The organism is Helicobacter pylori (assembly GCF_003637665.1).
GTDB lineage: Bacteria > Campylobacterota > Campylobacteria > Campylobacterales > Helicobacteraceae > Helicobacter > Helicobacter pylori_CK.
Genome location: NZ_MVWR01000011.1, coordinates 1 through 50119, shown reverse-complemented (window position 1 = coordinate 50119; position 50119 = coordinate 1). Strand labels below are relative to the sequence as shown.

Annotated in this window: 47 protein-coding genes and 4 pseudogenes; 19 read left to right on the top strand and 32 right to left on the bottom strand. The window is 37.7% G+C overall.

The window, feature by feature from the left end; all coding sequences use genetic code 11:
• From EAL49_RS07085 to EAL49_RS07005, 17 genes and pseudogenes are all read right to left on the bottom strand, one after another.
• Positions 1-271: pseudogene (locus tag EAL49_RS07085) on the bottom strand (hypothetical protein); the annotation flags it as partial.
• Between the two features lie 19 nt (positions 272-290).
• Positions 291-2552, bottom strand: a complete 2262-nt coding sequence (locus tag EAL49_RS07080) for a type IV secretory system conjugative DNA transfer family protein (protein WP_120829610.1) — start codon at positions 2550-2552, stop codon at positions 291-293.
• Entirely contained in the window at positions 2549-3067 is a 519-nt protein-coding gene (locus tag EAL49_RS07075) for a replication regulatory RepB family protein (protein WP_120829609.1), read from the bottom strand. Before EAL49_RS07075 ends, EAL49_RS07080 begins: the two co-directional genes overlap by 4 nt.
• Entirely contained in the window at positions 3064-4008 is a 945-nt protein-coding gene (locus tag EAL49_RS07070; RefSeq protein ID WP_033588776.1) for a CpaF/VirB11 family protein, read from the bottom strand. The genes EAL49_RS07075 and EAL49_RS07070 overlap by 4 nt, the downstream gene beginning before the upstream one ends.
• 4 nt (positions 4009-4012) lie before the next feature.
• Positions 4013-4285 (bottom strand): hypothetical protein, encoded by a 273-nt coding sequence (locus tag EAL49_RS07065; protein WP_120829608.1) that lies wholly within the window; start codon positions 4283-4285, stop codon positions 4013-4015.
• Between the two features lie 16 nt (positions 4286-4301).
• Complete coding sequence (locus tag EAL49_RS07060; RefSeq protein ID WP_120829607.1) at positions 4302-5279, bottom strand: hypothetical protein; 978 nt, start codon at positions 5277-5279, stop codon at positions 4302-4304.
• A 12-nt stretch (positions 5280-5291) separates the two neighbouring features.
• A complete protein-coding gene (locus tag EAL49_RS07055; RefSeq protein WP_120829606.1) occupies positions 5292-7541 on the bottom strand; it encodes a dermokine domain-containing protein in 2250 nt (749 codons plus the stop codon).
• Entirely contained in the window at positions 7525-8724 is a 1200-nt protein-coding gene (locus EAL49_RS07050; protein ID WP_120829605.1) for a DNA type IV secretion system protein ComB10, read from the bottom strand. The genes EAL49_RS07055 and EAL49_RS07050 overlap by 17 nt, the downstream gene beginning before the upstream one ends.
• Positions 8721-10375, bottom strand: a pseudogene (locus EAL49_RS07045) (TrbG/VirB9 family P-type conjugative transfer protein). Before EAL49_RS07045 ends, EAL49_RS07050 begins: the two are co-directional and overlap by 4 nt.
• Entirely contained in the window at positions 10372-11508 is a 1137-nt protein-coding gene (locus EAL49_RS07040) for a VirB8/TrbF family protein (RefSeq protein WP_120829604.1), read from the bottom strand. The pseudogene EAL49_RS07045 and the gene EAL49_RS07040 overlap by 4 nt, the downstream one beginning before the upstream one ends.
• A pseudogene (locus EAL49_RS08490) lies at positions 11501-11640 on the bottom strand (type IV secretion system protein VirB7). Before EAL49_RS08490 ends, EAL49_RS07040 begins: the two are co-directional and overlap by 8 nt.
• On the bottom strand, positions 11637-14219 hold the full coding sequence (locus tag EAL49_RS07030; protein WP_120829602.1) for a VirB4 family type IV secretion/conjugal transfer ATPase: 2583 nt from the start codon (positions 14217-14219) through the stop codon (positions 11637-11639). The pseudogene EAL49_RS08490 and the gene EAL49_RS07030 overlap by 4 nt, the downstream one beginning before the upstream one ends.
• The gene (locus EAL49_RS07025; RefSeq protein WP_001183709.1) at positions 14219-14455 is read right to left on the bottom strand and encodes a hypothetical protein; all 237 of its coding nucleotides are present in this window, start codon (positions 14453-14455) and stop codon (positions 14219-14221) included. The genes EAL49_RS07030 and EAL49_RS07025 overlap by 1 nt, the downstream gene beginning before the upstream one ends.
• Before the next feature lie 10 nt (positions 14456-14465).
• Positions 14466-14729 carry a hypothetical protein gene (locus EAL49_RS07020; RefSeq protein WP_001177712.1) on the bottom strand — a complete coding sequence of 88 codons (264 nt, stop codon included), beginning with the start codon at positions 14727-14729 and terminating at the stop codon, positions 14466-14468.
• Positions 14730-14739: 10 nt separating this feature from the next.
• Positions 14740-15024, bottom strand: coding sequence for a TrbC/VirB2 family protein (locus EAL49_RS07015; RefSeq protein ID WP_006563999.1), 285 nt, complete (start codon positions 15022-15024; stop codon positions 14740-14742).
• Positions 15021-15500 (bottom strand): hypothetical protein, encoded by a 480-nt coding sequence (locus EAL49_RS07010; protein ID WP_034375662.1) that lies wholly within the window; start codon positions 15498-15500, stop codon positions 15021-15023. The genes EAL49_RS07015 and EAL49_RS07010 overlap by 4 nt, the downstream gene beginning before the upstream one ends.
• A 103-nt stretch (positions 15501-15603) precedes the next feature.
• A complete protein-coding gene (locus EAL49_RS07005; protein ID WP_120829601.1) occupies positions 15604-16392 on the bottom strand; it encodes an integrase in 789 nt (262 codons plus the stop codon).
• A gap of 74 nt (positions 16393-16466) precedes the next feature.
• On the opposite strand from EAL49_RS07005, the gene EAL49_RS07000 reads away from it, so the two are divergent.
• From EAL49_RS07000 to ilvE, 5 genes and pseudogenes are all read left to right on the top strand, one after another.
• Positions 16467-18437: an HsdM family class I SAM-dependent methyltransferase gene (locus tag EAL49_RS07000; RefSeq protein ID WP_240461658.1), complete on the top strand. Its 1971-nt coding sequence runs from the start codon at positions 16467-16469 to the stop codon at positions 18435-18437.
• Positions 18434-19658: pseudogene (locus EAL49_RS06995) on the top strand (restriction endonuclease subunit S). Before EAL49_RS07000 ends, EAL49_RS06995 begins: the two are co-directional and overlap by 4 nt.
• A 66-nt stretch (positions 19659-19724) precedes the next feature.
• Positions 19725-22400 carry a DNA polymerase I gene (polA, locus tag EAL49_RS06990; RefSeq protein ID WP_162973136.1) on the top strand — a complete coding sequence of 892 codons (2676 nt, stop codon included), beginning with the start codon at positions 19725-19727 and terminating at the stop codon, positions 22398-22400.
• Between the two features lie 114 nt (positions 22401-22514).
• Positions 22515-23261: an outer membrane protein gene (locus tag EAL49_RS06985; protein ID WP_115807133.1), complete on the top strand. Its 747-nt coding sequence runs from the start codon at positions 22515-22517 to the stop codon at positions 23259-23261.
• Between the two features lie 51 nt (positions 23262-23312).
• Entirely contained in the window at positions 23313-24335 is a 1023-nt protein-coding gene (ilvE, locus tag EAL49_RS06980) for a branched-chain-amino-acid transaminase (RefSeq protein ID WP_120829598.1), read from the top strand.
• A gap of 4 nt (positions 24336-24339) precedes the next feature.
• On the opposite strand, the gene EAL49_RS06975 is transcribed toward ilvE, so the two are convergent.
• Positions 24340-25035 (bottom strand): outer membrane protein, encoded by a 696-nt coding sequence (locus EAL49_RS06975; RefSeq protein WP_120829597.1) that lies wholly within the window; start codon positions 25033-25035, stop codon positions 24340-24342.
• A gap of 133 nt (positions 25036-25168) precedes the next feature.
• Here EAL49_RS06975 and EAL49_RS06970 point away from each other — a divergent pair, with 133 nt between their 5' ends.
• From EAL49_RS06970 to EAL49_RS06950, 5 genes are read left to right on the top strand one after another with little or no spacing between them, the layout of a single operon-like run.
• On the top strand, positions 25169-26302 hold the full coding sequence (locus tag EAL49_RS06970; RefSeq protein WP_120829596.1) for an ABC transporter permease: 1134 nt from the start codon (positions 25169-25171) through the stop codon (positions 26300-26302).
• Positions 26302-27087 carry an ABC transporter ATP-binding protein gene (locus EAL49_RS06965; protein WP_000994586.1) on the top strand — a complete coding sequence of 262 codons (786 nt, stop codon included), beginning with the start codon at positions 26302-26304 and terminating at the stop codon, positions 27085-27087. Before EAL49_RS06970 ends, EAL49_RS06965 begins: the two co-directional genes overlap by 1 nt.
• Positions 27072-27887 carry an MlaD family protein gene (locus EAL49_RS06960; RefSeq protein WP_120829595.1) on the top strand — a complete coding sequence of 272 codons (816 nt, stop codon included), beginning with the start codon at positions 27072-27074 and terminating at the stop codon, positions 27885-27887. Before EAL49_RS06965 ends, EAL49_RS06960 begins: the two co-directional genes overlap by 16 nt.
• A 2-nt stretch (positions 27888-27889) precedes the next feature.
• On the top strand, positions 27890-28567 hold the full coding sequence (locus EAL49_RS06955; protein ID WP_120829594.1) for a hypothetical protein: 678 nt from the start codon (positions 27890-27892) through the stop codon (positions 28565-28567).
• Between the two features lie 16 nt (positions 28568-28583).
• The gene (locus EAL49_RS06950) at positions 28584-29171 is read left to right on the top strand and encodes an META domain-containing protein (protein WP_162973135.1); all 588 of its coding nucleotides are present in this window, start codon (positions 28584-28586) and stop codon (positions 29169-29171) included.
• A gap of 182 nt (positions 29172-29353) precedes the next feature.
• Here the strand turns inward: EAL49_RS06950 and EAL49_RS06945 are convergent, their stop codons facing one another.
• Positions 29354-30406, bottom strand: a complete 1053-nt coding sequence (locus EAL49_RS06945; protein ID WP_053575800.1) for a cytochrome-c peroxidase — start codon at positions 30404-30406, stop codon at positions 29354-29356.
• 147 nt (positions 30407-30553) lie between these two features.
• Between EAL49_RS06945 and dnaE the strand changes: the two genes are divergently transcribed.
• The 8 genes from dnaE (at position 30554) to EAL49_RS06905 (ending at position 38949) form a co-directional block, all read left to right on the top strand.
• Entirely contained in the window at positions 30554-34189 is a 3636-nt protein-coding gene (gene dnaE, locus EAL49_RS06940; RefSeq protein WP_120829593.1) for a DNA polymerase III subunit alpha, read from the top strand.
• On the top strand, positions 34171-34959 hold the full coding sequence (locus EAL49_RS06935; RefSeq protein WP_120829592.1) for a pseudouridine synthase: 789 nt from the start codon (positions 34171-34173) through the stop codon (positions 34957-34959). The genes dnaE and EAL49_RS06935 overlap by 19 nt, the downstream gene beginning before the upstream one ends.
• Before the next feature lie 55 nt (positions 34960-35014).
• A complete protein-coding gene (locus EAL49_RS06930; RefSeq protein ID WP_000895154.1) occupies positions 35015-35329 on the top strand; it encodes a thioredoxin family protein in 315 nt (104 codons plus the stop codon).
• 357 nt (positions 35330-35686) lie between these two features.
• Entirely contained in the window at positions 35687-36319 is a 633-nt protein-coding gene (gene lpoB, locus EAL49_RS06925) for a penicillin-binding protein activator LpoB (protein WP_000243404.1), read from the top strand.
• Between the two features lie 23 nt (positions 36320-36342).
• Entirely contained in the window at positions 36343-36870 is a 528-nt protein-coding gene (locus EAL49_RS06920; protein ID WP_000795968.1) for an LPP20 family lipoprotein, read from the top strand.
• 7 nt (positions 36871-36877) lie between these two features.
• Positions 36878-37219 carry a hypothetical protein gene (locus tag EAL49_RS06915; protein WP_039088097.1) on the top strand — a complete coding sequence of 114 codons (342 nt, stop codon included), beginning with the start codon at positions 36878-36880 and terminating at the stop codon, positions 37217-37219.
• Between the two features lie 11 nt (positions 37220-37230).
• Positions 37231-38142 carry an LPP20 family lipoprotein gene (locus EAL49_RS06910; protein WP_120829591.1) on the top strand — a complete coding sequence of 304 codons (912 nt, stop codon included), beginning with the start codon at positions 37231-37233 and terminating at the stop codon, positions 38140-38142.
• 636 nt (positions 38143-38778) lie between these two features.
• Positions 38779-38949 carry a hypothetical protein gene (locus EAL49_RS06905; protein ID WP_162973134.1) on the top strand — a complete coding sequence of 57 codons (171 nt, stop codon included), beginning with the start codon at positions 38779-38781 and terminating at the stop codon, positions 38947-38949.
• Positions 38950-38966: 17 nt separating this feature from the next.
• Here EAL49_RS06905 and EAL49_RS06900 read toward each other — a convergent pair whose 3' ends face one another.
• The 13 genes from EAL49_RS06900 to EAL49_RS06840 all read right to left on the bottom strand — a co-directional run bounded on the left by EAL49_RS06900 (position 38967) and on the right by EAL49_RS06840 (position 49089).
• Positions 38967-41207, bottom strand: coding sequence for an outer membrane beta-barrel protein (locus EAL49_RS06900; RefSeq protein ID WP_120829590.1), 2241 nt, complete (start codon positions 41205-41207; stop codon positions 38967-38969).
• 201 nt (positions 41208-41408) lie between these two features.
• The gene (mnmE, locus tag EAL49_RS06895; RefSeq protein ID WP_162973133.1) at positions 41409-42761 is read right to left on the bottom strand and encodes a tRNA uridine-5-carboxymethylaminomethyl(34) synthesis GTPase MnmE; all 1353 of its coding nucleotides are present in this window, start codon (positions 42759-42761) and stop codon (positions 41409-41411) included.
• Entirely contained in the window at positions 42754-43584 is an 831-nt protein-coding gene (locus tag EAL49_RS06890) for a Jag N-terminal domain-containing protein (protein ID WP_120829588.1), read from the bottom strand. Before EAL49_RS06890 ends, mnmE begins: the two co-directional genes overlap by 8 nt.
• Positions 43584-45230, bottom strand: a complete 1647-nt coding sequence (yidC, locus tag EAL49_RS06885; RefSeq protein WP_120829587.1) for a membrane protein insertase YidC — start codon at positions 45228-45230, stop codon at positions 43584-43586. The genes EAL49_RS06890 and yidC overlap by 1 nt, the downstream gene beginning before the upstream one ends.
• Before the next feature lie 5 nt (positions 45231-45235).
• Positions 45236-45589 carry a membrane protein insertion efficiency factor YidD gene (yidD, locus tag EAL49_RS06880; protein WP_100984352.1) on the bottom strand — a complete coding sequence of 118 codons (354 nt, stop codon included), beginning with the start codon at positions 45587-45589 and terminating at the stop codon, positions 45236-45238.
• Entirely contained in the window at positions 45576-46061 is a 486-nt protein-coding gene (gene rnpA, locus EAL49_RS06875; protein ID WP_120829586.1) for a ribonuclease P protein component, read from the bottom strand. The genes yidD and rnpA overlap by 14 nt, the downstream gene beginning before the upstream one ends.
• Complete coding sequence (rpmH, locus tag EAL49_RS06870) at positions 46021-46155, bottom strand: 50S ribosomal protein L34 (protein ID WP_001847286.1); 135 nt, start codon at positions 46153-46155, stop codon at positions 46021-46023. The genes rnpA and rpmH overlap by 41 nt, the downstream gene beginning before the upstream one ends.
• A 71-nt stretch (positions 46156-46226) precedes the next feature.
• Positions 46227-46628: an ExbD/TolR family protein gene (locus EAL49_RS06865; protein ID WP_000755083.1), complete on the bottom strand. Its 402-nt coding sequence runs from the start codon at positions 46626-46628 to the stop codon at positions 46227-46229.
• Between the two features lie 10 nt (positions 46629-46638).
• On the bottom strand, positions 46639-47091 hold the full coding sequence (exbB, locus tag EAL49_RS06860; protein WP_000661843.1) for a TonB-system energizer ExbB: 453 nt from the start codon (positions 47089-47091) through the stop codon (positions 46639-46641).
• Positions 47092-47093: 2 nt separating this feature from the next.
• Positions 47094-47552, bottom strand: a complete 459-nt coding sequence (gene smpB, locus EAL49_RS06855; RefSeq protein WP_033620169.1) for an SsrA-binding protein — start codon at positions 47550-47552, stop codon at positions 47094-47096.
• A 12-nt stretch (positions 47553-47564) separates the two neighbouring features.
• The gene (locus EAL49_RS06850; protein ID WP_162973132.1) at positions 47565-48353 is read right to left on the bottom strand and encodes a 4-(cytidine 5'-diphospho)-2-C-methyl-D-erythritol kinase; all 789 of its coding nucleotides are present in this window, start codon (positions 48351-48353) and stop codon (positions 47565-47567) included.
• On the bottom strand, positions 48353-48583 hold the full coding sequence (locus EAL49_RS06845) for a carbon storage regulator (RefSeq protein ID WP_000906447.1): 231 nt from the start codon (positions 48581-48583) through the stop codon (positions 48353-48355). Before EAL49_RS06845 ends, EAL49_RS06850 begins: the two co-directional genes overlap by 1 nt.
• Before the next feature lie 17 nt (positions 48584-48600).
• Positions 48601-49089: a peptidylprolyl isomerase gene (locus tag EAL49_RS06840; RefSeq protein ID WP_162973131.1), complete on the bottom strand. Its 489-nt coding sequence runs from the start codon at positions 49087-49089 to the stop codon at positions 48601-48603.
• Between the two features lie 123 nt (positions 49090-49212).
• Between EAL49_RS06840 and EAL49_RS06835 the strand changes: the two genes are divergently transcribed.
• Positions 49213-49992, top strand: coding sequence for a hypothetical protein (locus tag EAL49_RS06835; protein WP_120829583.1), 780 nt, complete (start codon positions 49213-49215; stop codon positions 49990-49992).
• The last annotated feature ends 127 nt before the right edge of the window (positions 49993-50119 follow it).

Below are 50119 nucleotides of genomic sequence, written 5' to 3'. Positions count from 1 at the left end.
CAAAGAAATTGACATCTTCTTTACTATTATCCTTATATATTCGTTTTTCAAAGCTTAAATACTTTGCCCATTCAATAGGATCTCTAGAAATCATGCTTGCTTTATTGATTTGCGTTTTCACAACATAAGGGAGTGGCTCTTGTATTTCATTGACCTTGTCTGACTCTTCAATAGGATTGTTTGTTGCAATATCGCCATTATCTAAGACGCTAAATAAATTCGGTTCTTCTCTTAAAGTTTGAAGTTTCTTTTTGCTGGGTTTATATGCCATTTTTTGCTCCTTTTAAAATTTAACTTTGGGTGCTTTGTGTAACTTCTTGTTCGCTTTCTTCATCGCCTTGTTGCATTTTCTTAAACAAGGCTCTTTTCTCTTCCATACTGATTTCACTCAGTGGCTTTTTTAAAATCTCATCAATTTCATTGTGATTTCCTTGCTCTATATTTTCATTAGCATTTTCTAAGGTAATGGGACTTTCATTGTCTTTCTCGCTTTCTTTTAAGTTTGAATTTTCAAGCTCTTGTGGTGTAGTGGGATTATTCTCGTTAGTGTTTCTCTCATTGCTCTCATTCTCTACTTTTTCCCCCTTATTACTTGGTTCTAAGTTAGCTGTATCTTGTTTGTTTTGATTAGGGGGCGTTGTAATTTCTGTAGTGGGTTGCGTAGGCTCTTCAACTCTTTGTCTCTCTATTTCTAAATCAATAGGCAAATTAGCTCTTTTTAAAAGCTCTTTATCTTTGAACCAATAATTAGCCTTAAGTTTTAAAGGGGTCGCTTTAGCCCCTGTAACAATTACAATAACTTCATCTGATTCTATATTCATAATGTCTTGGGCTGTGAGTAAGTTTCTACCCTCATGGCTATAAGAAGAACTACCTCCAAAAACTAATTGATTTTTTTCAGTAGAATAGTTTTTAGATTGTCTAGTAAATTCGCCCACTTCCTTAGAGACAATCTCAGCATCTTCAGCACTATTCATCTTAAAGACGATGTTATAATGCACCACGCCTTTTAAGATTTTCAAATCATCATCGCTATAATATTTTCTAATCATCGCATAATCTTGTGTGATGAATAAGGGGACAACATTATAAGAACGACACAATGCTGGCATTTCTAATAAGAAAGGCAACTTACCAAATCTAACAAATTCATCTAAAATCATATAAATGCGTTCTTCTTTTTTAGAGCTTTCATTAGTTAATAAGTTTTTAGCAATGCTTTCTAAAATCACTCTAACTAAGGGAGCAAGCGTGTTAATATCTTTTTGAGCAATAACAATATAAAGACTAATATTGTCCGTTCTTAATTCTTCATAATCAAAGCTCATTTTAGAAGTAGCTACTTTTACTTGATTGCTCTTAAAAACAGACACAAAGCGATTAAAGGTAGAAATGATACTTGCAAATTCTTCTTCAGCACTATTAGCCCAAGCTCTTGCATCATTTCTTACAATTTCATCTAATGCCTCTTCACTTCTAGGAGTTGGTTCAGGTTCATTTGGGTCAAAATTTCTAGAGTCTTTGGGGTCGGCGTATTTTTGCTCTGAAACTTGCAAATACCACAATTTTCTCGCATTCACATTAGGGATTAAAATAGGCTCATTAGTTTGTGGGTCTAGGATAATTTCGCCTGTTTTTTTATCGTGTTGATAGAGTTGTTTGTAATAACGGCTTCTTTTGTCAATCAAATTAACATAATCTCTATTTGGACCCATAGCGACATCAAAAAAGTTTGTTTCATCTTTGGAACAAACATCATACAAGGCGTAAAAACTAAACAAATCTTTAGCTTTAGATACCCAATGGTCTTCGCCTTTTTCTTCGCTAATAAAGACATTATTAGCATTTTCTTGAACAAGCCTTAGGCGTTGGTCAAAGTTCATGGGTTTTACAATCCTTTTATCAAAAGGATTAAAATAGCAAGTGTTATCATCACCATAAGGATTAAAGATTAAAATCCTATTGTTTAAGAATTTTTGCCTATACCCTGCAGTCTTATCTCTTAATTCGCCTTTAATATCGGTGATAATACAGCTATTAGGCAAGGTCAATAGATTTGGTAAAGCCACGCATGCGGTTTTACCAGCTCCGGGTGGTGCAACAATCATCGCTCCTAAAGGCTTGTCATAACACACATCTCTAAGTTTTAGAAAACCAAATTTACCTAGAATAAAGCCATTATCAAATTGCACCCCTAATCTATGGACTACCTTACAAAAGCCCTCTTTACTAAAAATTTTAAAACATTCTATATCTTTGCTATTAGCCCATCTCGCATAGCCATGTGAAGTTTCTTTAGTCTTTGGAAAACTAATGTAAATTGTAGCCATTAAAGGCATTAAAGAAATAAGCATGGTAATATAGACTTCAAATTTTAAATCTAAGATACTCGCTCCCTTATAAAGCCCTACAAACACACTTTGAGAGAAAAAATAAGCCTGTCTCAACGACTTTAAGGCATCAAAAGTGTAATAATTTGCCAAGATAAAAAATAAGGGGATAAGTAAAATGCTAAAAAGCACGCAAAAAGCTTTCACAAATTGCATTTTCATGCGTTGTCCTTTTTTGGCTCAGTAATAGATTGTTTTTCATTAAGAGCGTTAAGGACTTTTGAGATGGCGTTAAACTCTGTTTGGCTTTTTTGCTCTTTATAGATTTGGAGCAACAATTCCAAAGAGACTTTTTTACAATCTTCTACATTTTTATTGAGCGTATCCATAACTTTAAAAAGCTCTTCTAAAAATGTTAAATTCTGCAAATAAAAGGGCTTGTTATACTTAATTGCAATGTTAGTGTTCTTGGTTAATTGATTGAGATTATTACTATTAGCCATAAGTTCTCTATAGACATGCTGGTTGATACTAATAACTTTAAACAAACTCTCATAAAAATCTCTTGCTTTTAGATTTTCTTTATTAGGGTCTAATTCTAAAATAAGATTTTCTATACACTCTGTAATGTTTAGTTTTTTAGATTTTAAATAGCGCTCTAAAACTTCTTTAGCATTTTGAGAGATAAAGCAATTGATGTGTTTGCCTAGCTTGCGTTTGTTTTGATACTTTTTCATAGGCTACTTCTTAATTCTTTGGTGGGTAAGATTTCTTGGATATATCTAGTGTTAGTGGCTTTATCAAGCACAATTTGAACAACTATATCCACACTGCTTTCAAAGAATTTTCTAGCTACTTTTACATCTAAACCACTTTTATTCATCTGTAGATTTAAAGCAATCGCCTCTATGACCCCATGCACACTATCTGCATGTAAAGTAGAAACCATGCCTTTATGCCCTGTATTGCCAAATCTTAAAAAAAGCATAGCATTTCGTGTGTCAATCTCACCTACCATAAGCCTATCAGGACTCATTCTCATTGCCATATTCAAGGCGTTTTCATAGGTAAATTTAGAGCTTTCGGTCTTATCCACTAACAAGGATTTATGATTTTCAAACGCTCTTAAATCTAATTCTTCGCTATCTTCTACACTCACTATTCGTGTGTGTTTAGGGATAAATTCAATCAAAGCGTTTAAAAAGCTTGTTTTACCACTGCCTGTGCCTCCACTAATAAGCAAGTTCTTTCCCTCAATCATCAGCTTTTGTAAATACTCATAGTTATATTGACACGCACTAGAGAGCTTGAAAGCTTTTAAATCAAACTTTTTCTCGCTAGGCACTCTAATATTCAAACTCAATTCATTATCCGCACTAATAGCAAAGTGGTTCATGCTCACTCTGTATCTAGAAGTAGGAATGGAAGTATTAAGGGTGGGGTAATTAGCGTTAAAGAATAAATCTCTAAAACTCGCTAATTGCTCCCCAAAACTAAGTAGAAAAGCTTTGTCTAAATTTTCATCAAAGACTTTTTCTCTTACTCCATCAAGCTTATAGAGCCAAATTTCTTTTTCTTTATTCATAATCAGCTCTGTAATACCGCTATCTAAATAAGGCAAGAGCCTTAAAATAGCGTTTCTTAAAGCCCTATAATCTTTGAGTTTGTCTAAGTCCATAAAATTACTTTCTTTTTAATTCTTCAATCTTTTTACTAAGCGTTTCAATCTTGTTATCCAAGCACTTAATGCGTCTGTCAAACTCTCTTTGCAAGCTTTCACGCTTATTGATAGCCTTGTCTAATTCATCAGTGCGTCGAACAATTAAATTGGCGTTGTTTTTTAATTCCTTAGCTTTTTGAATATTGCTCAATGGCATTTCTGCTTCCTTTGGTTTTTGGTTTTCATTATTTGAGATAGGTTCTAACCCATTTTCTTGCGTGATTTCATCTGACATCATTGGCTCCTTAAAATTAAAATAAATAAGCGTAGTTGAACGCTATGTAGCTAGAATTAGTCGCTTTGGTAAGAAAATTAGAAAACAAGACCTCGCCCTTAAAATTCCCGTTTTGAACGACAATTTTGCTAGGCACAACTGACTGATAGTTAATTGCTCCTCCAAAGCGATAATTCACTTCAAATTGATGATGGTTTAAATAATAATGAAGTCCAATGGTAGGATAAAAACCATGATTAAAAATATCTTTAGGCTTATTAGTGATAAACGCACCAATCATAGTTTTTATGGGGTCTATTTTTGCAAAATAATATTGCATGCGCCAGCCAAAGCCTACGCTTAATCCTAGTGTGTGGCGGTTCTTTTTAATGACATTTAAAAAGTCAAACAAATACTTTATATCTAGTCCAAAGTTTAAGGGCGTGTAATTAGCGCTAACCTTAGATTTGTAAATGTCTATATTTGTGGTTATAGAACTAGGTGTGCCTCCATACAAATGCATTGAAAATTTAATCCCATGTTTTTTTGTAGCTCCAAAGTAATGCTGGTAACCCATTAAAACGCCCATATTAAAATTAGCGTTACTAGAAGTGTGGCTATAAGTGATTAAATCATCTGTAGCATTAGAGATAAGGCTTAGACTTTGAGTTAATTTTGTGCCTGTAATAGCAATTTCTGAGCCCAAGAAAAAGCCGTTTTTAGTTTGCATAGCTTTGAAATGTTTTTGAGCTTTCTTTTTTTCTTTAAATTCTCTTTTAACTTGACTTTGTAACAACTCAGTGCTCTTTAAGGGAGTTACTTCTTGCTCTTTAAGGGTATTTTGTGGAGCAACTTTTTGTTCTAGCTTGTGTTCTAATTTAATTTGTGGAGTATTTTCTTCTTCTTTATCACTAGGCATAATGGCTAAAAAATCGCTATTATCCACAAAGCTTTCATTCGCATTCAAGCAACTAAGACTAGCTAAAAACAAGGCTTTTTTTAAATGTAAATCCATTACTTTCCTTTCTTATTGTTTAGGGACAATCCAATTATTGTGTGAGGCACAAGAATAATTAGCATTAGGTGTTTGCGCCCATGAGCAATACTTGCCTTTATCGCTAGATTTCCAAGGACTACCAGAGCTAAAACTATAAGACATACACAAATTACCATTCCCATTAGGGCGGTAATAAGTGGCTTGCCAATTGGTAAAATCTTGCGTGTTAATAAGTTGCTTAACACCATTATTGAGATTAAGCTCTTGGCTTAAAGTGGTGAGTTCAAAATTTTTACGATATTCATCGCTCAAATTAAGACTATTAATATAGATAGTCAAAGGAATGCGTTTGAGCGTTTTTTGAGCTTGTGAGACATAATAGTATTTATAGGTATCATACACTGCATCACTATCGCCCTCATTTCTAGGGCGGATATATTCAATGGTTGTGCCTTGATTGATGGTTTTATATTGTGTAACCCATTTAGCTAGGGTTCTTAGATTGCCTTGAGAATAGCCTGTGTAACCATAGGTTTTAGTCCAAGAACCCCAGAAATCATTACAATAAGAAGTGGCAGTCCATTGACTACTATTTAATGACATTTCTTGAATTTCAAAGGTAGTGTATTGTGGCAAATTATCATTAGAACCATCTGTAGTGTCTAAATCGCCTACTTCTTCGCCTTTAACTGAACTTGCAACATTGATTTTGGTATAAGGTTGGACAATTTTAGGCACTTTACCCATATCAGAAGTGTAATCACAGCCTGTTACATTGTAGTATTGATTAGCTACCGTATCAAAGATACGAATTTGAGTGGGTCGATAAGCCTCTAATTTAGCATCATCAAACTGCCATTTACCACATGCATAAGTTTGATAACTAAATTTCAAACGGCTAACCACATTATGACTGATAAAAACCTTTTGTTTAGTGATAGGGTCAATATAGTATTGATTGACCACTCTTTGAACCGTTCTAGTGGCAGGGTCATTATCGTATTTGACTAATTGTTCTTGAACGCCTGCAAAATCGGTGCAACTTTTAGCCACATGGATAAGATTATCAAGTCCACGAAATAAAATCTCTGTTTGAAAAAAACTCGCACTCCCACTCCCATAGCCTTTATCGGTAGTGGTATCTAGTTTGCATTTATTAGCGTCTTCATACATAGTAAATTCAAATTGTTTTCCATACAAATCCACACAACCACCAATATTCACACTTTTATTTTCTCTGTTAATGAAATAAAACTGCGTTTGCTTAATGGCTTTCATGTTTTCAAAGTCATAGCTGTATTGACAGACATTGTCGTTTCTAAAGGCTTGCATTTTAAAGCAAGAGCCATTTCTATCTACAATATCTAAACTCATCGTGTTGCCATTTCTAATGGGAGCGGTGCAAAATTCATTCGTATAATGACTATCTGCACTTGCAGTACCTCCATTGGCACTATTATTCCCATTAGCCCCACTTGTGCCATTAGCTCCATTAACTCCATTTGTGCCATTACTTCCATTAGCGCCACTACCATTTTGAAGTCCGGGCGAATAAGGGAAAGGGATAAAGCCTCCTCCCATGCTCCCTATACCTCCGCCTTCACTTATAAAGGGGGTATAGCCACTATTAGAACTCCCACTAGAGCCATTTCCACTCCCAGCAATTGGGGGGAATGGGTTAGAGCCTACACCTTGATAGCCACTTGTGCCATTATCTCCATTTGCTCCACTACTTCCATTTTCCCCTTTAGCCCCATTATTACCAGAAGTGCCATTTACTCCATTTGCACTTGTACCATTAGAGCCAGCGTTATTGCTTGTGTCTCCATAACCACTTGCATATCCCATGCCACTTGTTCCACTCCCACTAAAACCTTTGCCATTTTTACTAGATGTGTAGGTGCTTTTACTCACACCTATGGCATTAGACATCTCGCTATCATTTTCACCGCCTAAGACAATCCTTGTGCCTTTTTTAAGCACTAATTTGCCTTTAATCTCTTTAATGGCGTTTGGGGGGCTTTGTAAGGTCTTATAATCATTGCCCTTTTTAATATGCGTTACACTAATTGAAAGATTAGCTCTATTCTTAGAGGCCTTGTAATGACCCATAGCAAGTGTATTTTCTTGAACCTTATTGCCCACAACCACAAAAGCTTTAAATTCGCTATTTTTTCTTAAATTCCAATCTTGCATGGTCTGTATCACAAGAGCATGGCTTATTGAAGTAACTAAACATAAACTCATCAAAATTTTAAAAGCATTAGATTTCTTCTTCATTGTTAATTTCCTCTTTTGTTTTGATTGGGGGTTTTTTCTCTTTAAAAAACTCCGCTAGAACCTCCCCATCTTTTGGTTTAGGGATAAAGATGTCTAAATTAGGGGCAATAAACACTCTGCTCCCCTCTCTAATGATGATAATGGGGTTTTGCGCTCCATATTGTCTTAGCATTTGATTGATAACTTGATTGATGCCCATGCCTGTATTTCTAGTGAGTTGCATAAGCAAGTAATCCCCAAAAAAAGGGTTGCCATCACCCTTTCTATTTTGCCTATTAGCTAAGGCTGAAGTAATTCCTATTAAAAGACCATTAGAGAGCGTGTTAGTGAGTAAGGGGATACCATAGCGTTGAAAGTTTCGGCTAATGTATTTGCCTACTAAGCCATTATAACCCTTCACATCAGCCCCCCTTGCGTTAGTGAGCATGATATTTATGCCTTGAGGGGTGATAATTCTAGTCCAAGCAATGTTTAAGCGGTATTGCCCGATTTGATTATTGTTATTGTAATAGCCTATAACCTTAGAGCCTTTAGGGATTAGCACCGCTCTACCCATAGAAGCAAATATATCGCTCTCTACTTGGGCGGTTACTTTTCCAGCAATTTGAGAGCTAATAGGCGTGATTAAAAAGGCTGGTATCATTCTATCAGCGGTTATGGTTCTTAAAAGCTTATGCTCATTAGTGCCGATGTCTTTATATTTTAAATTAGTAAAACTATCCACGCCGTATTCCGTCTCAGGCTTAGTGGCTGGTTTAGTTGGTTCTAAAGGTTTAAGGCGTGTGTTTAAAAATTCTAATTGCTCTTTAGTATGCTTTGGTTTAGGCTTTATTTTAGGGGGGCTTTGTAAAACTTGTTGCAAATGCGTGATGGTGTCATTTTGCTTGTTGAGATTGCTGTTAAGATGACTATAATCTGTAATGATAGGATTAGTTGAAACATTAGCAGTAGTTGGAGCTGTAGGTTGTGACGTAGTTATTGTTTTGGGGTTTTCTTCTTTTTTTGGCTCTTCTTTGACTTCTTCAAAGAAATAATCGCTTAAGGGGAATTTACTCTCACTTACTTGAAAGATTTCTTCTTTATTGTTATTGTTTGAGCCTTTATTAGCAAGCAATCCTAATGCCATTAAAACAACAAAGCCCCCAACACCTAAGCTTATCTTTTTAAGCAAGGATTGTTTCATCTTACTTTCTTTGCTATCTTTTCTATACAAAGATAGGCTTTACCAAGCTTTAAATTCCATTGATTTGAGACATCTTCAGCGATTAAGTAATCGCCTACTACTCTGCTATTAACAGGATTATCATAGCCATCTATAACTTTATAAACTACAGGGAATTTACTTCTAGCATTAGAGCGGTTAAATTTAAAATAGGTAAATTGCTCATCATTAAAGATTTGAGTGGGTAAATCATCTTTATACTTAGATTTAACAATCTTTTTGCACATCCACAAGCAATACCATTTGCGTTTTTTCTTATCTATAATGACATAGCCATATTCCATTTTTTTCTTGTTGATATAGATGTGATTGACATTGTCCCCAATCCTAATAAACTTGCCATCATCTTTGATTTTGGCGGAGTAATCCACATATTTCATTTCATCTTGGTTGTGTCTATGCTCTTTGAAAGTTTTAGTTTGATTGCTAATCACTTTAAAATTTTCTGAAGCCTTTCTAGAATTATCTAAAGCGTTACCAGGTGGATAGCTAGGGGATTTGAAACGATTTAAAGAAATGGGAGCATTTGCTAACGCTATTTTAGTGGTAGTAGGGTTTTTTGACTTTGGGTTTTGTTCTTTAATGCTGTGTAATTTTTAGTTATCTTTTTAGGTGCGTTATGGCTTACTTTAATGTCTTTGTTTGGGGTGCTATGAGTGGTTTTATTTTCTTTGTTGATTTCTTTCTTAGTGGTAGTGAAATTTTTAAAATACTCTTTAGAAGAAATATACACCATTAAAGCTGGGTTTTTAGAGCTAGTATATGTGGTTGAAAACATATAAAAGCTATAGACCTTACCGCTTTTTCCAATGATAGTTAAATTGCTATCTACGCCAATTTGCAAGGGCTTAATGAGTAAGATATTAGAAATCAAATGCTCTTTATCTTCGCCTAGCATTTTAGTAGAAAAACCTATATCATCGCCTAAAACTACTTGAGCAATGGGTTCATCAAAAATAAAAGTGGTTGTCATAGCGTATCTTAGGCGAATATTAAAAGTATCGCCTATGGTGTAATGGATAAAATGAGCGTTATCTTTTATGGAGCGGTTTTTAGCAAAGAAGTTACTTTGAATAGCGTTAAAATTAGTCATGGGTTTTAGGGAATTATCATCATTATTATTGTCATCGTTTTGTGGGTATGTATCATCGCTCTTTTGAGTTTGTTTAGACACTTCTTTGTTTGCATAAGGACTATTAGCACTAAACGCACTAATAGGCACATCATTAGGTTTTGGAGTGAGCTTGTTATTGACATAATTAGTGGCATTATTGATAGTTTGCTTGGTGCTATTAAGAGCATTATTGGTGAATTGTTTGGCGTTATTTAACATTGTTTGAGTTTGTGTGTTATTTGGCTGGCTATTTTGTATAGGTGTAGTGGGTTGTGAATAAGGGTTTTGATTTGGCATAGGTGTTTGCATAGAATTAGGCTGTGTGTTGTAGTTAGTGCTAGGTTGTGTTTCTTGGTTAGTCTGGTTATTAAAGGGTTGTAAGGAAACATCGCCTTTTGAATAATCCATAGGCTCATTATAATTTTGAATGTTATTTTCTGCTAATAAGGGAGCTAAGAGCGATAAAGTAAAACTAATTCCCCTAAATGCCCTAATCATTGTTCTTCCTTATTATTAGGCATATTAGCTGGGTTGTTTTGGGGGTTAGTTGGATTTTGTTTTTTGTATTCAATTTTAGAATGGGGTCTTTCCACTTTTTTATAAGTCTTATCTAGGGCTTTAATGCTTGCGATTTCACTCAAGGAATATTTATCTACGATAAAGCCTGTAGGGTTTTTAGGCATAGAACTATAATCAAATTGAATAATGGGTTTGAAGTGATAGACTAAAGACACTCTGTAGCGTTTTTCAGAGATTAAATAGCCTTCATCAAAGACTTTAGCCACAATATCTGCTACAGCTATATTTTGCTGTTTGCCTTTCTTATAGATAGAAATATTGATGATTTTAATTTCTCTATCCATATTGGAATTAGAATAGATACTGCCCTTTCCTGATACTAATTGTTCTAAAGTCTTCCACACTTCATCAGAGCTTTGCTCTCTTATAGTTTCATTTAGTCTAATTTTGTCATCAATATGATTGATAGTTTCTCTACTCATAATATAAGAGCCGATTAGATTGCGTAAAAATGCCTCTCCATAATCTACTTTAGTGTCCGCCTTTTGCACCACTGCAAAATGCTTATCGCTATTAGCAAAGTCTATAAAATAAGGCGTGTTTTCTTTTAAGGGCATCATAATAAAAATGGCTATACTTAAAGCAATGATACCTATAAGCCCCCCTATAGCTAATCTATACGCTATTTGAGTGTTCTTTCTTTGGATTTCAAACACGCTAGATAAATCTAACTCATCTTTTTTAAAACTCTCTAGCTGGGAGTTTAATTGTGGCATGACATTGTCTTTAAGCTTGTGTGTAACAATGCGTTCTAACTCAGGCAACACCCTTTCTTGAATTTTATTCTCCCATTTTTCAAAAGAGATTTTTTCTAACTCTTGGTTTTTAGCAATGCTTGTTTGAATGCTTTTAATGAGCTCTTCTTGATTTTCTTTGGTATCTTGTTCTAAAAACTCTTCTTGTTGGTTTTTTTCTTGTTCTTCTAAAAACATGCTTAAACTCATAAAAAAGCATTTAGCGTATTCTTTAATATTTTCTTTAGTAAAAGAGCCTATTTCAAAGGAATTTTCTAATTCTTTTAAATGCTCTCTAAGTTCTTGCAAATTAGACATGTGTCCCCCTTAAAAAAGAGTTGTTAAGTCCTTTAACGCACAAGGGGATTTTTTCATCTCTATGAATTTATCTGAGCATGCATTTAAAAGCACAGCCACTAATATAAAAGCTAGATATTGCATCTTTTTCATGTTGGGCAAAGCACCTTTTCTAAGTGTTTTTTGTCATCAAAATTTTCGTGTTTGTTACTCACAAAGACTTCTTGCCAAGTTTTAGGGTAATGCTTAATGAGATTATCAATGTGTTCTACCATGCTAGAATTAGAGCTAAAGATTTGTAGGTAATTACCCAAAAAACTTAGGCTCACATCTATAATGTTAGATGAGCCATCATTCATGTTTTTGAGTAAGACTTTGTATTCATTAACGGCGGTGTTTTCTAAAAAATGTTTTTCTGTATCGCTTAGTCTAATGCCAAATTTATCGTTTAAATCTTTGGTATCAATATTTCTTTGGGGATACAAAATCAATTGCCCCATATTTTTTATAAAGCTTTGAGCGTTTCTCACTTCGCTTAGTTGGTTAATGTCTTGTAGGGCTAGAACAATCACCCCATTAGCCTTTCTAGCTTGAGTAATGACTTCATTGATTTTTTTATTCATCATTTCATTTTGAGCGTAAGACTTAAACTCATCAATAAAGTATAAAAACCCACGATTGATTTTTAAGGCTCTGTCAATCATCTTATGAAAGACATAGTAGGCTAAAAGCCCAGCGTCATCATCATTATGTAAAATGCTATCGGTATTTATGGTGCTAATACGAGTTTTAAAATCTAGACTATCCATTCGGCTAGAAAATAAGGAAGATTTTAAATAGTCTTCAAAACTACTATCTAAAATGTCTGTATTGGTTTTAACAATGGCATTGACAAACTCTTTTAAATCAAAAGGAAGGGGTAATTCTTGGTTGCTAAATTTGGCTTGTTTGACTTCATCGTTATAATTTCTATACATCGTATCAATAGCGTTTAAAAGGGCTGTTCTATCTTCTACTTTATCCTTATGGTCATCATAACTATCCACTTTTGCCATTTGGGCATAAAAATGCAATAAAAAGGCTCTATTAGTTGCGCTATCTTCTAATGAAAAAGGGTTAATATGAAAGTTTTCGCCTTGATTATAAATCCCATCAAAATACTTGGTAAAGGAATACAAACCATTTAGTCTATCAAGAGCTAAAATATCAATGTTAGAATATTTTAAGGCACTCATCATCAAATAGCTAATGAGCGTGGTTTTACCAGCACCTGTTGCTCCTATAATCATGGTATGTCCTACCACTCGTGCGACATTGTGGGCTAACACGCCCTTATGTTTGACTTCTTGATTATGAAAATTAAACAAATAAGGGCTATGGTCTAGGTTCTTAAACACAGATAAGGGCATATCCCCCCAAGAATTTGCTCTAAAACCTGTATTATTTTTCTCAAACAAAATCAAAGATGCTATGACTTGGGAAGTTTGATGTCTCATTCTAGGATTGATATTGGCGTTATTTGGGAAGAATGAAAAATAAGATGGTTTTAGCCCTATGGTTTCTGTAACACTGCCTAGTCCAGCGTTATTGAGTAAAGATAAAATCTCTTTTAAAGACTTATCTAGTTTTGCTTTACTTTTAGCTCTTAAAACTAAGTTTAAGGCACACTCTTGCATACTCAAACGATTGGCTTGCACCAATTCTATATAATCATCAATATCATTTTTAACGATTTTAGAAAGCGTGAGCTTTTTCTTGGTTTTTAAAAAATTCAAGCTTTCAAATTGCCCTAAAGAGCGGATATGAAAGATTAAATCTAGTTCAATTTGGGTGTGTAAAAGAGTAGATATAGGGAGTGAAGAAATTTCTTCACTCTCATAGTTTTTAATCCCCACACACGCACAAAAAGTGCTTTGATTTTGAAATTCAATGATGAAATAATCTTTTTTAAAATGGATATTACTAGCGATATAGCTATCGCTTAGTCGCTTTAATTTAGGATTAAAGGCGATGTATTTGCCATTGATGTATTCTGCGTAGAAATTTAATACTTCTTTAGAATTTAGTAAAGTGGGTTTAAATTCTTTAAGAGCGTTTTTTACTCTTTCTATGGTTTGAATGAGTAAGGCTCTTTTACTTGTGGCGCTAAAGGTTATCTTTTTTTTGAACTTGTTTTTCTTGTCTTTTTTAGAGCTTGTATTTGAATGGGTCTCATTGGAGCTATTTTCATTCTCTTGTTTATTCTCTTTAGAGCTTTCTTCTAATTCTTCATTGATTGAAGTAGTCATTTCTAATTTCTTTTTCTCAAAGAAAGATTTGACATTAGAAGTAATGCTCTCAAACACTAAAAAATACTCTGTTTTGTAGATTTCCTTGTTCTCAAATTGCGTGATAATAGCTTTTGCGTATGGGTTATCAATATTTGGGCTTTGGTTGATAAATTCTTTACGCCTTTTAGCGACAATCCTTAATTGAATGTCTTTACTAATGGTGTTTAAAACATTTTGCCTTGTATCAAAATAGCCCTCCAAATCTTTTTGCATTAAGTTTGAATAACTTAGTCCTTGTAAAGACATAATAGCGACTAAATTTTCTTGTTTAGTGATGATGAAAGTATCATCATACAAGCCTGAAATATTGCATTCCTCTGTCATAGAATAGGTTTTTGGAACAAAACCTGTTAAAAGGTCTATGGCTTTTTCTTTACAATATTTAAGAGCGTTTTCAAACATTAAGAAGACTTTCTTTTTCTTTTAGGGGGCTTAGAATTATTGCTTACATGCAAAGTTACATCTTTATGAAATTCATCTACAATGCTTTTGATACCACAAACAAGGGCATAAGCATCATTATATTGCTCGTTTTTCTCTAATAAATCCACACTCTCTTTCAACTTAGAGATAGTTTGCTCTAAGTTGTAAGCAATAGTTATTTTATTAGGTTCTTCTACTACGATTTCTTGTTGCATATCCTTTCCTTTAAGCATAAAATGAATTAGTTTTGGTTTTAATCTTAGAATGGGCGATTAAAATGTCGCTTATATCTTCATCAAAGAACTCCGCTATGCTAAAAACCAATAAAAAGCACACATACAGCATTAAAGAATTTAAAAAATCTAGCCAAGGTATCATTACAAAAGGAATAAATCCTGCGATTAAAAAGCTCTTAGCATTGAGCCAAAGAAACTTTTCTTTAGAACTGATTTCTTTGAGATTAGAAACTGAAATGCCGACTAATTGCATTTGTTTTCCTTTAAAAAATACTCATAAACCAATTAGCTAAGGCTGGGGCTTTAAAAAAGATTGCAGCGCCTATGGCAATAGCAAGGACTGTCATTAAGATTTCTTTCCATCTGTCTAAATTTTTCCATATGAAAATAGCAAGCCCTAAAAAAATGACCATCAAAATACCCTTAGCGGTGGGGCTAGTGAGTTGTTGTTCAATGCTATTAAAAAAGGTAGTCATATCCGCTTGTAATAAAGGTGGTGAAAAACCTAAAAAGGCGATAAGCTTTCTAAAATGCCTTAATTTTTTCATGCGATATTCCTTTCTTTTTTAATCACACAAAATTGAGCCATCACTTTATAAGATTGCTTGGTGAGCGTGAAATCTAGGTGGTAGACAACAAGTTCTTCATCTTTTTCTAAATTTTCTTCATTGACAACTTGTGCTAAATGAATGATTTGATTTTTTAAGGTTTGTATCATTTCATAGGTAAGAACCTTTAAGACACCGATTTGTTTGATTTGAGATAGGTTTAAAGTCTCTTTATCTTTTAGTAGGGCAAACTCGCTCTCAAAGGTAAAATGCCCTAAGCTATTCTCTAAATGCTTTTCTAGCAATGAGAAGTCTTTATCCCACAAATAGCTACAAGAAATTTCTGTTTCATTCTCTAAAGTTTGAGCGATTGGCTCTTGTTCTTTGTTTGAGTAAAACTTTTCTAAATGCTTTTTAATATCTAGAAATTCTTCATCAATTTGTATGGACTTCTTGTCTAGGATTAGTTCAATCATTGTATTCCTTTTGTTTTGTGTTTTCATATCCATTTGCGAAAAGTCAATTTGCAAAGTGTCTTTCCAATAAAACAAAAATCTAAAATTTCATATGGCGTCATTCTTAAGCACTCTCTTGAAAGTAGTTTGAAGCTTTGGGTGAGCTATTAATGGGTTCGCCCACACACTCTATGTCTTTTAATGCTTTTAAGAGATTTTTCTTCACAATAGCTGTTTGATAGAAACACAAATTGCTTGGAATGTCTTTGTTGGTTAAGTCTTTGTAAGTTAAAGTGTAAGTGGTGTTAGGATTAGAAATAGGCGTGAATTTTAAAACGACATTATTAGTTTTTTGCATAAACTCTTGGCTAGGAATGTGCATAATACATTCTTTTTTGTTAATTTTTACTCTCTCAATTTCTTTGGCAAACTTTTCTAAGAAACGCATAATCTGTAAGAAAAAAGGCGATGGGATATTGTTCTTTTGATTGGCTCCTACATAGTTATAGCCCTCTAATTCTCTGTAATCTTTAAGATACGCATACAAGTATCTTTGTTTTCCTTTAATGACTTCAATAAAACCTTGCTCTTCTAATATATTGACATTCTTTCTTAGAGTTCTTGCTACAACTTGCAAAAACATTTTGGCGTAATGTCTATCTAGGGCAATCTTATTAGACTTAGCATTAAATGCGAGCTTGTAGAGTATGTCTAATAATCTTTTAGCTCCTTGTCCGCCTACAAAGCTTATAGAACCTTGCCCATGCATAATGCTAGGATTAAAGAGTTTGTAGTCTAAATCTTTTTTAAACTCGAAATAATGCTCATGCGTGTTTTTAGCATAAGCAAGATTTGCCTTATAAAGTGTGTTTAACTCATCTTTATCTAAATTTGGTTTTAAAGTTTTTGCCATGTTTTCCAAGTCCCTTTCTATGAGACTTAGAGAAAAAACTAACATTCTAGTAAGAATTGACCAATTTAGGGCTTATGAAAAATAAGGATTTTAATGTTAAAAGCCAAATGAGTCCTAGCCTTAAAAACGCCCTTTTGAATGCGAGTAAAACCAAAGATAAAACTTCTTATGGCGAGCCAGATTTCAGCTTAGAAAAATACACGCACCCAAAAAATAAAGGAAGCGTTATCCCTATAATCATAGAAAACAAACTCTACGCTAAAAATTTAAAAAAGCTCAAAAACAGCGCGGTTGCAAACGATGACAATTCCATTTCAAAATTCGCCGTGAATGGGGCTTTACACTACGCTCAAAATATCTTAAGAGACAAAGAAAAATATAAAGAATGTATCGCCATAGGCATAGCCGGCGATGATGAAGAAAACCTTTTGATAGAAGTGTATTATGTTTTTGCAAGCGGGATCAATTCGCACAAGCTCACTAACGCTAAAAACTTGCATTTTTTAGAAAATCAAGAATCGTTTAACGCTTTTTATAAAGAATGCACGCTCACTGAAGAAGAAAAGCATTCTATTTTAATCAAAACCAAAGCCGATCTAAACGAAACCGCTAAAAAACTCAACCGCCTGATGCATAACCACAACATCACCGCACCTCAGCGCGTGCTATACGTGAGCGGCATGCTTTTGTCCATGCAAGAAATTAAGGGCAAAAAAGAGGGCTTAAAACCAAGCGATTTAAAAGGCGAAATAACCGACACTAGCCGTGATGGCGTTTTAGTGTTTAACCAAATCAGCGAATTTTTAAAAACCAAAAACTTGAGCGAAGAAAAACGAGATCTAATGCTCGCTAGTTTTAAAGAAATCAGAAAAGACCCGCAACGCGATAAAATAACGAGCCTGGATAAAGCCATAAGCATGCTTTTAGAAAAAGATTCAAGCATCACTAAGCAAATTTTTACCTTTCTTTATGAGTTTGTCCATAAGCCCATTAATGAAAGCGACAATACCGGTCATTTAGACATCATGGGCGAACTTTATAGCGAATTTTTAAAATACGCTTTAGGGGATGGTAAGGAATTGGGCATTGTTTTAACCCCGCCTTATGTAACTAAAATGATGAGCGAACTTTTAGGGGTTAACGCGAAGTCTTTTGTGATGGATTTGGCCGCAGGGAGCGCAGGATTTTTAATTTCTTCTATGGTGTTAATGATTGAAGACATTGAAAAAACCTATGGTAAAAACACCACTATAGCGAACGAAAAAATCAAAGCCATGAAAACCACGCAACTTTTAGGCGTGGAGCTTAACGCTGAAATGTTTTCTCTAGCCACCACTAACATGATTTTAAGAGGCGATGGATCAAGCTTAATCATCAAAGGCAACACTTTTGAAACCAATAAAAAGATTTATGAAGATTTTAAGCCCAATATCCTTTTATTAAACCCTCCTTTTAGCTACGAAGAAAACGGCATGCCTTTTATCAAGTTTGGGTTAGAGCATATGCAAAAAGGCGCTTTAGGAGCGATCATTATCCAAGATAGCGCAGGGAGCGGGCAAGCGTTAAAATCCAATGTTGAAATTTTAAAAAAGCATTCGCTTTTAGCGAGCATTAAAATGCCTACTGATTTATTCATGCCTCAAGCCGGGGTGCAAACAAGCGTCTATATTTTTAAAGCTCATGAGCCACACGATTATGAAAAGCCCGTTAAATTCATAGACTTTAGAAACGATGGCTTCAAACGCACCAAAAGAGGCTTAAATGAAACCTCTAACCCCACCAAACGCTACGAAGAAATCATTAAAATTTACAAAGCCGGCTTAAACGCTAAGGTTTCTAAAGAGCTGTGGGGCGCTTTAGAAACAATCTATATTGAAGACTTTATCGCTAAGCCACATGAAAACAAGCATGCTAAAGACTTTAATTTTGAAGCGCATCAAAAGAATGACACCAAACCCGAATTAGAGGATTTTAAAAGAACGATAGCCGATTACCTTTCTTATGAAGTGGGCTTGATTTTAAAAAACCAAACGCCCCCAAAGTGATAGGCCCCCTTAGTAGCCAACTCAACGCTATTAAGTGGGGCGAGTTCAGATTAGGGGATTTGTTTGAAGTGTTGTCAAGTAAGAAAATTTATCACGCTAACACGATAAAAATCCATGACACGCAAATAGAAAACAGCTATCCTTATGTCGTGCGCACTACAACCAACAATGGCATAAAAGGCTTTATTGTAGATGACCCTACATTTACTAATGAAAAAAATACTCTTTCGTTCGCGCAAGACACTTTCACCGTGTTTTATCAAAAACAACCTTATTTTACAGGTAATAAGGTTAAAATTTTAAAACCAAAATTTGCTTTCAAAAGCCCTAAAATTTTACATTTTATAAGCGCGATTTTACAATTTATTTTAAAGCCCTTGACTTGGGGGCTAGGCTCTACAACAGAAAGTATTGCAGAGTTTAAATTTTCTCTACCCCTAAAACCCACCGCTAACACTCAAACCCTTGAGGATATTGATTTTGATTTCATGGAAACATTCATAGCCGAACTTGAGCAGTGTCGGCTCGCCGAACTTCAGGCTTACTTAAAAGCTACAGGGCTAGAAAACACCACCCTTTCTAGCGATGAAGAAAACGCCCTCAATGTTTTCAATAATTCTGGGGAGGGGGGGTAATACCCCATGCGGCTTAACATGGCAAAGCTTCAGATTGGGGGATTTGTTTGAAATACGCCCCACAAAAGCCTATAATCTCACAAACTCTCATTTATTTGATAGTAACGCAAAAAACCCAGTCGTTACCAATTCTAGTTTGAATAATGGGATAAGCGGTTATTCTTCTTTAGAACCCACCGAAAAGGGCAATCAGATCACTTATAGCGATACCACGACTTCAGAGGGTATTTTTTATCAAAAAAGACCTTTTATAGGGTATTCGCATGTGCAAGGATTATACCCTTTAAAATACCATGAGTTTTGGAATGAAAAAACTTTACTCTATATCGTTGTTGCTTTTAAAAAAGTAGCTTGTGGGCGTTTTAATTATGGCAATAAATTCAATCGTAAAATTGCTAGTGAAATGTCAATCCTACTCCCCACCAAACAACATGGTAAAATTGATTTTCATTTCATGCGCACCCTCACCAACGCCCTGATGAAGCAAACCATTCAAGACGTGGCTCAATACTGCGGCGCTAAAATACAGGCTACAAAAGAAATCATCAGCCAAGAAACGCCCGTTCAAAAAGACTCGTTATTTTGAAAGAGATGAGGTCCAGCTTGTGTTACAATAAATTTAAAATTCGCTTGATTGAAAGAGAGTTGAATCATGGAGCAGCCAGTCATTAAAGAGGGGACTTTAGCGTTAATTGATACTTTTGCGTATTTGTTTAGAAGCTATTACATGAGCGCTAAAAATAAGCCTTTAACCAACGATAAGGGCTTTCCTACAGGGCTTTTAACGGGGCTTGTGGGCATGGTTAAAAAATTCTATAAAGATAGAAAAAACATGCCTTTTATCGTGTTCGCTCTAGAAAGCCAGACTAAAACTAAAAGAGCTGAAAAATTGGGCGAATACAAACAAAATCGCAAAGACGCCCCTAAAGAGATGCTTTTACAAATCCCTATCGCCTTAGAATGGTTGCAAAAAATGGGTTTTACTTGCGTGGAAGTGAATGGGTTTGAAGCCGATGATGTGATCGCCACTCTAGCCACGCTAAGCCCTTATAAAACGCGCATTTATTCTAAAGATAAGGATTTTAACCAGCTTTTGAGCGATAAAATCGCGCTTTTTGATGGCAAAACGGAGTTTTTGGCGAAAGATTGCGTGGAAAAATACGGGATTTTGCCGAGTCAATTCACGGATTATCAGGGCATTGTGGGGGATAGCAGCGATAATTACAAGGGGGTTAAAGGCATTGGGAGCAAGAACGCTAAGGAATTGTTACAGCAATTAGGGAGTTTGGAAAACATCTATGAAAATTTAGACTTGGCAAAAAATTTACTCAGCCCTAAAATGTATCAAGCCCTGATACAAGACAAAAAAAGCGCGTTTTTAAGCAAAGAATTAGCCACTTTAGAAAGAGGATGCATTAAAGAATTTGATTTTTTAAGTTGCGCTTTTCCTAGCGAAAACCCCTTATTGAAAATTAAAGATGAATTGAAGGAATATGGTTTTATTTCCACTTTAAGGGATTTAGAAAATTCCCCTTTAATTATAGAAAACGCCCCCATATTAGACAGCACGCCCGCCTTAGACAACGCCCCCACAAAATCACGCATGATTGTTTTAGAAAGTGCTGAGCCTTTGAGCATGTTTTTAGAAAAATTAAAAAATCCTAACGCTAGGGTTTTTATGCGTTTGGTGTTAAATAAAGAAAAAAAAGTTTTGGCCCTAGCGTTTTTATTACAAGATCAAGGCTATTTTTTACCCTTAGAAGAGGCGTTATTTTCGCCCTTTTCTGTAGAGTTTTTGCAAAACGCTTTTTCTCAAATCTTACAGCATGTGCAAATCATTGGGCATGATTTAAAACCCTTATTGAGCTTTTTAAAAGCCAAATACCAGGTGTCTTTGGAAAACATTCGCATCCAGGACACTCAAATTTTAGCGTTTTTAAAGAATCCGGAAAAAGTGGGGTTTGATGAAGTTTTAAAGGAATATTTAAAAGAAGAATTAATCCCGCATGAAAAAATCAAAGATTTTAAAACAACAAGCAAGGCGGAAAAATTAGAGCAATTGAATATGGAATTAAACGCTTTAAAGCGTTTGTGCGAATATTTTGAAAAAGGGGGATTGGAAGAAAACTTGCTTGCTTTGGCTAGAGACATTGAAACGCCCTTTATGAAAGTCTTAATAGGCATGGAATTTCAAGGCTTTAAGATTGATGCACCTTATTTCAAGCGCTTAGAGCAGGAGTTTAAAAATGAATTGCATGTTTTAGAGCGCCAAATTTTGGATTTAATCGGCGTGGATTTTAATCTCAATTCGCCCAAGCAACTTAGCGAAGTCTTGTATGAAAAATTAGAGCTTCCTAAAAATAAAAGCCATTCTACCGATGAAAAAAATTTGTTAAAAATCCTAGACAAGCACCCAAGCATCCCTTTGATTTTAGAATACAGAGAATTGAATAAGCTTTTTAACACTTATACCACCCCTTTATTGCGCTTAAAAGACAAAGACGATAAAATCCATACCACTTTCATCCAAACCGGCACAGCTACCGGGCGTTTAAGCTCGCATTCGCCTAATTTGCAAAATATCCCGGTGCGATCGCCTAAAGGCTTACTCATTCGTAAGGGCTTTATTGCCAGCTCTAAAGAATATTGTTTGCTAGGGGTGGATTATTCGCAGATTGAATTGCGCTTGTTGGCCCATTTTAGCCAGGATAAGGATTTAATGGAGGCGTTTTTAAGGGGGCGAGACATCCATTTAGAAACTTCTAAGGCGTTGTTTGGTGGAGATTTAGCCAAAGAAAAACGATCCATCGCTAAAAGCATTAATTTTGGGCTGGTGTATGGCATGGGGAGTAAGAAATTGAGCGAAACTTTAAACATCTCTTTAAATGAGGCTAAAAGCTACATAGAGGCGTATTTCAAACGATTCCCTAGCATTAAAGATTATTTAAACCGCATGAAAGAAGAGATTTTAAAAACTTCTAAAGCTTTTACTTTGCTTGGGCGTTATCGGGTGTTTGATTTTAATGGCGTGAATGACTATGTTAAGGGCAATTATTTGCGAGAGGGCGTGAATGCGATTTTTCAAGGGAGTGCCAGCGATTTATTGAAATTAGGCATGCTCAAAGTGAGCGAGCGTTTCAAAAATAACCCTTCGGTGAGGCTGCTTTTGCAAGTGCATGACGAATTGATTTTTGAGATTGAAGAAAAAAACGCCCCAGAGTTGCAGCAAGAAATCCAACGCATTCTCAATGATGAAGTGTATCCTTTGAGGGTGCCGCTAGAAACGAGTGCGTTTGTGGCGAATCGTTGGAATGAACTAAAAGGTTAGTTTTTTAATTGAGTTTAAGAAAAAATATATTATTATTTCTTTATAAGTAATACTTAGCCATTTTAAGCTAATATAATATAGAGCGATTATCAAAAAATAAAGGGAAAAGACTGAATGTTGAAAAGAATTATATTATTAGGGGCTTTGGGTGTTTTAGCGAACGCTGAAGAGAGTGCGGCTTTTGTGGGAGTCAATTACCAGGTGAGCATGATACAAAATCAGACTAAAATGGTGAATGACAACGGCTTGCAAAAGCCTTTGATAAAGTTCCCGCCTTATGCAGGAGCGGGTTTTGAAGTGGGCTATAAGCAATTTTTTGGCAAGAAAAAATGGTTTGGTGCGCGTTATTATGGGTTTTTTGACTACGCGCACAACCGCTTTGGCGTGATGAAAAAGGGTATCCCGGTGGGCGAGAGCGGGTTTATTTACAATAGCTTTAGTTTTGGGGGGACGACTTTAACCGAAAGGGATTCCTATCAGGGGCAATACTATGTCAATTTATTCACTTATGGTGTGGGGCTGGATACGCTGTGGAATTTTGTGAATAAAGAAAACATGGTTTTTGGTTTTGTGGTGGGGATCCAATTAGCCGGGGATAGTTGGGCAACGAGCATCAGTAAAGAGATCGCTAATTATGCAAAACACCACAGCAATTCCAGTTACAGCCCGGCTAATTTCCAGTTTTTATGGAAGTTTGGGGTCCGCACCCATATCGCTAAACACAATAGCTTGGAATTAGGGATTAAAGTGCCTACGATCACGCACCAGCTTTTCTCTCTTACCAACGAAAAGGGATACACCTTACAGGCTGATGTGCGCCGAGTTTATGCGTTTCAAATCAGTTATTTGAGGGATTTTTAACCCCTTTTTAGATACAATCGCACCTGAAACTATCCATTTAAAGGTGTGAAAATGGCAAATTTAGAAAATTTAGATTGGAAAAATTTAGGCTTTAGCTACATTAAAACGGATTTTCGCTTCATCGCTACTTATAAAAACGGCTCGTGGTCGCAAGGCGAATTGGTTAGCGAAAATGTGTTACAACTCAGCGAAGGCTCGCCGGTCCTACACTATGGGCAGGCTTGTTTTGAAGGCTTGAAGGCTTACCGCTCTCAAAAGGGGAAGGCTTTACTCTTTCGCCCTTTAGAAAACGCCAAACGCTTGCAAACTTCATGCGAAAGACTGCTCATGCCTAAAGTGAGCGAAGAGCTGTTTTTAAGGGCATGCGCTGAAGTAGTCAAAGCGAATCAAAAATGGCTCGCTCCTTATAAAAGCGGGGCGAGTTTGTATTTGCGCCCTTTTGTCATAGGCGTGGGGGATAATTTGGGGGTGAAGCCGGCTAGTGAATACCTTTTTATCGTGTTTTGCGTGCCTGTGGGGGCGTATTTTAAGGGGGGCATAGAAAAAGGGGGGGCGAGGTTTATCACTACGATTTTTGATAGAGCTGCACCTAAAGGCACAGGAGGGGTGAAAGTGGGAGGGAATTATGCTGCAAGCTTGTTAGCCCATAAAATGGCCACAGAGCAAGGCTATGATGATTGCATTTATTTAGACCCCACCACGCACACTAAAATTGAAGAAGTGGGGGCAGCGAATTTTTTTGGCATCACGCATGACAACGCTTTTATCACCCCGCATTCGCCAAGCATTCTGCCAAGCATCACCAGAAAAAGCTTGATGTTTTTGGCTAAAGAGCATTTGGGTTTGGAAGTGGAAGAAAAAGAAATTTTGATTGAAAAATTAGATGCATTTAAAGAAGCTGGAGCGTGCGGGACAGCCGCGATCATTACGCCCATTAAAGAAATCACGCACAACAACAAGTCTTATTTTTTTGAAGCGCCGGGCCATATCACTAAACAACTCTATGATTTGCTTTTATCCATCCAGCAAGGCGAGCAAGAAGCCCCTAAAGATTGGATTTTTGAAGTTTGCTAAAAGGTTAAAATTTATAGCTGTATGCCGCATAAAATAAGGGCGAAGTCTCAAAGCGTTTGGAGCTAGAAAGCAATCTTGCAGTGGGTAAGATTTTAAACCCTAATTCAATGCGGTGTCTTAAAAAAAGCGTGAGCATGACCCCCCCATTAATCGCTAAGCCCCCTGAAACCACAGAATGTTTAAAAAACTTGAAATTTTGCTTGTCGGTATAAACGACTAAAGCCCCCCTAGCTCCCCCAAACGCCCCCAGATAATGCTTATAACTCCCTAAAGGAAATTCCATAATCACATCCAAACCCACCGCAAGCATGGTAAAAAAAGAGTTTGTAGGATCGTTATGGCTTTGGTAATTCACTTTTCCTGACCCAAGATCCCATGCAAAAACCCCCCTAATCCCGATGTATTTTTTAAAAAAACTTTGCACGCCGGTTTTTAAATCAAGCGTGGCGATCCAATCTTTCATTTCCTTGCCTTGATAGTCCTTAATGGCCTCTACAGCGCCAAACCCTCCTAAAAAATACCACCCGCTTTTTTTGCGCGTGAGCTTTTGGCGGTTAATGATGCTTCTATAGAGCTTTTCATGGGCTTCTTGGTAATTTTTTTTAGGGGTTTTATTATGCAAAATAGGCATTGCATCAAGGGGCGAAATAACCAAACCCCCTATTAAGAAAACACAAAAAAAAATGATTTTTTTAAACATTTTAAAAATAATCAATCCTTTATTAAACAGAATATTGTTTAACCTTTTGTTTTATCATTGTGTTAAAATAGCCGTTTTAACAAACAAGATTTTGTTAATAGATTTTACCTAATCTAAGAGAGAATATATTTTAATGAAGACAGAGAAACAAAAATTTTTAGAAATGCGTAAAGATGGGGCGAACTCTGTGCTGATTTTAAGAGGGGATTGGGATTTTAAAACGAGCGTGTTTCGTTTAGATGAGTTGAAAAAAAATTTATTAGATCATCAAGGGCCTTTAAAAATGGATTTTTCAGGGTGCCAAAAAGTGGATTTTGTTTTTGGCATGTTTTTATTTGATTTAGTCAAGGAGCGTTCTTTAAACATTGAATTGTGCAACGTGAGCGAGAATAACGCATGCGCTTTGAAAGTGGTTAAAGACTGGCTTGAAAAAGAAGAGGATTTAGAGTCTAAAAAAGCGGGCAAAAAATACGAACTTTTGATCACTAAATTGGGTAAGAGTATCGTAGAAACTTACAACACCTTTTTAAACGCATTCAATTTTTGTGGCATGATTTTATTTTACTTCATTAAAAGCGTTTTCAACCCCAAACGCTTTTGCATCACTCCTTTGCTCTATCATATCAATGAATCCGGGTTTAAGGTTTTGCCAGTGAGTATTTTAACGGTGTTTATCGTGGGGTTTGCCGTTGCTTTACAAGGGGCTTTACAATTACAAGACATGGGCGCGCCTTTAATGTCGGTGGAAATGACGGCTAAACTCGCTTTAAGAGAAATCGGCCCTTTTATTTTAACCCTCGTGGTGGCCGGGAGGAGCGCGAGCAGTTTTACCGCGCAAATTGGGGTGATGAAGATCACTGAGGAATTAGACGCGATGAAAACCATGGGCTTTAACCCTTTTGAATTTTTAGTGTTGCCTAGGGTGTTGGCCTTAGTGATTGTTTTGCCTTTATTGGTGTTTATCGCTGATGCGTTCGCCATTCTTGGGGGCATGTTTGCGATTAAATACCAATTGGATTTAGGCTTTCCAAGCTATATAGACAGACTGCATGACACAGTGGGTTGGAATCATTTTTTGGTAGGGATTGTCAAGGCTCCTTTTTGGGGGTTTGCGATTGCGATGGTGGGGTGCATGCGCGGGTTTGAAGTCAAGGGGGATACTGAGAGCATTGGGCGCTTGACCACTATTAGTGTCGTGAACGCTTTGTTTTGGATCATTTTCTTAGACGCTGTTTTTTCTATCATCTTTTCTAAGTTGAACATATAATGAACGCTACTAACAATCAAGTCTTAATTGAAGTCAAGGATCTCCATAGCGCTTTTGGAAGCACCATTATTCATAGGGGCGTGAGTTTTAGCGTGCATAAGGGCGAAGTGATGGCGATTTTAGGGGGTTCAGGGAGCGGAAAAAGCACGCTTTTAAGGTGCATGATCTTACTCAATCGCCCTACAAAAGGGGAAGTGTTGCTTTTTGGGGAAGATATATGGAAACTCAAAGAAAGAGAGCAGCAAAAGATTTTTAACCGCTGTGGGATTTGCTTCCAGTTTGGCGCGCTCTATAGCTCTTTAACGGTTTTAGAAAATGTGGGCGTGATGCTAGAGCAATACGGCGCTTATTCTAAAAAAATTGTTGAAGAAATTTCTAAAATGTGGATTGAAAGAGTGGGTTTGCCCCCTAGGGCTTACCACCTTTACCCCTATGAATTGAGTGGGGGGATGAAAAAGCGCGTGGGTATAGCTAGGGCTATGGCGACTAATCCGGAGATCTTATTTTTAGATGAGCCAACAAGCGGGCTGGATCCTTATAGCGCGGGCAAATTTGACGAACTGATTATGACACTCAAAGAGAGCTTGCAACTTACGGTGGTGATGATCACGCATGATTTAGACTCCGTGCATGATTGCGTGGACAGGTTTATCATGCTCAAAGACGGGCTATTAGAGTTTAATGGGGATTTAAAGGATTTTATTAAAAAAGCTCAAACTCAAGGGCTAGATGAAGGCAATTTATTCAATTCAACACGAGGAGAGAAATTTTGGAAAGGCATGTGAATTACACTTTAATCGGCGGGCTCTTCTTTTTATGCTTAGTGTGCATGGTAGGCTTTATTTTATGGCTAGGCCATTTGGGATTAGATGACGGGAAGTATTATGAATACGTGGTCTATACGGACAAAGACTTGGGAGGCATTGCGACCAACTCGCCCGTTAATTACAAAGGGATTCAAGTGGGCAATGTCATCAAGGTGGGTTTTGCAAAGGATAAAGTGGGGGTTGTCCGTTTGGATTTGATGATTAAATCCAGCGTTAAGATCCGTAAAGACTCCAAAGTTGCGGTTTCTTCTAGGGGGCTTATGGGGTTAAAATTTTTAGCCTTAGAGCAAAGCCGCAATGAAGAATTTTATGGCAGTGGCGATAAAGGGGAGCGGATTTTGATCTTTAAAGAAGGGCTTATAGATCGCTTGAGCGTGGATGCTAATCAAGCGATGCAAGAAGTGATGAAAGCGATTAAAAACGTGAATAAGATTTTAGATGATGAAAATGTGGAAAAATTCAAGCACATTCTCGCTTCAGTAGATGATCTCATCGCTAACTTGGATTCAAGAAAGACGCAATTTGACGCCTTGATTGGCAACGCTAACAATCTTGTTTCTAATGTCAATAATGTGGCTTTAGATGTGGATAAACGCCTAAAACAGGGGCAATACGACTTTAAGGCGATGTTTACTCCCTTAATCATGCAAGCGCAGTTGAGCTTAAGAAACATTGATAATTTTGTGGAAAAAGGCTCTGCTTTGATAGACAAATTTGACGCTAACCCCTATAAAACGATTTTTGGAGAAAGGAAATAATCATGAGAGCTACGGCGATAAAAATCTTTTCACTCTCATCAGCATTAGCGTTGTTGCTTCAGGGTTGCTTGAGCATCAATTTAAAACAAATGTTGCCAGAGATCAGAACTTATGATTTGAACGCGAGTTCTTTTGAGATCGCGCAATGCGCTAAACCTTTGACTGAAGTAAGGCTCATTAGCATTTTGAGCGCGGATTTATTCAACACTAAAGAGATCGTGTTTAAAGCCAAAGACGGGCAGATCACGCATGGGAAACACCAAAAATGGATAGATTTGCCTCGCAACATGCTCAAAACGATGTTCATGCAAGAAGCGCAAAAAGCGTGCTTGGGCGTGGCTTTGCCCCCTTATGGTGCAGGTGCTCCCACTTATGCGGTTCGTTTTACGATTTTGTCGTTTTCTCTTTTAGAAAAAGAAAATTCTACTTATAGGGCAGAATTTGCGCTCGGGTATGATATTAGCGTGAAAGGCGCTTCGCATTCTGGAGTGATCATTAAGCATGAAAATATTTCTAGCTTAGAAAATAAAACGACTAAAACGAGTAAAAATGACAATCAAGATTTTCAAGAAAGCGCGATACAATCCCTCCAACATGTCAGCACACAAGCGATGCAAGAAGCGATTTCTTTGATTAAAAAAGCCATTGAAGCGCAAAGCGTAAACCCGTTAAAAAACTAAAATAAGGAGGAACTATTTGAATTTACGATTGGCTGGAGCAAGCGTTTTAACAGCTTGTGTCTTTTCTGGGTGTTTTTTCTTAAAAATGTTTGATAAAAAACTTTCTAGCAACGATTGGCATATCCAAAAAGTAGAGATAAACCATCAAGTCTATGACATTGAAACCATGTTAGCCGATAGCGCTTTTAGAGAGCATGAAGAAGAGCAAGACGCTTCTTTAAATACCGCTCTACCTGAAGATAAAGCAGTGATTGAAGCCAAAGAACAAGAGCGGAAAGAAAAAAGAAAACACTGGTATGAGCTTTTTAAAAAAAAGCCAAAGCCTAAAAGCTCTATGGGAGAGTTTGTGTTTGATCAAAAAGAAAATCGTATTTATGGCAAAGGCTATTGCAACCGGTATTTTGCCAGCTATGTATGGCAGGGCGATAGGCACATTGGGATTGAAGACAGCGGGATTTCAAGAAAAGTGTGTAAAGATGAGCATTTAATGGCGTTTGAATTGGAATTTATGGAGAATTTTAAGGGTAATTTTACGGTAACTAAGGGCAAAGACACGCTCATTTTAGACAACCAAAAAATGAAAATTTATTTAAAAACGCCTTGAGTGGGTTTTTGATTTCAACAATCTAAAACCACTAAATTAGGGATTAAAAAGAAATTTTTAAGCGCTTTTTAAGGGATTGTCGCTTGTTTTTTGAAAGCTTTTTATTATTTTGATCGCAAAAGATGCTTTGAGCGGTTTTTAGATTTGGTGCCAAAAGCCCCCTTAAAAAAGACTTCTTAAAATCAAAAAGAGGGTTTAGGGGTTTTGTCTGTCATTACAGGGAGTTCTGGATAGAGTATTTTAGGTTTTTTACCCCTTAAGGCTCCAAAGAAAGTTTCAATTTTTTTCGCTTCTTCATCGCTGATTTCAATGCCTAACTGGATAGAGCCCATTTCTTTAATCGCATCTTTAACATCCCAGAATTGCCCGTTATGGAAATAAGGCATCGTTTCGGTGATATTCCTTAAAGTAGGCACTTTCACAAGCCCGTTTTTATCGCCTTTGAAATCGCCCACATTAGCGAATTTATAAGGTTTGACCACCCCAAAAGGCTGCATCGTTCCCCCAAGATTGATGCCGTTATGGCAAGCCACACAGCCTTTAGAAATGAATAAATCCAGCCCTTCTTTTTCGGCTTTACTGAGCGCTTTAGGATTGCCTCTTAAAAAATCATCGTAACGGCTTGGGGTAATGAGCGTGGCCTCAAACATAGCGATACTATCAGCGATCAATTTAAAATCAATTTTGACTTTAGAGCCATAGGCTTTTCTAAAGAGCTTGACATAGCCTGGCATGGAATTGATTTTTTCTACCACCACTTTAGGGTCAGCCCCCATTTCAAAAGAAGATTGGATCGGCCCTTGCGCTTGTTCGTTTAAATGCGTAACCCTACCATCCCAAAACTGCACATCGTTAAACACAGAGTTATACACCGTTGGGGAGCTTAAAAGGTGGGGGTTTTTCTTCCATTGAGAACCTACCGCACTTGGGACTAAATCCACTCCGCCTAAGCCCAGATTATGGCATGTGTTGCAAGACACGAGATAGGAAGTGGAGATCCTGGGGTCAAAATAGAGCATTTTGCCTAATTCCACTTGAGCGGAGGTCATGATTTCGCTGTTTTTAGCGCCAATACCCACATCTCTGGTTTTTTTAATCTGGTATTCTTTGAGCGCTTTGCCCATAGGCATGGGTTCTAACTGGCTTTCCCTCGCTTTTTTAATCAATTCTAAATCGTTTAGGGCATGAGCGCAAGAAAAAGCCAAGCAAACGCCCAACAAAATGGATTTTTTCATGATAAACTCCTAAAATAGCGTTAAAAATAATAAAAACTTTCTTATTATAACCACCATTTTAAAATAATTCACCACTAAATAATCTAATAAAGAGTTTTTTAAAGAGCGGTAGGTATAATGGCATTAAATCCAAATAGGGGTTATACAATGAAAGAGAATAAAGTCTTCACGCATTTGCACTTGCACACAGAATATTCGCTTTTAGACGGGGCGAACAAGATTAAAATCCTGGCCAAACGTATTAAAGAATTGGGCATGAAAAGCGTGAGCGTAACCGACCATGGGAACATGTTTGGAGCGATTGATTTTTATACGAGCATGAAAAAAGAAGGCATTAAGCCTATCATCGGCATGGAAGCGTATATCCATAATGATGACAACCTTTCTAGCAAAGAAACCAAGCAGCGTTTCCATTTGTGTTTGTTCGCTAAAAACCAAGAGGGCTATGAAAATTTGATGTTTTTAAGCTCTATGGCGTATTTAGAGGGGTTTTATTATTTCCCACGCATCAATAAAAAACTTCTAAAAGAGCATTCTAAAGGCATTATCGCTTCTAGCGCGTGCTTGCAAGGGGAAGTCAATTACCATTTGAATACCAATAATGAGAGAAACCGCAAGTATGGGGCTAAAGGCTATGATGAAGCCAAAAAAATCGCTTGCGAATACCAAGAGATTTTTGAAGACGACTTTTATCTAGAAATCATGCGCCATGGCATTTTAGATCAGCGATTCATTGATGAGCAAGTCATTAAAATGTCTTTAGAAACGGGGTTAAAAATCATCGCCACCAACGACACCCACTACACCATGCCTAATGACGCTAAAGCTCAAGAAGTAGCGATGTGCGTAGCGATGGGTAAAACCCTAAACGATAAGGGGCGCTTGAAACACTCCGTGCATGAGTTTTACATTAAATCCCCTGAAGAAATGGCGAAGCTCTTTGCAGATATTCCAGAAGCCTTAGAAAACACCCAAGAAATCGCTGATAAATGCGTTTTAGAGATTGATTTAAAAGACGATAAAAAGAACCCCCCAACCCCCCCAAGCTTCAAATTCACTAAAGCTTACGCCAAAAATGAGGGTCTGAATTTTGAAGATGACGCTTCTTATTTCGCCTATAAGGCTAGAGAAGGCTTGAAAGAGCGCTTGATTTTAGTGCCAAAAGAAAAGCATGATCAATACCAAGAACGCTTAGAAAAAGAAATTGAAGTCATTACAAACATGAAATTCCCAGGGTATATGCTGATTGTGTGGGATTTTATCCGTTACGCTAAAGAAATGGGCATTCCTGTAGGGCCTGGTAGGGGGAGTGCGGCCGGGAGTTTGGTGGCTTTTGCTTTAAAAATCACGGATATTGATCCCTTAAAATACGATTTGCTCTTTGAAAGGTTTTTAAACCCTGAAAGAGTCAGCATGCCTGATATTGATACGGATTTTTGCCAGCGCCGGCGTAAGGAAATCATAGAATACATGATTGAAAAATACGGCAAATACAATGTGGCTCAAGTCATCACCTTTAATAAAATGTTGGCTAAAGGCGTGATCAGAGATGTCGCAAGGGTTTTGGACATGCCTTATAAAGAAGCCGATGATTTTGCCAAACTCATACCCAACCGTTTAGGCATCACGCTTAAGGGCTATGAAAAAAACGGCGAGTTCATAGAGGGGGCGTGGGAATTAGAGCCTAAAATCAAAGAATTAGTAGAAAGTAATGAATTAGCCAAACAGGTGTGGGAGTATTCGCTCAATTTAGAGAATTTGAATCGTAACGCGGGCGTGCATGCGGCAGCCTTAGTGGTGGATAGCCAAAAAGAGTTGTGGCACAAAACCCCTTTATTTGCCTCTGAAAAAACCGGCGGTATCGTTACGCAATATTCCATGAAGTATTTAGAGCCGGTGGATTTGATCAAGTTTGACTTTTTGGGGCTTAAGACCTTGACCGTGATTGATGATGCGCTTAAAATCATTAAAACGCAACATAAAATTAGCGTGGATTTTTTATCGTTGGATATGGACGATCCGAAAGTGTATAAAACGATTCAAAGCGGGGATACGGTGGGGATATTCCAGATTGAATCCGGGATGTTTCAAGGGCTTAACAAGCGCTTAAGGCCTTCAAGCTTTGAAGACATTATCGCCATTATCGCGCTAGGCAGACCGGGGCCTATGGAATCAGGCATGGTAGATGATTTTGTGAATAGAAAGCACGGCGTTGAGCCTATCGCTTATGCGTTTAAAGAATTAGAGCCGATTTTAAAGCCCACTTACGGCACGATCGTCTATCAAGAGCAGGTGATGCAAATCGTGCAAACGATCGGCGGTTTCAGTTTGGGTGAAGCGGATCTCATCCGTCGCGCTATGGGGAAAAAAGACGCTCAAATCATGGCGGACAATAAGGCTAAATTTGTAGAAGGGGCTAAAAATTTAGGGCATGACGGCCAAAAGGCGGCTAATTTGTGGGATTTGATCGTTAAATTTGCCGGCTATGGTTTCAACAAATCGCATTCAGCCGCTTATGCGATGATCACTTTCCAAACGGCGTATTTAAAGACTTATTACAAGCATGAGTTCATGGCAGCGATGCTCACTAGCGAATCCAATAAGATTGAATCCGTGGCGCGTTATATTGATGAGGTCAGGGCTTTAGAAATTGAAGTGATGCCTCCGCACATCAATTCTTCTATGCAAGATTTCAGCGTGGCGGAGTTTAAAAATCAAAAGGGCGAATTGGAAAAGAAAATCGTGTTTGGTTTGGGAGCGATCAAAGGGGTTGGGGGTGAGCCGATTAAAAATATCATTGAAGAAAGGGCTAAAGGGGATTATAAGAGTTTGGAAGATTTTATTTCACGGGTGGATTTTTCTAAACTCACTAAAAAATCTTTAGAGCCATTAGTGAAATCAGGGAGCTTGGACAATTTAGGCTACACTAGAAAAACCATGCTCGCTAACTTGGATCTGATCTGCGATGCTGGGCGCGCTAAAGACAAGGCTAATGAAATGATGCAAGGGGGTAATTCTCTTTTTGGAGCCATGGAAGGCGGAATTAAAGAGCAGGTTATTTTGGATATGGTTGATTTGGGCGAACATGACGCTAAAACGCTTTTAGAATGCGAGTATGAAACTTTAGGAATCCATGTTTCAGGCAATCCCTTAGACGAGTTTAAAGAAGAAATTAAGGGCTTTAAAAATTTAGTCAAAAGCATTGATATTGAAGAGTTGGAGATTGGCTCGCAGGCTTATTTGCTGGGTAAAATCATGGAGGTTAAAAAGAAAATTGGCAAACGAAGCGGTAAGCCTTATGGCACAGCGGACATTTTGGATCGATACGGCAAGTTTGAACTCATGCTTTTTGAAAAGCAACTAAACGCTTTAGAAGAGTTGGATATTAATAAGCCCTTAGTGTTTAAATGCAAGATTGAAGAGCAAGAAGAAGTGGCGCGATTGAGGCTTTTTGAAATCTTGGATTTAGAAAGCGCTAGGGAGGTTAAAATCCCTAAAGCCCGTTATAAAGACCCTGAAAAGCAAAAAGAAGACGTGCGCGAAATCCCCCCCATGGAAATGCTCGCCTCCAGTTCTTGCTCTTTGGCGATCGTGTTAGAAAACGATGTGAAAAAAGAGTTTTTAAGACAAATCAAAGAGAGCGCTCTAAAACACCAGGGCAAACGCCCCTTGTATTTGATCATCAAAGATAAGGATAAGCAATTCAAAATCCAAAGCGATTTGATGGTAAATGAAAAGATTAAGGACGATTTTAAAGGGTTAGAGTGGAGGGATTTAGCTTGAGGATCAACCAATTTTTAGCCCATTACACCAAGCACTCCAGAAGAGAAGCTGAAAAATTGGTTTTAGAAGGGCGGGTGAAAATCAACCATGAGCATGCCCAACTCGCTAGCGTGGTTAAAGAAAACGACAAGGTGTTTTTAGACAAACGACTCATCAAGCCCTTAAAAAACAAAAAATTCAGCGTGCTGGTTTATCACAAGCCAAAGGGCGAGTTAGTGAGCAAAAACGATCCCTTAAAACGGCGCGTGATTTATGAAAGCTTGGAGAAAAAATACGCCCATTTTGCGCCGGTGGGGCGTTTGGATTTTGCGAGCGAGGGAGTGTTATTATTGAGCGATAGTAAGGCGGTGGTGAGCGCTTTAATGCGTGCGAATTTAGAAAAAGAGTATCTTGTTAAGATTCAAGGCTTTGTTACAAGAGAGATGGAAAACGCCATGCAAGAGGGCTTGAAATTAGAAAACGCTACTAAGGGAGCGCACCAAAAAACCCCCATTAAAAGCATGGAATTTGCCCCCTTTATTGGTTATGAAATCATCAAAAACCATGCCAAATATTCTAAACTGAGAGTCATCATCAATGAGGGGAAAAACAGAGAACTAAGGCGTTTTTTTGCATTTTTTAACGCTGGAGTGTTGGATTTAAGGCGCGTTCGTTATGGTTTTGTGAATTTGAATGCCTTGCCGGTAGGGAAAATGCGTTTTTTAAACCGCCAAGAATACAACGAGTTGCATGCGTTTATGGCTAATAGGGCTAATACTAAAGGGGATTAGCGCTTGAGTTATGCTATACTTCGGCGGTTGGGGGAAATAAAAATTAAGGATTATCATGTTAGAAGTGATTAACGGAAAGAATTACGCAGAAAAAACCGCTCATCAAGCGGTAGTGGTTAATGTGGGGGCGAGTTGGTGCCCGGATTGCAGGAAGATTGAGCCGATCATGGAAAATTTAGCCAAAACCTACAAAGGCAAGGTGGAATTTTTTAAGGTTTCTTTTGATGAAAGCCAGGATCTCAAAGAGAGCTTAGGCATCCGCAAGATCCCTACTTTGATTTTTTACAAAAACGCCAAAGAAGTGGGTGAAAGGCTTGTAGAACCTAGCTCTCAAAAACCGATTGAAGACGCGATTAAAACGCTTTTATAAAGGGCGTTAAAGAGTCTTGTTATTAAAATAAGAACTCACAAAATCTTTTTAGCCCCTTTTTTGATAGGGGGCTAACTGCAAATAGCTTTTATATTATTTCTTTATCTCAAAAAATCGTTTTTATCGTTTTTAAATAAGATGTTTGTTAAAAAAGTTTCTTTAATTAAGCTAAAAATGAGCGGATTTGTAGTATTAATGCTTACAGTGTGAAATTTGTAGGGCTAAAACTTGTAAAATGTGAAAAAAAAGACACATAAAATGCTAAAATCCGCAAAAACACTGTGTGTTTAGATTAGAAGTTTAAAATTAGGAACGGAAGTATCTGTTTTAAATTTTGAATAGGGAGTTTCTATCATTATGGTATTGAAAACAAAATTAAAAATTATAAGCTCGGTGATTTTGAGTACTTTATTGTGGGTGGGTTGCTCAAGCGAAATGGCAACTTATCAAAATGTGAATGATGCCACTAAAAATACGACTGCAAGTATCAATAGCACAGATTTATTGCTAACCGCTAACGCGATGTTAGATTCCATGTTTAGCGACCCTAATTTTGAGCAACTCAAGGGCAAGCATTTGATTGAAGTTTCAGATGTGATTAACGACACCACGCAACCCAATTTGGACATGAATCTTTTGACGACCGAAATCGCACGGCAGTTGCGGTTGCGATCTAATGGGAGGTTCAATATCACAAGGGCGAGTGGAGGGAGTGGTATTGAAGCAGACAGCAGAATGGTGAAACAGCGCGAAAAAGAACGAGAGAGCGAAGAGTATAATCAAGACACCACTGTAGAAAAAGGCACTTTAAAAGCCGCTGATTTATCTTTAAGTGGTAAAGTATCCAGTATCGCAGCCTCTATTAGTAGTTCTAGGCAGCGCTTAGACTACGACTTCACCCTAAGCCTTACCAATAGAAAAACGGGTGAAGAGGTATGGAGCGATGTTAAGCCTATTGTGAAAAATGCTAGCAATAAGCGTATGTTTTAAATTTATATTTGAAAGGATGAGCGATGAAAAATCAAGTTAAAAAAATTTTAGGGATGAGTGTGATAGCAGCGATGGTGATCGTAGGTTGTAGCCATGCCCCAAAATCAGGTATCAGTAAAAGCAATAAGGCATACAAAGAAGCGACTAAAGGCGCTCCTGATTGGGTTGTAGGGGATTTGGAAAAAGTGGCGAAGTATGAAAAATATTCAGGGGTCTTTTTAGGAAGGGCTGAAGATTTGATCACTAATAATGATGTGGATTATTCTACTAACCAGGCTACAGCGAAGGCTAGGGCCAATTTAGCGGCAAATTTAAAATCCACTTTGCAAAAAGATTTGGAAAATGAAAAAACTAGAACGGTAGATGCTTCTGGTAAAAGGTCCATCAGTGGCACTGATACTGAAAAAATTTCTCAATTGGTGGATAAGGAATTGATCGCTTCTAAAATGCTTGCCCGCTATGTCGGTAAAGATAGGGTTTTTGTTTTAGTGGGCTTGGATAAGCAAATTGTGGATAAAGTGCGCGAAGAGTTAGGCATGGTTAAAAAGTAGGGTTTTAATGAAACGCCTTGCTATTGCGCTTGTTTTGGTGTTGGGGGTTGTGTGGGGGAAGTCCTTGCCTAAGTGGGCAAAAGATTGCTCAAAAGAAGTGCAGATTGAAAAGACCCAAACCAAAGACGAAAAAATTTTAGTGTGTGGGATGAGCGATATATTGCTTTCAGATATGGATTATAGCTTGTCCTCAGCCAGACAAAACGCCTTAGAGAAAGTGATGGAAGCTTTCAAGGGGGATAAAATAGAGATTAAGGCTAGTGAGCTAAAGGCCACTTTTATTGATACGGATAAAGTTTATGTGCTTCTAAGAATCACTAAGAAGCATGTCGCTTTAATGAATGAGTAAGGATTAATATAATGAAAAAGATTATTCTTGCATGCCTTATGGCTTTTGTGGGTGCCAATTTAAGCGCAGAGCCTAAGTGGTATAGCAAGGCCTACAACAAAACAAACACCCAAAAAGGCTATCTTTATGGGAGTGGTTCAGCCACTTCTAAAGAAGCTTCTAAACAAAAAGCGTTAGCGGATTTAGTGGCGTCTATTAGCGTGGTGGTTAATTCCCAAATCCATATCCAAAAAAGTCGTTTGGACAATAAGTTAAAATCCAGCGATTCGCAAACGATTAACTTAAAGACCGATGACTTGGAATTGAATAATGTAGAGATTGTCAATCAAGAAGTGCAAAAAGGGATCTACTACACCAGAGTAAGGATTAATCAAAACTTGTTTTTGCAGGGTTTAAGGGATAAATATAACGCTCTTTATGGGCAGTTTTCCACCTTAATGCCTAAGGTTTGTAAAGGGGTTTTTTTACAGCAATCCAAGAGCATGGGGGATTTATTGGCTAAAGCGATGCCTATAGAAAGGATTTTAAAAGCGTATTCTGTCCCGGTGGGTTCGTTAGAAAATTATGAAAAAATCTATTATCAAAACGCTTTCAAACCTAAAGTGCAAATCACTTTTGATAACAACAGCGATACGGAGATTAAAAACGCTCTCATAAGCGCTTACGCTAGAGTGCTAACCCCTAGCGATGAAGAAAAACTCTATCAAATCAAAAATGAAGTTTTCACAGACAGTGCTAATGGCACCACACGCATTAGAGTGGTTGTTAGTGCGAGCGATTGTCAAGGCACGCCTGTATTGAATAGAAGTCTTGAAGTGGATGAAAAGAATAAGAATTTTGCTATCACGCGCTTGCAATCTTTGCTTTATAAAGAATTGAAAGATTATGCCAATAAAGAAGGGCAAGGCAATACGGGGTTATAAGCAGGATATTAATCTTGCTTTATGCTTATTCATTCAGTTTGGTAGCGTTATCATTTTGTTTGGCGTGGCGTTTTACACCTATTAAAATAACCCTCTAAAAGTTTGTGGCTTTTGTTCTCGCCAAATAAACTAAAACATCATTCAATACTCTTTATCCCACAAACTCCTCTAAAACCACACCTGCTAAAAACTAAAATTAACAAAAACTAAAATCTTTTTAAAACCACCCAAGCAGAAATCCCAAACATCTTTGTAGTATAATACCCCCATACATTTGTATCTAGCGTAGGAAGTGCGCAAAGTTACGCCTTTATAGATATGATGTGTGAGACCTGTAGGGAATGCGTTGGAGATCAAACTCTGTAAAATCCCTATGATTAGGGGCACAGAGTGAGAACCAAACTTTCCCCCAACATCAGCCTAGGAAGCCCAATCGCTTTAGCGTTTGGGTGCTTCACGAGCCTATACAAGCGAGATTGTTTGAAAAAACCCAATGACTTTGGGTTTTCAAATCCCTCTAAGCTAGGGTCTATCTTTTTGCCCCACAAACTAACAAACTTTTTTAAAAGCTAACGCAATTTTAAACCAAACAAACGCCTAAAAAGGGGCGTTTGAATGCGAAAGGAGAACAAAAACATGAGACAAACAAATGAGACAGAAAAAAGCTTCAGTAAGCTTAAAGAAAACACGCAAGCGATGCGAGAACAAAAAGAGCGATCTATAACGCTAACGCTCACGCACAAAACAGAACTAAAAACGCCTACAAGAGAGCCTAAAAAGAGCGTTTTAGAGCCAATAGAGGGTTAAAGAATATTTTTAACCCCTTAAAAAATCCACCCGTAATTAAAAAACACTTTAAAATGGCTACCCCCTTCATTCAGGGTGATAGAATTGGTGGTTGCACCATCACTAGAAACGACCCTAGATTTCAACTGGACTAAAGGAACGCTAATGCCTACAGAATATTTAGAATGCTTGTAGCGGTAATTCAACCCACCGGTTACATTTAAATTACCGCTCCCTTTGTATTGGTTCAACAAATAATAGCTGTTGTATAAGCCCCTTAACCCCCCAAACACCCCAAGAGAGGAAGTGAAAACTTTCTTGGTTAGATTGTTTTTAGGGTTCTTTTCGTTGGTGTAATTGGTGATGAAATCAAACAACACATCCATTCCCACACCATAGCTTAATTGTTGGATTTTTTCGTTATTGGCTTGAGCGTAGTTGTATTTGATAATGCCATAAGAAGATAGCCCTAGATAATCGTTAAAATATTTTTGATAGCCCATTTTAAGATTAACGCCTAATAGGGGGGCTCCAAAGGGCCGTGAGGTTTTTGAAGTGCGGTAGGTGGTAGTGCTAGATTTAGAAGATGAAAGGCTTTGACTGATCGCGCTAAGCATAGTGGTCGCAAAATCTTGCGTGTTCAAACTGGCGTTTAAATAGTTGGTTTGGCTGCTCAAATTAGTGTAATCCACCGGTAGGGCGTTTTGATCAATAAGTTGTTGCCAAACCGCGCTGGTAACGCCTATAAGCCCGGCGGGGACTTGAGAGCAATCAGTATAAATGGAATTGGGGTAACTGCTAGGGAAAGCGGGCTGACCTTGGCCGCCAAAACGAGAACACACATCATAGGTAGAGCCATCGGTGTCTCGCACTTCTTTCCCGTTGTCAAACACTTGCACTTCTTGCCCATTCACTTGCTCTATTTTCCCGCCCTTACAGCGCTCTTCTGGCCCATTGTTTTCTTCACACATGCGCACCCTTTGATAAGTCATGTTCCCATTATGCGTATAGCCTAAAGTATGCCCGTATTCATGGATAATGTCTCTTAATTGCATGATGGCGACTTTATTCAATTCTTTGCCAAAGAGTATTTCAGGATCTAAGAAAGGAGATAATATCCCTAAAGCGCCAAAATTGGTGCCATCATCGCCTGGGCCATTCGGGCCGCCATATTGAGACCCTAGCCCTAAATCCCCTCCTCTTGGGGGCAAGAGATTCACATAAAGATTATTCGTAACTCTATAGCTATAGATAACATCTTGCGGCGTTAATATCACTGAGCCTGTTTGCCCGTTTTCTATATTGTATTCATCTCCAGCATTTTTAGCGATCAATTTAGGATCAACAAGCCCATCGTTGTAAGGATTCACGCATGTAGAATAATCAGAATAACATGGCTTTGACAGGTTGTTGTCGCTAAACTGAAAGGGGGCGTTTTTAACGGCATCTTCCCAAGATTTAGAATCAAACACCGCCATCATGTTCAGCATTAAATTGGTCAAATTTTTAGCGTCTTGAGAGGTGAAAGGCGGCACTTTAGCCGTACAATTTTCTTGATTTTCGTATGGAGGGCATGGAGGTTTAGAACCAGTGCCGTTACCGCTAGAAAATTGGTTGTAATTGATATAAGTCATTTGAAGATTGGTTGTAACCTTACTGAGCTTGTCAAACAGATTCTGCGTGCTGGCATCAGAAAATTTTGTGGTGGCAGTTTGGAGTTGTTGGAAGCCATCAGCGTTAAGCTGCGGATCGTTAAACAAGCTTGCGGGCAGAATGATTTGAGATTGTTTAGGGATAGTCTCTATCACGCCCAAACTGACTACATTGCCTTGATTGTCTGTGTAACTCAGCTCAATATTGTTTAAATTATAGGGCAAGAAGTTTTGTATCATAATCAAGCTGTTATCGCCATAGCCAGCTTCTTCAGCGCTTTCTTGGTTATAAGCGGTTACATACACAGGGGTTAAAGAATAAAAGGTTAAGTTGGTGATATTGTCCTCTGCAAACAACTCAGTCGCGTTCTTTAAAATGGTGCTTTGGGAGATGTAGTATTTCCCATAGGTGCTTTGAGGGGTAATGGGTTTTGGCTTGGGTTTAGGTTTAGGTTTTTCTTGAGTGGTGGCTATGGTTTGTTCTTGGGTTTGTGTGCCTTGTAATAGCCCGGTTTCAAACCCGGCTTCTATAAAAAAGCCGTCTTTTTGGTGTTTTTGAAAGGCTTCTACAGTGGTGAATGAGCTGATTAGGGACAAACAAATCGTTTTACTAACGAGTTTTAGCATGAAATCTCCTTATGGTCTTTTTTAACATTTTTACTCAAAAGCAGTTGATAGTATGTATATATTTTAAACTAGCCTATTTTACCCCTTTTTGAAAAATTGCAGCATGGTTTTTTGCAAATACGGATACTAAACGGCGCTAATGGGTAAAAAAGTCTTAAAAAGTAGTGCTAAAAGGGGGTTTAATCCATGCTTTAAGCGATTTCATTTGCCTAAGCAAAATTCACTGAACATGCTATCAAGCATCTGGCTGGTTTCATAAGGGCGGGTGAGCAAGTTCAAGTTTTCTATTGCGCTTAAAATATGATAAGAAAAAAGCTCTAAAGTTTCTAAATGGTTTTTAGCGTTTTGCAATTCAATAATGGCGTTTTCTAGGGCGTTTTTTTGGGCTAGGGAAGTGAGTATAAGCTTGTTTTGAGTGTCTAATTTTGGGAAAAAAGCGCTGATTTGTTGGCTCAAGTCTTTCAGGCAGGCTTTGGAATTTAGGGTGTTGGTCTTTAGCAAAAAGTAGGGGATTTGAAGATGGGATTTTAAAATTTCAAGCTCTAGCTTGGGCGCTAAATCGTTTTTATTCAAAACAACAATGCAAGGTTTTTTAGCGCGATTAAGGGCGGTAATGATAGTAAAATCTTCTTTTTCTAGGGGCTTAGAAAGATCAAACACGCCTAAAATAATGTCGCAATTTTCTAAACTTTTAAGGCTTTTTTCAATCCCTAGCCGCTCTATTTCATCTGCGCTTTCTCTAATGCCAGCGGTGTCAATCAAGCGCACCTTATGCCCTTGTAGTTCAATGACTTCTTCTATGGTGTCTCTTGTCGTGCCTTTAATGTCGCTCACCAAAGCCCTTTCTTCTAAAAGCATGGCGTTCAATAGGGAGCTTTTGCCCGCATTAGGTTTGCCAATAATGCTTAAAGCATGCCCTTTATTTTTTTGTTTTTGCATGTTAGAAAAATCCAATAAGTCTTTAAAAGAGGCGATTTGTTTTTCTAAATTTTGAGACACTTCGTTTAAAAAATCGCTAGGAATGTCCTCTTCGCTATAGTCAATCAAAACTTCTGAGCTTGCTAAAAGCTTTAAAAGATTACTTCTAGCTTCTTCAATGAAGATTTTCAATTCGCCCTTAAGTTGCCTGGCTAGGGCGTTTAAAACGCTTTCATCTTCACAAAGAATGAGCTGGACACTCGCTTCAATCTCGCTCAAATCCATTTTGTGGTTTAAAAAGGCTTTTTTACTAAATTCTCCGGCTTGAGCAAGCCTGGCCCCTAAATTCAAACAAGTTTGAAGGATATTTTGGGTTAAAAGGGGGCTTCCGTGGCATTGGATTTCGCACACATCTTCACCGGTGAAACTATAAGGGGCTTTGAAATAAATGACTAACGCTTTGTCCAATAAAATGTTATTAGAAAAAATATCGCACACATAAGCGTATCTGGGGGTGAAGTCTTGTTTTTGGGTGAGTTGTTTAAGGATGTTTAAAGCGTTATTGCCGCTGATTTTAACAATGCTAATCGCTCCTTTACCTAAAGGGGTAGCGATAGCGGCAATGGTGTCATTCATTGTTAAAATCGTTGATGACGATGTATTTTTCATCGTTTAAGTTGGTTTTGATAGAGACATATTTGTTAGGGAACGCTTTTCGTAATTTCTTTAAAGCGATATAGGTTAAAACGCCATCAGGGGCTTTCATCTGCCCCTTACCCACTTCATGCACGGTCATGATCACGCTTTGGAGTTGCGCTTCCATAACCTTTTCTTGGTTTTGTAAAAAGGTGGAGATTTCTAATCGGATATTATAGCCATAAGCAGGGTGGATCCAGTTAAAAAGCAAGTAAGAAAGGGCTTTGTAACGATAGCCTTTTTCGCCAATTAAAAGAGCGGAGTCTTCGCCATCAATATTAATCAATAACACCCCCGGTTCATAAAGGCTGACTTCCACTTTATTGATTTTATAGGGCAAGTGGGAGAATAAGTCTTTCAATTCTTGCTTAATTTCATGGAGTTTGTCCCCATTATGAGATTCTTCTTTAAGGTTTTTTTTAGAGGGTTTAGGGGTGATTGTTTCTTCTTGCGGTGTTTTTGTTTCTAATTTTTGTTTTTTTTCTTCTGCGCTTTGATGGATTTCTTTCGTGTGGGTTTCTTTAACGCCCTCTTCTTTAACCGCTTTAACGCTTTCTTTAACGCCCTCTTCTTTAACCTCCTTAACGCTTTCTTTAACGCCCGCTAAAATAATGGCTTCTTTTTTACCTATATTTAAAAAACCTTTAGAGGGCGTTTGAATGACTTCGTATTGCAAATTAATAATGGGGCAATTCAAGGCGATAGAAGCTTGAATGAGGGCTTCTTCTAAGGTTTTGGCTTTGATTTCAATAAAATTTTGCATCAACTTTCCTTTTTGTTTTGCGCGTGCATGCGTTTTTTGTTTTCTAAGACTTTATTAATGATGAGTTGTTGCAACACCGAAAGGATGTTGTTCGTGGTCCAATACAAGACTAACCCTGCAGGGAAAGTGATTAAAAAGATTGTGAATAATAGGGGTAAGAGTTTAAAAATCTTTGCTTGCATGGGATCGGTCATGGTGTTTGGCGTAACGCTTTGGTGCCAATACATAGACGCTCCCATAAGAAGCGGCAAAATAAAATACGGATCCATGATGGATAAATCATGAATCCATAGAATCCACTCTGAGCTTTTCAATTCCACAGCGTTATAAAGCACTCTATAAATCGCAAAAAACACCGGGATTTGTAAGATTAAGGGCAGACAACCCCCTAGCGGGTTAGCCCCATGTTTTTTGTAAAGTTGCATCATGTGGGCTTGCAACTTTTGGGGTTCGCCCTTGTATTTTTCTTGGAGTTCTTTCATTTTAGGGGCTAATTCCTTGAGCTTTTGCATGCTCACCATGCCCTTATAGCTTAAAGGATAAAGGATAATGCGCACGATAATCGTTAAAAGAATGATTGCCCAACCCCAATTACCCACGAATTGATACAAATAATCCAGTAAAACAAACACGCCTTTTGCAAAAAATGTGATTAAGCCATACTCTATCACATCAGTGAGCATCGGCGAAATCGCTTTCAAAGAGCGGTAATCTTTAGGGCCAATATAACCATGCAAATTCGCTTCATTTTTAAGGGAAATGAAGCCTAAGGGGTTTTTAGTGCCGATTTCTGAATCAATTAAGGCTTCAAAACCTTGAGAATCTTTAGTGAAAAGCAAGGTGGTAAAATACCTATCCACGCTGGATAAAAAGAGGGTGTTAGAAAAGCGTTTGATTTCTTTAGCGTCTTTATCTTCAATTTTTTCAATTTTTTTGTCGTTATTTTCTAAAAGCACGCCTGAAAAGGTGTAGCTGTCTAAATCAGCCACCGGTCTGTAACCATTGGTGATCACATAGCTAGGGATAAGGTTATTGGGCGATTTGAAGGCGATTTGTAAATCATAATGCAAATCATCATAAAAAGTCAGGGTTTTAATGATGGTAAGAGCGCCTAAATCTTGGGTTAAAACAAGCTGTTCATTAGGCCCAAGAGTGGTTTTTGAAGCGCTATAAGGGGTGTTGAACGCTTTGTTGTTGAGCGTGTGGTCTAAAAAGCGCACTTCTAAAGGCTTGAGTTTATCGGCTGCTAAAAGGGGGAGTTCTTTTAGGGGGGTTTGCGGGTTAGCTTTGGGGCTAAAAAGATGGCTCACATGCTCTAAAAAGCCCTTTTGTTTGGGAGTTAGATACTTTTTATCCTTGAGATAAACCTGTTTGATACGCCCTAAAGAATCAATTTCAATTCTGGCATGCTCAAAAGAAATGGTGCTTAGCAAATTCTCTTGGGGGATTGTTTGGGTAACGCTAAAATTTTGAGTGTTGGATGCGTTAGGACTTGTTGCTGTGTGGTTGTTGGTTGTTTCTTGTTTTGTGGTTTGGGTTGTTGTTTTGTTTGGTTTTTGGAAAAAATAGCTATAAAGAGCGATAAACAAGAAAGACAGAGCGATCGCTAAAATCAAGCGGGTATTGGTGTTGTTGTTTTTATCCATTGTGATTAAACCTTAATGATGTAGTAAGTTGCGTGGCTTTTTGTGGGAACGAGCCAAAAAGTAATGGTTTTAAAATTGCGATTAAAATCTTTATGAGATTGGAGCAAACTAGGGCGTTTCAAGCGAGTAGTGGGGTAAGCAATGCCTCCAGAGCAAAAAGGGTTGCATGAGAGTATCCTTATAGCGATTTTGCCCATAGCGCTCAAAGGGTTTTCAAAATAAAGCAACCACAGAGCGTAGTTGGAGCAAGTGGGGTAAAACCGACAGCTTGAAGGGGTGAAAGCCGAAAAAAAGCGTTGGTAACCCCTAATTGATGCCGTAAAAATCGCGCTCAAAAAAGGCGTTTTATTGTTTCGCATAGGTATGAGTTATTCCTTTTTTCAAGTCTTTTAAGGCTTTGTTCATATGGTTTTTAATGGAAGTTAGCATTTCTAAAAAATGTTTTTCTAAAGCCCAAAAATCTAAATGGTAACAATCGCTTCTAGGCACAAACACCAAAGCAAGCCCTTGACAAAGAGCGGCATGCTTTAAGGTGAGCGAACGCAAACGGCGTTTGATAAGGTTTCGTTTCACGGCGTTGCCGACTTTTTTGGACACGCTTAAACCTAATAAATAAAGCACTTTTTTGTCTTTAAGCCTACAAGAGAGCGGATCTTTAAAGCCCTCTTTTTCTTTTGGTGGCTCTTTTGATACATCCAAAACAAAGAGCGAAAAAAAAGGGTTGTGTTTTTTGAAGCCCTTTTGATAAACCCTATCAAACTCACTCTTGTTTTTCAAAGAGTCATAGGGTTTAGACGGAAAGCTTTTTTCTGCCCTTAGCTCGTCTGGCATTAATCACCTTGCGCCCGTTTTTGGTTTTCATCCTCACAAGAAAGCCATGGGTTCGCTTTCTTGGTGTGTTGTGTGGTTGGTAAGTGCGTTTCATTTAAAACTCCCTTGATAAAAATTAAACATAAGCTTATATTCTAGCTAAAGAATGCTAAAAATTGACTAAAACTACTTTTTTTGATTCTTTTTATCTTCAACAAGAATGTAAAGCTGCTTCAAATCGTTAGTTTGCAACAAATCCACCACTTTGATAAAGTTATCCAAATTGCTTTGCTTATCGCCTTGCAAGACAATAGGGGTATCTTTCGCTAGAGTGGAAACCTTGTGTTTTAAATTTTCAAAGCTGATTTCTTTATCGTCAAAATAAAAAGAACCCTTATTAGAAATAGCGATGGTTACTTGTTTTTTGTCCAACACATCTTTAGAATCAGTGCTGTCTTTATCCACTTGGGGAATGCTAATAGGGAGCTTTGAAGTTTGCACAAAAGATGCGGTTGTGAGCACAATCACCAACAAAACAAGCATGATGTCAATGAAAGGCACCACATTCATGGATTCTACTTTTTTCACCGCTTAATCCTTAGGCCTTGTTATAAATCTCATGAGATTGCGTGTCAACCGGATGGTGGAAAATATCCCATTTGGTTACTAAAATCTCGCTTTTTCTCACCAGCATGTTATAAATCACAATCGCAGGGATCGCCACTAATAACCCCATACCAGTCGCTTTTAAAGCAAGGGCTAGATTAGTCATGATCGCCTTAGTGTCAATGCCAGAAGCGGAGCCTAAATCCATAAAGGTGAGCATGATCCCCATAACCGTTCCTAAAAGACCGATATAAGGGGCGTTTGAGCCAATCGTGGCCACTAGAGTCAAGCGTTTGTGCAAGGCTAGTTCTAATTTGCGCCTGTCTGTGTAGTCATCTACGCGAAGAGTGGCAAAAAACCACAACCTTTCTATAGCGATCGCTATAACGATAACAGATAAGAAGATCAAAAACCCTATAATCCCATAATCTACCATTTCTTTCATTGTTATCCTTTAAAGTGGTGTTTTAAATCAGCAAGAATTTCTTTGTTGAGCGCTTTTTCTTTGAGACTTTGTCTTTTGTCGTGCAATCTTTTTCCTTTCACTAAAGCAATTTGGATTTTAGCTCTATTCCTTTGGTTAAAATACAATTTCAATCCTACAATACTCAAGCGTTCTTTAGACGCTTCAACTTGCCATTTCAATAATTGCTTTTTATGTAAAAGCAACTTACGCTCTCGCCTTTCATTGGGCTTGTAATACGCATGGATTGTATCTAAATAGGATATATGAACACCAAATAAAAAAGCTTCTCCTTTGATTATTTTAACAAAATTATCTTTTAAATTCACCCTAGTTTGTCTTAAAGCTTTCACTTCAGAGCCTAAAAGCGCTAATCCTGCTTCTAAAGTTTCCAAAATTTCATAATCAAAATAGGCTTTTTTATTGCTGGCAATGAGTTTCAATCTAGCCCCCTTTTAAGCATTTTTTAGCCTAAAAAACGTGCTCCCGCTCCCGCTAAAAAACCACTCCTTACTGAGTTGGCTTTCTATATCTTTTAAGGCTTGGTTAGTGAGTAAAGCCGGCTTTAAAAGATCGTTTAATTCGTTTCTGTCGTAAGTTTTTAAGCATTCCAAACTCGGTTTTTTAAGCCATTCTTTAGCTTGAGAAAAACAAGTTTTAGGCTTATAAGCTTGATAGATGGCTTTGGTGTTGCAAAAAACATGATTTGGCGCATAGATTTCTAGGCGATTTTCTAAAGGCTCTTCTTCAAAATTTTCAATGACTTCGCCATAAGAAGTAGCGTTAGCGCTTTTGTGTTGCGAGATGAAAAAATTGGTGTCTGCGCCCACTAAAGATCCCATGCTATAAAGCTCTTCTAAACTCAAACGCCAGTCAAAAATCTGATTCAAATGATACAATAGCCCCCCAGCATCAGCGCTCCCACCGCCTAACCCGGCTTGAGTGGGGATGTTTTTTTCCACTTCAATCGCTAGGGTGTCTAGGGATTTGATGACAGAATGAGAGAAATTTTTTGATTTTAAAAAATTTTTTAAAATTTGGAGGGCTTTAAAGAGCGAGTTTTCTTCTAAAGGGCAGTCAAAATCCCCTTTTAGCGAAAAGGAAAGCGTGCTTTTGACGCTAATAATATCTTTGAATTTATCTTTGACCAAACACATGCGAGAAATGAGCTTGTGGTAAGCCCCTTCTTTGTGGAGGATTTTTAAAAAAATATTGACCTTAGGATAAACTTCAAAAACATGCATCAAGGCTTAATGACCTTTTTGATGTTTTCTAACAAGCTTTCATCTACGCACACAGAAGCTTTTTGGTTTTCGCTCACAATGGCCTCTTTGAGTTCAGCACGCAAAATAAGGGTGCTTTCAGGCGCTTCAAACCCTAAACGCACACTCCCTCTATCTATGGAAATGACTTTAATGTGGATGTTATCATCAATGACAATCCCTTCATTAACTTTGCGGCTGAGTATGAGCATGTCTAATTTCTTGTTCCTTATAGAGAAGAGCTAAACACAACGCTCTCTATAATATCGCCTTGCTTGATTTTATCCAAGACATTAAGACCTTCTGCGCTAGTGATCTTGCCAAACACGGTGTGTTCGCCATCTAAATGGGGCAAATCCACAAAACACAAGAAAAATTGACTCCCCCCTGTGTCTCTCCCAGCATGCGCCATAGAAATAGAGCCTCTTTTGTGCTTGTTGGGGTTATGGGCCACTTCGCATTTAATGCGGTGTCCTGGCCCGCCTGTGCCTGTGCCATAAGGGCAGCCTCCTTGAGCCACAAAGCCTGCGATCACACGATGGAAATTAAGTCCGTCATAAAAACCCTCTTTAGCCAAAGCTACAAAGTTGCTCACCGCTTGGGGCGCGTCTTTGTAAAAAAGCTCTAGAGCGATATGGCCTTTATTGGTTTTGATTGTGGCGTAAGCGGTTTTTGCAAGCTCTTCTTCTTTAATTTTATAAGTTTTAATTGGATCCATCATAAACCTTTGCGATAAGCTTTTATCATTCAAACGATCTATTATAGCAATAAATTAAAACAAATGGTATTTTAGCCGATAGTACTGTAGGATACTTTTGAAATTTAAGCGGTAAGTTTGATAATGGCGTTTTGGCATAAAAGATTAGCGGTTGGTTGTTGTATCGTTTTGTTTTCATGCATGATGAACGCTAATAACATTCAAATCGTTAGAGACGATCCGCCCCTTGATCCAACGCTCCCTGCATGGGTTTATTCTGTTGCGTTATTGAAAGTGTATTTTAGCGATGGGACTTATAAAGAAGGCTATGCGACTTTGCTCAAAAATGGGCGTTATATCGCTTCTTCTGAAACGCTTTATTCTAACGGCTTATACCCTAAAACGATTTTAGCCAAAATGCAAGACAGCAGCGCTAAAGAGCTGATTTGTATAGCCAGCTTGCGCCTTGAAGCGATGGATAGGAATCAAGGGCTTTCGCTTTTAAAAACCGCCGATTTTAGAGACGATTATTGCCATAGAAGAGAAGAGAGCTATTATCATGCAAGGATTTATACAAAATACGCTCAAACTTTTCATTCAAATCCCTATACCAATCAAAAAGCACCCAATTCTGATCTCTACTACCCAGCGTTAAATGAGGGGAATTCTTTTTCTATACAGATAACGGATATTTCTGTGGCTGAACTTTTGAAATCTAAAAAGTTTCTTTCGCTTGATAGTTCTTTTAAAAAGGGGAGCGTGTTGTGGGGAGGGAGACCTTATTTTAGCGAAGTGGGGGAGTTTATGGGGATGGCTAGCAGCACTCTAGAAAACCAAGAAAGTTTGGTGATTATCCCTAAAGAAACGATCGCACGATTTTTAAGCGCTCTAAAAAATCAAAATATTTTTCAAAACATTCCCTAATTTAAGCAAACCTTAAGCTTTCTATGACTATACTTTCATTTCCTTGTTTCAGCAAGGGCTTTTAAAAAGCCGCTTGATACCTTACAAGGATAGCTGATTAAAAGCAAACGATCTTTGAAAACTAAGC

Excerpts from the sequence above, each read along its gene's own strand:
- EAL49_RS07000 (WP_240461658.1), top strand. The coding sequence starts at position 16,467 with ATGAAAAATAAGGATTTTAATGTTAAAAGCCAAATGAGTCCTAGCCTT.
- EAL49_RS06945 (WP_053575800.1), bottom strand. The coding sequence starts at position 30,406 with ATGAAAAAATCCATTTTGTTGGGCGTTTGCTTGGCTTTTTCTTGCGCT.
- EAL49_RS07050 (WP_120829605.1), bottom strand. The coding sequence starts at position 8,724 with ATGAAACAATCCTTGCTTAAAAAGATAAGCTTAGGTGTTGGGGGCTTT.
- EAL49_RS06915 (WP_039088097.1), top strand. The coding sequence starts at position 36,878 with ATGAAACGCCTTGCTATTGCGCTTGTTTTGGTGTTGGGGGTTGTGTGG.
- yidD (WP_100984352.1), bottom strand. The coding sequence starts at position 45,589 with ATGCGAAACAATAAAACGCCTTTTTTGAGCGCGATTTTTACGGCATCA.
- EAL49_RS06975 (WP_120829597.1), bottom strand. The coding sequence starts at position 25,035 with ATGTTTAAAAAAATCATTTTTTTTTGTGTTTTCTTAATAGGGGGTTTG.
- EAL49_RS06845 (WP_000906447.1), bottom strand. The coding sequence starts at position 48,583 with ATGCTCATACTCAGCCGCAAAGTTAATGAAGGGATTGTCATTGATGAT.
- EAL49_RS07005 (WP_120829601.1), bottom strand. The coding sequence starts at position 16,392 with ATGGCAAAAACTTTAAAACCAAATTTAGATAAAGATGAGTTAAACACA.
- EAL49_RS06835 (WP_120829583.1), top strand. The coding sequence starts at position 49,213 with ATGGCGTTTTGGCATAAAAGATTAGCGGTTGGTTGTTGTATCGTTTTG.
- dnaE (WP_120829593.1), top strand. The coding sequence starts at position 30,554 with ATGAAAGAGAATAAAGTCTTCACGCATTTGCACTTGCACACAGAATAT.
- EAL49_RS07040 (WP_120829604.1), bottom strand. The coding sequence starts at position 11,508 with ATGTCTAATTTGCAAGAACTTAGAGAGCATTTAAAAGAATTAGAAAAT.
- EAL49_RS06905 (WP_162973134.1), top strand. The coding sequence starts at position 38,779 with ATGAGACAAACAAATGAGACAGAAAAAAGCTTCAGTAAGCTTAAAGAA.
- EAL49_RS07070 (WP_033588776.1), bottom strand. The coding sequence starts at position 4,008 with ATGGACTTAGACAAACTCAAAGATTATAGGGCTTTAAGAAACGCTATT.
- EAL49_RS06920 (WP_000795968.1), top strand. The coding sequence starts at position 36,343 with ATGAAAAATCAAGTTAAAAAAATTTTAGGGATGAGTGTGATAGCAGCG.
- EAL49_RS07020 (WP_001177712.1), bottom strand. The coding sequence starts at position 14,729 with ATGCAATTAGTCGGCATTTCAGTTTCTAATCTCAAAGAAATCAGTTCT.
- yidC (WP_120829587.1), bottom strand. The coding sequence starts at position 45,230 with ATGGATAAAAACAACAACACCAATACCCGCTTGATTTTAGCGATCGCT.
- EAL49_RS06955 (WP_120829594.1), top strand. The coding sequence starts at position 27,890 with ATGAGAGCTACGGCGATAAAAATCTTTTCACTCTCATCAGCATTAGCG.
- EAL49_RS06890 (WP_120829588.1), bottom strand. The coding sequence starts at position 43,584 with ATGCAAAATTTTATTGAAATCAAAGCCAAAACCTTAGAAGAAGCCCTC.
- EAL49_RS07075 (WP_120829609.1), bottom strand. The coding sequence starts at position 3,067 with ATGAAAAAGTATCAAAACAAACGCAAGCTAGGCAAACACATCAATTGC.
- EAL49_RS07025 (WP_001183709.1), bottom strand. The coding sequence starts at position 14,455 with ATGCAACAAGAAATCGTAGTAGAAGAACCTAATAAAATAACTATTGCT.
- EAL49_RS06840 (WP_162973131.1), bottom strand. The coding sequence starts at position 49,089 with ATGGATCCAATTAAAACTTATAAAATTAAAGAAGAAGAGCTTGCAAAA.
- EAL49_RS06930 (WP_000895154.1), top strand. The coding sequence starts at position 35,015 with ATGTTAGAAGTGATTAACGGAAAGAATTACGCAGAAAAAACCGCTCAT.
- EAL49_RS06985 (WP_115807133.1), top strand. The coding sequence starts at position 22,515 with ATGTTGAAAAGAATTATATTATTAGGGGCTTTGGGTGTTTTAGCGAAC.
- EAL49_RS07065 (WP_120829608.1), bottom strand. The coding sequence starts at position 4,285 with ATGTCAGATGAAATCACGCAAGAAAATGGGTTAGAACCTATCTCAAAT.
- EAL49_RS06900 (WP_120829590.1), bottom strand. The coding sequence starts at position 41,207 with ATGCTAAAACTCGTTAGTAAAACGATTTGTTTGTCCCTAATCAGCTCA.
- rpmH (WP_001847286.1), bottom strand. The coding sequence starts at position 46,155 with ATGAAACGCACTTACCAACCACACAACACACCAAGAAAGCGAACCCAT.
- lpoB (WP_000243404.1), top strand. The coding sequence starts at position 35,687 with ATGGTATTGAAAACAAAATTAAAAATTATAAGCTCGGTGATTTTGAGT.
- EAL49_RS06965 (WP_000994586.1), top strand. The coding sequence starts at position 26,302 with ATGAACGCTACTAACAATCAAGTCTTAATTGAAGTCAAGGATCTCCAT.
- mnmE (WP_162973133.1), bottom strand. The coding sequence starts at position 42,761 with ATGAATGACACCATTGCCGCTATCGCTACCCCTTTAGGTAAAGGAGCG.
- polA (WP_162973136.1), top strand. The coding sequence starts at position 19,725 with ATGGAGCAGCCAGTCATTAAAGAGGGGACTTTAGCGTTAATTGATACT.
- EAL49_RS07080 (WP_120829610.1), bottom strand. The coding sequence starts at position 2,552 with ATGAAAATGCAATTTGTGAAAGCTTTTTGCGTGCTTTTTAGCATTTTA.
- ilvE (WP_120829598.1), top strand. The coding sequence starts at position 23,313 with ATGGCAAATTTAGAAAATTTAGATTGGAAAAATTTAGGCTTTAGCTAC.
- exbB (WP_000661843.1), bottom strand. The coding sequence starts at position 47,091 with ATGAAAGAAATGGTAGATTATGGGATTATAGGGTTTTTGATCTTCTTA.
- EAL49_RS06850 (WP_162973132.1), bottom strand. The coding sequence starts at position 48,353 with ATGCATGTTTTTGAAGTTTATCCTAAGGTCAATATTTTTTTAAAAATC.
- EAL49_RS07010 (WP_034375662.1), bottom strand. The coding sequence starts at position 15,500 with ATGATTGAACTAATCCTAGACAAGAAGTCCATACAAATTGATGAAGAA.
- rnpA (WP_120829586.1), bottom strand. The coding sequence starts at position 46,061 with ATGCCAGACGAGCTAAGGGCAGAAAAAAGCTTTCCGTCTAAACCCTAT.
- EAL49_RS07030 (WP_120829602.1), bottom strand. The coding sequence starts at position 14,219 with ATGTTTGAAAACGCTCTTAAATATTGTAAAGAAAAAGCCATAGACCTT.
- EAL49_RS06910 (WP_120829591.1), top strand. The coding sequence starts at position 37,231 with ATGAAAAAGATTATTCTTGCATGCCTTATGGCTTTTGTGGGTGCCAAT.
- EAL49_RS07060 (WP_120829607.1), bottom strand. The coding sequence starts at position 5,279 with ATGGATTTACATTTAAAAAAAGCCTTGTTTTTAGCTAGTCTTAGTTGC.
- EAL49_RS07015 (WP_006563999.1), bottom strand. The coding sequence starts at position 15,024 with ATGAAAAAATTAAGGCATTTTAGAAAGCTTATCGCCTTTTTAGGTTTT.
- EAL49_RS07055 (WP_120829606.1), bottom strand. The coding sequence starts at position 7,541 with ATGAAGAAGAAATCTAATGCTTTTAAAATTTTGATGAGTTTATGTTTA.
- EAL49_RS06970 (WP_120829596.1), top strand. The coding sequence starts at position 25,169 with ATGAAGACAGAGAAACAAAAATTTTTAGAAATGCGTAAAGATGGGGCG.